At 66.5% G+C, this 49617-nt stretch carries 43 protein-coding genes and 1 tRNA gene; 20 read left to right on the top strand and 24 right to left on the bottom strand.

Annotated features, from left to right (window positions below; genetic code table 11):
• Window positions 1–267: 267 nt before the first annotated feature.
• Window positions 268–1833: a phospholipase D family protein gene (locus FG94_RS00365; RefSeq protein WP_081925692.1), complete on the bottom strand. Its 1566-nt coding sequence runs from the start codon at window positions 1831–1833 to the stop codon at window positions 268–270.
• A gap of 3 nt (window positions 1834–1836) precedes the next feature.
• Entirely contained in the window at window positions 1837–2616 is a 780-nt protein-coding gene (locus FG94_RS00360) for an enoyl-CoA hydratase (protein ID WP_036205703.1), read from the bottom strand.
• A gap of 75 nt (window positions 2617–2691) precedes the next feature.
• On the opposite strand from FG94_RS00360, the gene FG94_RS00355 reads away from it, so the two are divergent.
• Complete coding sequence (locus tag FG94_RS00355; protein WP_051995916.1) at window positions 2692–3993, top strand: MFS transporter; 1302 nt, start codon at window positions 2692–2694, stop codon at window positions 3991–3993.
• A 7-nt stretch (window positions 3994–4000) separates the two neighbouring features.
• On the opposite strand, the gene FG94_RS00350 is transcribed toward FG94_RS00355, so the two are convergent.
• Window positions 4001–5185: a murein transglycosylase A gene (locus tag FG94_RS00350; protein ID WP_036205701.1), complete on the bottom strand. Its 1185-nt coding sequence runs from the start codon at window positions 5183–5185 to the stop codon at window positions 4001–4003.
• Between the two features lie 77 nt (window positions 5186–5262).
• Between FG94_RS00350 and FG94_RS27780 the strand changes: the two genes are divergently transcribed.
• Complete coding sequence (locus FG94_RS27780; RefSeq protein WP_200879918.1) at window positions 5263–5400, top strand: hypothetical protein; 138 nt, start codon at window positions 5263–5265, stop codon at window positions 5398–5400.
• 15 nt (window positions 5401–5415) lie between these two features.
• Here FG94_RS27780 and apaG read toward each other — a convergent pair whose 3' ends face one another.
• Window positions 5416–5790: a Co2+/Mg2+ efflux protein ApaG gene (gene apaG / locus FG94_RS00345; protein ID WP_036205699.1), complete on the bottom strand. Its 375-nt coding sequence runs from the start codon at window positions 5788–5790 to the stop codon at window positions 5416–5418.
• A 156-nt stretch (window positions 5791–5946) separates the two neighbouring features.
• Here apaG and rpe point away from each other — a divergent pair, with 156 nt between their 5' ends.
• The 7 genes from rpe (at window position 5947) to FG94_RS26995 (ending at window position 12225) form a co-directional block, all read left to right on the top strand.
• Window positions 5947–6618, top strand: coding sequence for a ribulose-phosphate 3-epimerase (gene rpe / locus FG94_RS00340; RefSeq protein WP_036205697.1), 672 nt, complete (start codon window positions 5947–5949; stop codon window positions 6616–6618).
• Entirely contained in the window at window positions 6618–7316 is a 699-nt protein-coding gene (locus tag FG94_RS00335) for a phosphoglycolate phosphatase (RefSeq protein WP_036205695.1), read from the top strand. Before rpe ends, FG94_RS00335 begins: the two co-directional genes overlap by 1 nt.
• Window positions 7317–7507: 191 nt before the next feature.
• Window positions 7508–9004: an anthranilate synthase component I gene (gene trpE / locus FG94_RS00330; RefSeq protein ID WP_036205692.1), complete on the top strand. Its 1497-nt coding sequence runs from the start codon at window positions 7508–7510 to the stop codon at window positions 9002–9004.
• A gap of 1 nt (window position 9005) precedes the next feature.
• Window positions 9006–9569 (top strand): aminodeoxychorismate/anthranilate synthase component II, encoded by a 564-nt coding sequence (locus tag FG94_RS00325; RefSeq protein ID WP_036205688.1) that lies wholly within the window; start codon window positions 9006–9008, stop codon window positions 9567–9569.
• A gap of 193 nt (window positions 9570–9762) precedes the next feature.
• Entirely contained in the window at window positions 9763–10800 is a 1038-nt protein-coding gene (gene trpD / locus FG94_RS00320) for an anthranilate phosphoribosyltransferase (protein WP_036205685.1), read from the top strand.
• A 35-nt stretch (window positions 10801–10835) separates the two neighbouring features.
• Entirely contained in the window at window positions 10836–11636 is an 801-nt protein-coding gene (gene trpC, locus FG94_RS00315) for an indole-3-glycerol phosphate synthase TrpC (RefSeq protein ID WP_027864210.1), read from the top strand.
• Window positions 11637–11736: 100 nt separating this feature from the next.
• The gene (locus tag FG94_RS26995) at window positions 11737–12225 is read left to right on the top strand and encodes an energy transducer TonB (RefSeq protein WP_152570782.1); all 489 of its coding nucleotides are present in this window, start codon (window positions 11737–11739) and stop codon (window positions 12223–12225) included.
• Window positions 12226–12228: 3 nt separating this feature from the next.
• Here the strand turns inward: FG94_RS26995 and FG94_RS00305 are convergent, their stop codons facing one another.
• From FG94_RS00305 to FG94_RS00275, 7 genes are all read right to left on the bottom strand, one after another.
• The gene (locus tag FG94_RS00305; protein WP_036205682.1) at window positions 12229–13536 is read right to left on the bottom strand and encodes an amidohydrolase; all 1308 of its coding nucleotides are present in this window, start codon (window positions 13534–13536) and stop codon (window positions 12229–12231) included.
• 84 nt (window positions 13537–13620) lie between these two features.
• On the bottom strand, window positions 13621–15450 hold the full coding sequence (locus tag FG94_RS00300) for a M61 family metallopeptidase (RefSeq protein ID WP_036205679.1): 1830 nt from the start codon (window positions 15448–15450) through the stop codon (window positions 13621–13623).
• A 79-nt stretch (window positions 15451–15529) separates the two neighbouring features.
• Window positions 15530–16132, bottom strand: a complete 603-nt coding sequence (locus tag FG94_RS00295) for an NTP transferase domain-containing protein (RefSeq protein ID WP_229445798.1) — start codon at window positions 16130–16132, stop codon at window positions 15530–15532.
• A gap of 4 nt (window positions 16133–16136) precedes the next feature.
• On the bottom strand, window positions 16137–18350 hold the full coding sequence (locus FG94_RS00290) for a xanthine dehydrogenase family protein molybdopterin-binding subunit (RefSeq protein WP_036205677.1): 2214 nt from the start codon (window positions 18348–18350) through the stop codon (window positions 16137–16139).
• Window positions 18351–18360: 10 nt separating this feature from the next.
• Complete coding sequence (locus FG94_RS00285; RefSeq protein WP_036205674.1) at window positions 18361–18819, bottom strand: (2Fe-2S)-binding protein; 459 nt, start codon at window positions 18817–18819, stop codon at window positions 18361–18363.
• Between the two features lie 156 nt (window positions 18820–18975).
• Window positions 18976–19695 (bottom strand): DsbC family protein, encoded by a 720-nt coding sequence (locus tag FG94_RS00280; RefSeq protein ID WP_036205672.1) that lies wholly within the window; start codon window positions 19693–19695, stop codon window positions 18976–18978.
• Window positions 19696–19719: 24 nt separating this feature from the next.
• A complete protein-coding gene (locus tag FG94_RS00275; protein WP_036205670.1) occupies window positions 19720–20937 on the bottom strand; it encodes an FAD-dependent monooxygenase in 1218 nt (405 codons plus the stop codon).
• 130 nt (window positions 20938–21067) lie between these two features.
• Between FG94_RS00275 and FG94_RS00270 the strand changes: the two genes are divergently transcribed.
• The 3 genes from FG94_RS00270 to FG94_RS00260 all read left to right on the top strand — a co-directional run bounded on the left by FG94_RS00270 (window position 21068) and on the right by FG94_RS00260 (window position 22370).
• Window positions 21068–21143, top strand: a tRNA-Phe gene (locus FG94_RS00270).
• A 52-nt stretch (window positions 21144–21195) separates the two neighbouring features.
• On the top strand, window positions 21196–21534 hold the full coding sequence (locus tag FG94_RS00265; RefSeq protein ID WP_036205668.1) for a zinc ribbon domain-containing protein YjdM: 339 nt from the start codon (window positions 21196–21198) through the stop codon (window positions 21532–21534).
• Window positions 21535–21614: 80 nt separating this feature from the next.
• Window positions 21615–22370 carry a YoaK family protein gene (locus FG94_RS00260; RefSeq protein WP_036205665.1) on the top strand — a complete coding sequence of 252 codons (756 nt, stop codon included), beginning with the start codon at window positions 21615–21617 and terminating at the stop codon, window positions 22368–22370.
• Between the two features lie 42 nt (window positions 22371–22412).
• Here the strand turns inward: FG94_RS00260 and FG94_RS00255 are convergent, their stop codons facing one another.
• From FG94_RS00255 to FG94_RS00235, 5 genes are all read right to left on the bottom strand, one after another.
• Window positions 22413–24062: a M28 family metallopeptidase gene (locus FG94_RS00255; RefSeq protein ID WP_307188109.1), complete on the bottom strand. Its 1650-nt coding sequence runs from the start codon at window positions 24060–24062 to the stop codon at window positions 22413–22415.
• 37 nt (window positions 24063–24099) lie between these two features.
• On the bottom strand, window positions 24100–25692 hold the full coding sequence (locus FG94_RS00250) for an AbgT family transporter (protein ID WP_036205661.1): 1593 nt from the start codon (window positions 25690–25692) through the stop codon (window positions 24100–24102).
• A gap of 48 nt (window positions 25693–25740) precedes the next feature.
• Entirely contained in the window at window positions 25741–26277 is a 537-nt protein-coding gene (locus FG94_RS00245; protein ID WP_036205711.1) for a hypothetical protein, read from the bottom strand.
• 64 nt (window positions 26278–26341) lie between these two features.
• Window positions 26342–28321, bottom strand: coding sequence for a bifunctional diguanylate cyclase/phosphodiesterase (locus FG94_RS00240; RefSeq protein ID WP_051995911.1), 1980 nt, complete (start codon window positions 28319–28321; stop codon window positions 26342–26344).
• Entirely contained in the window at window positions 28234–29253 is a 1020-nt protein-coding gene (locus tag FG94_RS00235) for a GAF domain-containing protein (RefSeq protein ID WP_161783923.1), read from the bottom strand. Before FG94_RS00235 ends, FG94_RS00240 begins: the two co-directional genes overlap by 88 nt.
• A 169-nt stretch (window positions 29254–29422) precedes the next feature.
• Between FG94_RS00235 and FG94_RS00230 the strand changes: the two genes are divergently transcribed.
• Together FG94_RS00230 and FG94_RS00225 are read left to right on the top strand one after the other, a co-directional pair.
• Complete coding sequence (locus FG94_RS00230; RefSeq protein WP_027864223.1) at window positions 29423–29803, top strand: VOC family protein; 381 nt, start codon at window positions 29423–29425, stop codon at window positions 29801–29803.
• An 88-nt stretch (window positions 29804–29891) separates the two neighbouring features.
• A complete protein-coding gene (locus FG94_RS00225; RefSeq protein ID WP_036205656.1) occupies window positions 29892–31223 on the top strand; it encodes a diguanylate cyclase domain-containing protein in 1332 nt (443 codons plus the stop codon).
• A gap of 24 nt (window positions 31224–31247) precedes the next feature.
• On the opposite strand, the gene FG94_RS00220 is transcribed toward FG94_RS00225, so the two are convergent.
• From FG94_RS00220 to FG94_RS00205, 4 genes are all read right to left on the bottom strand, one after another.
• Window positions 31248–34532 carry a DEAD/DEAH box helicase gene (locus FG94_RS00220; RefSeq protein ID WP_036205654.1) on the bottom strand — a complete coding sequence of 1095 codons (3285 nt, stop codon included), beginning with the start codon at window positions 34530–34532 and terminating at the stop codon, window positions 31248–31250.
• Between the two features lie 82 nt (window positions 34533–34614).
• Window positions 34615–36690: a M13 family metallopeptidase gene (locus FG94_RS00215; protein ID WP_036205653.1), complete on the bottom strand. Its 2076-nt coding sequence runs from the start codon at window positions 36688–36690 to the stop codon at window positions 34615–34617.
• Between the two features lie 140 nt (window positions 36691–36830).
• Complete coding sequence (locus FG94_RS00210) at window positions 36831–37970, bottom strand: branched-chain amino acid ABC transporter substrate-binding protein (protein ID WP_036205652.1); 1140 nt, start codon at window positions 37968–37970, stop codon at window positions 36831–36833.
• 94 nt (window positions 37971–38064) lie between these two features.
• Window positions 38065–38940, bottom strand: coding sequence for a class I SAM-dependent methyltransferase (locus tag FG94_RS00205; RefSeq protein WP_036205651.1), 876 nt, complete (start codon window positions 38938–38940; stop codon window positions 38065–38067).
• A gap of 315 nt (window positions 38941–39255) precedes the next feature.
• Between FG94_RS00205 and FG94_RS00200 the strand changes: the two genes are divergently transcribed.
• Window positions 39256–39765 (top strand): host attachment protein, encoded by a 510-nt coding sequence (locus tag FG94_RS00200; RefSeq protein ID WP_036205649.1) that lies wholly within the window; start codon window positions 39256–39258, stop codon window positions 39763–39765.
• 60 nt (window positions 39766–39825) lie between these two features.
• Here FG94_RS00200 and FG94_RS00195 read toward each other — a convergent pair whose 3' ends face one another.
• Window positions 39826–41151 carry a diguanylate cyclase gene (locus FG94_RS00195; protein ID WP_036205648.1) on the bottom strand — a complete coding sequence of 442 codons (1326 nt, stop codon included), beginning with the start codon at window positions 41149–41151 and terminating at the stop codon, window positions 39826–39828.
• 310 nt (window positions 41152–41461) lie between these two features.
• Between FG94_RS00195 and FG94_RS00190 the strand changes: the two genes are divergently transcribed.
• Both FG94_RS00190 and FG94_RS00185 read left to right on the top strand, forming a co-directional pair.
• Window positions 41462–43297, top strand: a complete 1836-nt coding sequence (locus tag FG94_RS00190) for a tetratricopeptide repeat protein (protein ID WP_036205646.1) — start codon at window positions 41462–41464, stop codon at window positions 43295–43297.
• A gap of 207 nt (window positions 43298–43504) precedes the next feature.
• Window positions 43505–44431, top strand: coding sequence for a CAP domain-containing protein (locus FG94_RS00185; RefSeq protein ID WP_229445796.1), 927 nt, complete (start codon window positions 43505–43507; stop codon window positions 44429–44431).
• A gap of 13 nt (window positions 44432–44444) precedes the next feature.
• On the opposite strand, the gene FG94_RS00180 is transcribed toward FG94_RS00185, so the two are convergent.
• Window positions 44445–44912, bottom strand: coding sequence for a hypothetical protein (locus tag FG94_RS00180; RefSeq protein ID WP_036205645.1), 468 nt, complete (start codon window positions 44910–44912; stop codon window positions 44445–44447).
• Between the two features lie 210 nt (window positions 44913–45122).
• Here FG94_RS00180 and uvsE point away from each other — a divergent pair, with 210 nt between their 5' ends.
• Window positions 45123–46013, top strand: coding sequence for a UV DNA damage repair endonuclease UvsE (gene uvsE / locus FG94_RS00175; RefSeq protein ID WP_036205643.1), 891 nt, complete (start codon window positions 45123–45125; stop codon window positions 46011–46013).
• Here uvsE and FG94_RS00170 read toward each other — a convergent pair.
• Both FG94_RS00170 and epsC read right to left on the bottom strand, forming a co-directional pair.
• Entirely contained in the window at window positions 46010–46705 is a 696-nt protein-coding gene (locus FG94_RS00170) for an alpha/beta fold hydrolase (RefSeq protein ID WP_036205641.1), read from the bottom strand. The two genes, uvsE and FG94_RS00170, sit on opposite strands and share 4 nt — an antisense overlap.
• Window positions 46706–46782: 77 nt before the next feature.
• Window positions 46783–47700, bottom strand: coding sequence for a serine O-acetyltransferase EpsC (gene epsC, locus FG94_RS00165; RefSeq protein ID WP_036205639.1), 918 nt, complete (start codon window positions 47698–47700; stop codon window positions 46783–46785).
• A gap of 244 nt (window positions 47701–47944) precedes the next feature.
• Here epsC and FG94_RS27775 point away from each other — a divergent pair, with 244 nt between their 5' ends.
• Window positions 47945–48682, top strand: a complete 738-nt coding sequence (locus FG94_RS27775; protein WP_200879917.1) for an MCP four helix bundle domain-containing protein — start codon at window positions 47945–47947, stop codon at window positions 48680–48682.
• Window positions 48683–48713: 31 nt separating this feature from the next.
• Window positions 48714–49604, top strand: coding sequence for a methyl-accepting chemotaxis protein (locus tag FG94_RS27770; RefSeq protein WP_200879919.1), 891 nt, complete (start codon window positions 48714–48716; stop codon window positions 49602–49604).
• The last annotated feature ends 13 nt before the right edge of the window (window positions 49605–49617 follow it).

Genomic DNA, 49617 nt, shown 5'->3' with positions numbered 1-49617 from the left:
TATCGACTGTTGATTGTTAAAGAACCGTTGTTCTGTACTACCTTGCTGCACCTTACGAAGCGTTGTGTTCGTCAGCAGCAGAGAAGTGAGATTATGCAGTGTTTCGCTTAACTCGTCAACCCCTCGTTCGCTTCGTTGCAGATTTTCATCTGCGAACCTTGTCAACTTAACCAACTGATTTCGTTGAACTTTTTCGGTCGCTACCGAAGCGGGGGCGAACTATAGCAAACCGCCCTACCGTCCCGCAAGGCCTTCGTCGAAAATTTTTTACAGGAGCCAGTCGATGGGCAAAAATGACAGCAACTGGACGCCTGCGCGCTTCCAGACGGTCGTGCCCGGCTCCTGGTCATGGCGCCTGAGTTTTCCGCCGGTACGCTCGAGCCAATAGAGTCGCCCCTGCTCGTCCAGGCGAACCTCATACGCGGTTTCAGGAATCGCGTCGTCGAGTGTCTTGTCCAGTTGCCCGGCCAGTTGCGCACTGTCGATCACCAACCCCATCTCGGTATTCAGGTCGATCGAGCGCCGGTCCATATTGAAGGAGCCGACGTACACGGCGCGGCCATCCACACCGAAGGTCTTGGCATGCAGGCTTGACGCGGAGCTGCCGAAGCGCCCCTTGCCGCGCTCCGGCAGCTCGGCTCCCCACCTGCGGCGCAGCTCGAACACCGAGACACCGGCCTCGATCAGCCCGCGGCGCCACTTGGCATAGCCGGCGTGCACGGCCGCCACATCGGTCGCCCCGAGGGAGTTGGTCAGCACGCGTACATGCACGCCCCCACGCGCGATATCGCCCAGGGCCTGCGCCGCATCCTTGCTGGGAACGAAATATGGCGACACCAGGTCGAGCTGCCGCTTCGGCTCGCCCAACAGCTTGCGCAAGCCCACGGCCATGCGGTCGTCCGGATCGGCCTTGCCCAGCACTTTCGCCGGATCGTCGCTCACCAGACGCGTTGGACTCCACTCCAGCGGCAGTTGACCTTCCACCAGCTGCTCGACGAAGGGCGAGGTCCGGATCGCCTCGAGGTAACGCTGGGCGGCAGGCCGCTTGCGCAAGGCGGCCGCCCGCTCGGCCAATGCGCTGGGACGCTGCGCGTCGTCCGCATCGACCAGCACCGCGACGGGATAGGCGGAAGCACTGTTCCAGTAGCGGTCGAAATCCTGCGACACGTCGCGTACCACCGGGCCGACCGCCAGCACGTCGAGGTCGACGAACAGCATGTCCCCCGCGACGCCGAAATATTCGTTGCCCACGTTGCGGCCGCCGACGATCGTTGCCTGGCCGTCCGCCGTGAAGGATTTGTTGTGCATGCGCCGGTTCAGCCGGCTGAAATCGGTGAGGTAGCCCAGGCTGCGCCAGCGGCGCAGCGCGAAGGGATTGAAGAGCCGCACCTCGACGTTCGGTTCACGATCGAGGGCAGCCAGGCTAGGGTCGAGTCCGGCGGTATTGTTATCGTCCAGCAGCAGGCGAACCCGCACGCCGCGCGCAGCGGCCTCGCGCAAGGCATCCAGCATCAGCGTGCCGGTCAGGTCATCGCGCCATATATAGTACTGGACGTCGAGGCTGCGCTCTGCGCTGCGGGCGAGCAGCACGCGTGCCGCAAAGGCATCGCGCCCGTCGATCAGGGGATGGATCCCGGAGCGGCCGGGATGCGCGGCCGCCAGCGGGGCGATGGCCTGTCCCAGACGTGTCGTGTGGGTGCCGTCCAGCGTGAGGCTGGCGGCACGCTGGCCCGGTGGCGGCAGTGCGCTGCAGCCGTAGGCCGCCACCGCGACCGTGAAGACGACGAGCGCCGCCGCTCCTCGACGCAATGCCGGGAACGACGCCGCCCGCATCGCTTACATGCCTTCGAAGTTCGGCTTGCGCTTTTCGAGGAAGGCCGACATGCCTTCTTTCTGCGCAGGCGTGCCGAAACCGGCGTGGAAGTAACGGCGCTCGTAGCGCACGCCTTCGTTCAGCGGCATCTGGTAGGCCTGATTGACGCAATCCTTGATCTGCATGGCGACCGACACCGGCATCTCGGCGATGCCCTGGGCCACCTTGATCGCCTCTTCCATCACGCTCTCGACCGGATACACGCGCGACACCAGACCGGTGCGCTCGGCCTCGGCGGCGTCGATCATGCGGGTGGTGAGCAGCATGTCCATCGCCTTCGACTTCGAGATCGCGCGCGGCAGGCGCTGGGTGCCGCCGGCGCCCGGGGTCACGCCCACCTTGATTTCCGGCTGGCCGAACTTGGCGCTCTCGGACGCGATGAGGAAGTCGCACATCATGGCCAGCTCGCAGCCGCCGCCCAGGCAGTAGCCCGACACCACGCCGATCACCGGCTTGCGGATGTTCAGGATGTGCTCCCAGTTGCGGCCGATGTAGTTGCCCGGGTAGGTGTCCGCCGCATAGGTGTAGTTCGCCATGGCCGCGATGTCGGCGCCCGCCGCGAAGACCTTGTCGCTGCCGGTCAGGACGATGACGTTGACCGCCGGGTCGGCGTCGAACTTGTGCAGGGCATCACCCAGCTCGTTCATCATGTTGTCGTTCAGCGCGTTCATCGCCTTCGGACGGTTCAGGCGGATCACGACGACCTTGCCGTGGTTTTCGATCAGCAGATCTGCATATTCCATGTGGCTTTCCCTTGTGAGGTGGACGGATTGCCGGGATTGTAACGTCTCGCGCTCAATCAAACACGGTATGATTATTTGTTCAGCAATATTCTGTGCGAGATCACCATTCTTTCGTTTGGTAACAACTGGCTGCAAAAGCGCGTTCCTGCCGACTCGGTGATGCGCAAGCCCGACTTCCACCGCTTCTGGTTCAGCAGCATTCTGGCCCATTTCGGCGCGCAGATCACGCTGCTGGCCCTGCCGATCTGCGCGGTGCTGATGCTGCATGCGACGCCGGCGCAGATGGGCACCCTGGCCGCCTTCGAATCCCTACCCTTCCTGCTGTTCGGCCTTCCCTCCGGCGTCCTGCTGGACCGCAGCCGGCGCCTGCCGGTCATCATGTGCAGCGATTTGATAGTGGCGATCGCGCTGGCCAGCGTGCCGCTGGCCTGGTGGCTGGACATGCTGACCATCCCCTGGCTGTATGCGGTCGGCTTCGTGATCGGCGCCGGCCATGTGGTGGGCGGCAGTGCCGAACAGGTATTCCTCACCTTCCTGGTCGGGCGCGACGGCCTGGTGGACGCCCAGGCCAAGTTCGCGGCCACGGAATCGGCCGCGCGCGTGGTCGGTCCCGGCATGGCGGGCGGCCTGGTGCAGCTGCTGGGCGCGCCGATCACCATCCTGTGCAATGTGGCGGGTTTCATCGTTTCGCTGCTCAACCTGCGCCGCATCCGCGCACGCGAGCCGCAGCCGCCGCCCTCGACCTCCCATCCGCTGCGCGACATCCAGGAGGGCCTGGCTTTCGTCTGGAACCAGCCGCTGCTGCGCACCCTGGCCTGGGTCTCGGCCTGCTGGCACCTGCTGTTTTATGGCTACACCGCCCTGCACGTGCTGTTCGCCACCCGCGTGCTCGGCATGACGCCGGGGACCATGGGCATGGCCAACATGCTGGGCGGCCTGGGCGTGCTGGCGGCCTCGCTGCTGGTCAAGCCGCTCTCGAGGCGCTTGGGCACCGGCGGCGGCATCCTGGTCGGCCTGTGCGTGTCGGCCTTCGGCTTCGCCCTGGTGCCGGCCATCCCACCGGCGCTGTTCGGCAGCGCAGCCTGGACGGTGGCGGCCTACGCCATCGTGGTGTTCTGGATCGACTGCGGCGCGACGCTGTTCTTCGTGCCCTACATCGCCCTGCGCCAGCGCGTGACGCCCGATGCGGTGCTGGGCCGGATGGTGGCGACGATGCGCGCCCTGACCGTGGCTGCGGCGCCGCTGGGCGCCCTGCTGGCGGGCGGACTGAGCGAAGGCTTCGGCGTGCGCGCAGGCCTGGGCTGCATCGCCGCCGGCGCCGTCCTGCTGGCGGCCGGAGGCGTGTTCGGCACCCGCCTCAGGCAGGCCAGGGAGTAGTCCGGGATTATTGCGCCGCGCGCGGCAGCAGCACCCAGACCGTGCCGCGCTGCTTCATCTTGCCCGCCCGGTCCATCGCATCCGGGCCGAATCCGTAGAAGAAGTCGGCCCGCACCGCGCCGCGGATGGCGCCGCCGGTATCCTGCGCCATCATCAGGCGCTGCATCGGCACCTCGCTGCCGGCTTCGGTGGTCGCCAGGTAGAGCGGCGCGCCGAGCGGCACGAAGGCCGGATCGATCGCCACCGAACGCCCCGGCGTGAGCGGCACGCCCAGCGCGCCCTTCGGGCCGAGCGAAGGATCGGGCAGTTTCTCTTCGCGGAAGAAGATATAGCTGGGGTTCACGTTGAACAGCTCCTGGCGGCGTCCCGGATTGGCCGCGATCCAGGCGCGGATGCCCTGGGCCGTGGCCTCCTCGACGCTGAGTTCGCCCTGCTCCACCAGCCAGCGCCCGATCGCCTTGTAGGGATGGCCGTTTTGGTCGGCGTAGGCCACGCGCACCGTTTCTCCGCTGTCGAGCTGCACCCGGCCCGAGCCCTGCACTTCGAGGAAGAAGGCCTCGACCGGATCGTTCACCCACAACAGCTCCTTGCCGGCGAAGGGCGCACGCGCGATCTCGGCGCGGCTGCTGTACGGCACCACGGTCTTGCCCGACAGGCGGCCGCGCAGGCGCATGCCCTTCAGCTGCGGATACACGCTGCCCAGGTCGACCGTGAGCAGGTCGTCCGGGACGCGGTACAGGGGCGTCTGGTAGGCGCCAGCGCGCTTGCGCGAACCGTACAGCATCGCTTCGTAATAACCCGTGATCAGGCCGGTGTCGGCGCCATCGGCGGCGCGCACCAGGTTCGGCACGAACCGGCTCTCGAAGAAGCCGCGCACCGCGGCGGCGTCGCTTCCGTCCATGGCGCGGGCCGCGGCGCACACCGCTTTCCAGTCAGGCTTGCTGGCCAGGCCGCGGCAGGATTGCAGCAGGGCCGGCCAGGCCTGGCGCAGGTCGTCCTGTTCCCAGCCCGGCAAGGCGCTGAAGGTGGTCGGCGTCATGAGCGGCGTCGGCGCCGGCGGCTGAGCCGGGACTACCGGTTGCGCAGGCGCCGCCGGCTGCTCGGGCACATAGACCGGGCCGACCGGCGGCGGCATGCGCACCGGTTCGGCGGGCTTGGGCGGCTGCTGCGGCGTGGTCGAGCAGGCGCTCAAAAAGGCGACGAGGGCAAGCGAAGCGGTTACACTGCGGCGTGTCGATGGCATAAGAACAAAAGGACTGAAGGACCGATATGTGGATCTTGATGGTGGAAGCCGGCGTGGCACTCTTCCTGCTCGTCTTTATCGTCTGGTGGACGATGTTCGCCGGCCGCAAGGACGTGCCGCGCGACGAGCCGGCACAGAAGGAACGTGACGCCGGCGAACAATAAGCTGTGCTGCGCTGATCAGTGCAGTGCGCCCGGCTGCGCCAGCACGAATTCCGGAATCGGCACTTCGAAGCGGTGGCCATCCTCGGCCACGCAGAAGTATTCGCCCTTCATCGAGCCCTGCGGCGTTGCCGACTGGGTGCCGCTGGTGTACTCGAACTGCTGGCCCGGCTGCAGCAGCGGCTGGTGGCCGACCACGCCCAGGCCGCTCACTTCCTGCACCGCGTTGTTGGCGTCGGTGATGACCCAGTGGCGCGAGATCAGCTGGGCGGCAATGCTGCCCGTGTTGATAATCGTGATGGTGTAACTGAACACGTACTGGTCCCGTTCCGGGTTGGACTGTTCCGGCAGGTACTGGGTCCTGACCTTGACAGCGAATTCATAGGCGGGCATGGGATTCCTTGCGTGATCGTCAATATTGGTGGAAGCGCCCTGTGTGGCGCAAACGACAATCATACCGCGCGGCGGCTTTCCAAGTCGCCGCGGGCGCAGCGGGCCTGCGCTTCATCAGCGTAAAATAACGGATTCTTTTTACCGGCACGACCTTTCATGACTACCTACCGCATCGCTCCCAGCATTCTGTCCGCCGATTTCGCCCGCCTGGGCGAGGAAGTGCGCAATGTCGTCGCCGCCGGCGCCGACATCATCCACTTCGACGTGATGGACAACCACTACGTCCCGAACCTGACCATCGGCCCGCTGGTGTGCCAGGCGATCCGCCCGCACGTGCAGGTACCGATCGACGTGCACCTGATGGTCAAGCCGGTCGACCGCATCATCCCGGACTTCGCCAAGGCCGGCGCCGACATCATTACCTTCCACCCGGAAGCCTCGGAGCACATCGACCGCACCCTGCAGCTGATCCGCGATAACGGCTGCAAGGCCGGCCTGGTGTTCAACCCGCACACCCCGCTGCACTACCTCGAACACGTGATGGACAAGATCGACATGATCCTGATCATGTCGGTGAACCCGGGCTTCGGCGGCCAGTCCTTCATCCCGCAGGCGCTGAAGAAGATCGCCATGGCGCGCCGCATGATCGACGAGTCGGGCCGCGACATCATGCTGGAAGTCGACGGCGGCATCAAGGCCGACAACATCGCCGAAGCGGCCGCCGCAGGCGCCGACACCTTCGTCGCAGGCTCGGCGATCTTCGGCAAGCCGGACTACAAGGCCGTGATCGACGCGATGCGCGGCGAGCTGGCCAAGGTCGGCAAATAATGCGGGCCGGCGCCGCGGCAATCAAGGCCGCCATCATCGACCTGGACGGCACCATGCTCGACACGGTGCCCGACTTCGAGGCGGCCCTGAACGGCATGCGCGCCGACCTGGGCCTGGCGCCGATCACCCAGGCGACCATCAAGCCGCTGGTCGGCAAGGGCTCCGAAAAACTGGTGCGCGACGCGCTGCTGCTCGACTGGGATGCTGCGCGCGTGGACGCGGTGTTTGACGAAGCCCTGGCCGGCTACCAGCGCCACTACCTCGCCATCAACGGCGACCACAGCACGCTGTTCGAGGGCGTGATCGAGGGCCTGCAGGCCATGCGCGCGCAAGGCCTGCGCCTGGTCTGCGTGACCAACAAGCCCATCGCTTTCACGCTTCCCCTGCTCGACCAGAAGGGCCTGGCGCCGTATTTCGAGCGCGTGTTCGGCGGCGATTCCTTCGAAAAGAAGAAGCCGGACCCGATGCCGATGCTGGGCGCCTGCGCCGCGCTGGACCTGCCGCCATCGACGGTGGTGGCGATCGGCGACTCGTCCAACGACGCCGAAAGCGCACGCGCCGCCGGTTGCTTCGTGCTCACAGTCCCATATGGTTATAACCACGGACGGCCTATACAAGAAATTAATTCTGATGGTATAGTGAGTTCGCTGCTAGAAGCGGCAGAGCAGATATCTGCGCATAACCACACCGCAAAATAAGTTATCTATACATGTTTTTCACCAAAAAACACACTGTCAACCAGACCGGCGCCCTTGAGGCCTGGCTGTGGCGACGCTGGCAATCCTGGGCTAACTAACCCGTCCCCGATTGCTGTCGGCCGTGCTCGTCCGACAGGTTTTTTGAAGTGAACCACCGCCCTTCCCTTCCCTTGGGCGGTCTGGAGAAAAGCATGACCGAACTCGAATTCAAATCGCTGGCCAACCAGGGCTATAACCGCATTCCTTTGGTCGCGGAAGCCTTCGCCGACCTCGAGACCCCGCTGACGCTCTACCTCAAGCTGGCCCAGTCCCAGCAGGCCGGCAAGAACACCTTCCTGCTGGAGTCGGTGGTTGGCGGCGAGCGCTTCGGCCGCTATTCCTTCATCGGCCTGCCTGCTTCGACCCTGATCCGCAACAGCGGCAAGCATACCGACGTCGTCAGGCACGGCGAAGTGATCGAGACGCACGAAGGCAATCCGCTGGAATTCATCGAGGCTTACCAGTCGCGCGTCAAGGTGGCCCTGCGCCCCGGCATGCCGCGCTTCTGCGGCGGCCTGGCCGGCTACTTCGGCTATGACACCGTGCGCCACATCGAGCGCAAGCTTGAGAACAGCTGCCCGCGCGACGAACTGGGCCTGCCGGACATCCAGCTGCTGCTGACCGAAGAACTGGCGGTGATCGACAACCTGTCGGGCAAGCTCTACCTGATCGTCTACGCCGACCCGGCCCAGCCGGAAGCCTATGCGAAAGCGCGCCAGCGCCTGAAGGACCTGCGCGTGATGCTGCGCCGGAGCGTCGATGCGCCGGTGACCTCCAGCTCGGTGCGTACCGAGGCGGTGCGCGACTTCAGCAAGGAAGACTACCTGAAGGCGGTGGCCCGGGCCCACGAATACGTGATGGCGGGCGACCTGATGCAGGTGCAGATCGGCCAGCGCATCCGCAAGCCCTACGTGGATTCGCCGCTGTCGCTGTACCGCTCGCTGCGCTCGCTGAACCCGTCGCCCTACATGTACTACTACAACTTCGGCGACATGCAGATCGTCGGCGCCTCGCCGGAAATCCTGGTACGCAACGAGTCCCTGCCCGACGGCGGCAAGAAGGTGACCCTGCGTCCGATCGCCGGCACCCGTCCGCGCGGCGCCACCCCGGAACGCGACACCGAACTGGCGGCCGAACTGCTGGCCGATCCGAAGGAGATCGCCGAGCACGTGATGCTGATCGACCTGGCGCGCAACGACATCGGCCGCATCGCCGATACCGGCAGCGTGAAAGTCACCGACCGGATGGTGATCGAGAAGTACTCGCACGTGCAGCACATCGTCTCCAACGTCGAAGGCAAGCTGAAAGACGGCATGTCGAACCTCGACGTGCTGCGCGCCACCTTCCCGGCCGGCACCCTCACCGGTGCGCCCAAGGTGCGCGCGATGGAAGTGATCGACGAGCTGGAGCCGGTCAAGCGCGGCATCTACGGCGGCGCGTGCGGCTACCTTTCCTTTGGTGGCGAGATGGACGTGGCGATCGCGATCCGCACCGGCGTGATCAAGGACGGCAACCTCTACGTACAGGCCGCGGCCGGCATCGTGGCCGATTCCATCCCCGAGATGGAATGGCAGGAAACGGAAAACAAGGCGCGCGCCGTGCTGCGCGCGGCCGAACAGGTGCAAGACGGCCTGGATGGGGAGTTCTGACATGCTGCTAATGATCGACAACTACGACTCGTTCACCTACAACATCGTCCAGTACCTGGGCGAGCTGGGCGAGGACGTGCGCACGGTGCGCAACGACGAAATCACGTTGAAAGATATCGAAGCGATGGCGCCCGACCGCATCTGCATCTCGCCGGGCCCGAAGGCGCCGAAGGATGCCGGCATCTCGCTCGACATCCTGCGCGAATTCAAGGGCAAGCTGCCGATCCTGGGCGTGTGCCTCGGCCACCAGGCGATCGGCGAGGCGTTTGGCGGGAACGTCATCCGCGCCAAGCAGGTCATGCACGGCAAGACCTCGCTCATCGCCCACACCGGCGAAGGCGTGTTCAAGGACTTGCCGAGCCCCTTCACCGTGATCCGCTACCACTCGCTGGCGATCGAGCGCGCTTCGCTGCCGGACTGCCTGGAAGTGACGGCATGGACCGACGACGGCGAGATCATGGGCGTGCGCCACAAGGAGTACGACATCGAGGGGGTGCAGTTCCATCCCGAGTCGATCCTGTCGGAGCACGGCCACGCGCTGTTCAAGAATTTTCTCGAGCGCTGAGATATACCGCTAGCCTCAAGACCGTCGTTCCGGCGCAGGCCGGAACCCAAGTTCGTTGCGTACCACTAGCGTGACACCTTGTAGGTGATCACACAAAATTGGATTCCGGCCTTCGCCGGAATGACGTGCAAAGGCTGCGGAGCAAGCGAAGAGCTAGCGACTAGCAAACGAATTTCACCATACTGGACCCGCCATGCCGATCACCCCACAAGAAGCCCTGCTGCGCTGTATCGAACACCGCGAAATCTTCCACGACGAGATGCTGCACCTGTTCCGCCAGATCATGTCGGGCGAGATGTCGCCGACCATGGTGGCGGCCCTGACCATGGGCCTGCGCGTGAAGAAGGAAACCATCGGCGAGATCACCGCCGCCGCCCAGGTCATGCGCGAGTTCTCGACCAAGGTGCCGATGGCCGACACCACCCACCTGCTCGACATCGTCGGCACCGGCGGCGATGGCGCCAACACCTTCAATATCTCGAGCGCCTCGATGTTCGTTGCCGCCGCCAGCGGCGCGCGCGTGGCCAAGCACGGCGGGCGCAGCGTGTCCTCGTCCTCCGGCAGCGCCGACCTGATCGAGTCGCTCGGCGCCCAGATCGACCTGAAGCCCGAGCAGATCGCCCAGTCGATCGCCCAGACCGGCATCGGCTTCATGTTCGCACCCAACCACCACGCCGCCATGAAGCACGTGGCGCCGGTGCGCCGCGAGCTGGGCGTGCGCAGCATCTTCAATATCCTGGGACCGCTGACCAACCCGGCCGGCGCGCCCAACATCCTGATGGGCGTGTTCCACCCCGACCTGGTCGGCATCCAGGTTCGCGTGCTGCAGCGCCTCGGAGCCCAGCATGCAATGGTGGTCTGGGGCCGCGACAATATGGACGAGGTCTCGCTCGGCGCCGGCACCCTGGTGGGTGAACTGGTCGACGGCGAAATCCGCGAGTACGAGATCCATCCGGAAGATTTCGGCATGTCGATGATCTCGAGCCGCAACCTGAAAGTGGCGAATACGGCGGAATCGAAGGAACGCGTGATGGAAGCGCTGCGCGGCGAGCCGGGCCCCGCCACCGACATCGTGGCGCTCAACGCCGGCACCGCCCTGTATGCGGCAGGCGTCGTGTCCTCGATCGAGGAAGGCCTGGCGAAGGCGCGGGCGACGATCGCGTCCGGCGCGGCCCTGGCCAAGCTCGAGCAATTCGTCACCGTCACGCGCCAGCTCGGTGGTCACGCCTGAGCGAAGCAGCAGCAAGCCAACGCATTGAGAGTCTTATGTCCGATATCCTGAACAAGATCCTGGCCGTCAAGGCCGACGAAGTGGCCGCGGCGAAGAAAGCGCGCGACCTGGCCAGCCTGCGCCGCGAGGTGGAAAGCGACCTGGAAGCGCGCCGCGCCATCCGCGGTTTCGAGAACAGCCTGCGCAACAAGATCGCTGCCGGCCAGGCCGGCATCATCGCGGAAGTGAAGAAGGCCTCGCCCTCGAAAGGCGTGCTGCGCCCGGACTTCCAGCCGGCGGCGATCGCGCAAAGCTACGCCGAACACGGCGCGGCCTGCCTGTCGGTGCTGACCGACGTGCAGTTCTTCCAGGGCTCGGTGGATTACCTGCGCCAGGCGCGCGCCGCCTGCGCGCTGCCGGTGATCCGCAAGGATTTCATCGTCGACCATTACCAGGTGTACGAGGCGCGTGCGATGGGCGCGGATGCGATCCTCCTGATCGTGTCGGCACTGGACCACGGCCTGATGGCGGAACTGGAAGCCTGTGCGCTTGACCTCGGCATGGACGTGCTGGTCGAGGTGCACGACGGCGAAGAACTGACTGCGGCGCTGAAGCTGAAGACCCCGCTGCTGGGCATCAACAACCGTAACCTGCGCACTTTCGAGGTGTCGCTCGATACCACGCTGGGCCTGCTGCCGCGGATTCCGGCGGAGCGCCTGGTGGTGACCGAGTCGGGCATCATGGGACCGGCGGACGTGCAGCGGATGCGCGCGGCGAACGTGCATGCCTTCCTGGTCGGCGAGGCCTTCATGCGGGCGCCGGAGCCGGGCGTGGAACTGCAGAGGCTGTTTGGCTGATATCCGGGGCTGACTAAGCTCCGCGGAACTAAGGATGACTGCGCGGCGTCGAAGCTAAGCGCCCTCGAGGCGCCAACCTGCGACGCTGCATTCATCCGCCATGAACATTTCTTTTCGCAGTCAAGCGCTTCTCTCGACGCTTCTGGCAGTCCTGTGCGGCTGCGCTAGTTCTCCTCCTCCCGTTCCCGTCGAAGAGCGCAGCAGCATCGCCATCGACCGCGAGCCGACCGCCGCGCCAACGCCACCGCCATCCCTCACGCTCGACGCCTACAAGGCGCACGTGGCGCGCCACATCGTCCGGCGCAATGCCGACCGTATCTTCAGCGGACGCCTGCCGCCGATGCTGCCAGCGATCGTGGTGGTGAACATCACGGTGGACGGGGACGGCCAGTTGACCGACGTGCAAGTGCAGCGTGCGCGCGACGCGAACGCCGCGCGGATCGCCATGGCGTCGATGCTGCGCAGCGGACCGCTGCCCCGGCCTCACGGCCTGCTTGCCGCGAACAGCCGCGCGATGACCTTCTCGGAAACCTTCCTGTTCGACCGGGACTACCGCTTCCAGCTCAGGACGCTGGCCGGTCCGCAGTAGTCCTTAGCGCCCGAGGACGTTCAGCACCGCCAGGCTCATCGCCTGCGCCGCCGTCTTGATCGACGGTTCCGGCACCGGCGCGTAGAACGGCGAGTGGTTGAAGGCGATCGGCTTGCCGCCTTCACGTTCGGCCTCAGCCACCGCCTTCGGGTCGTACACGCCGGTAAAGAAGAACATCGAGGGCACGCCCTCGTTGACAAACAGCGAGAAGTCTTCGCTGGCGGTCATGGCCGGCATGCGCTGGGCCTTGGCGGCCCCGAAGGCGTCCTTGAACACGGCTTCGGTCTTGGCCACCAGCGCCTCGCTGTTGACGATGGCCGCGCCGCCGCTGATCAGCTGGACGTCCGGCGCCGGTGCGCCGGCCATGGCGGCGGACGCGTTGGCGACCCGGCGCACGCCGTCGAGCAGCTTGGCGCGCACGGCCGGGCTGTACGAGCGGATGGTGCCGCGCACCTGCACGTTGTCCGGGATGATGTTGCCGACCGTGCCGCCCTGGATGGCGCCGATGGTCACCACGCCGAATTCCTTCGGATCCTTCTCGCGGCTGACCACGGTCTGCACGTCCACCACGAAACGGGCGGCGATCGTGATCGGGTCGACCGACTTGTCCGGCGCCGAGCCGTGGCCGCCGCGGCCCTTGAACACGATCTCGATCGCGTCCGAGTTGGACGACACCGGACCGTCATTGAAGCCGACGGTGCCGTGCGCCAGCGGCCAGGAATGCAGGGCGAACGCATAGTCGGGTTTGGGGAAGCGCTTGAACAGGCCATCGTCCAGCATCGCCTTGGCGCCGGAGACGATTTCTTCGGCGGGCTGGGCGATGAAGACCAGCGTGCCTTTCCACTTGGCCTTCATCTCGGCCAGGGTACGGGCCGTGCCAAGCCAGCCGGCCATGTGGACGTCGTGGCCGCAGCTGTGGGTGACGAAGCTCTCGGCGCCATTGCTTACGGCCTTGGCCCGGCTGGCGTAGGGCAAGCCGGTCTTCTCTTCCATCGGCAGGCCGTCCATCTCGGTACGCACCAGCACCGTCGGGCCGGCGCCGTTCTTCAGGACCGCCACGATGCCGGTCTTGCCGACCTTCTCGGTGACCTCGAAACCGAGCTTGCCCATCTCGCCGGCGAGCTTGCCGGCGGTGCGCACTTCCTGGAAGGCGATTTCCGGGTTGGCGTGCAGGTCCTTGTAGACCGTGTCGAGCCAGGGGTACATGGCGTTGACACGGGTGCTGATGTCGGTTTTGAGTGGGGCGGGGAGCTGGGCGGAGGCGGATGCGGTGCAGAGCGAGAGAACGGCGGCAATTAGGGTGTTCTTCAAATGAACCTCAGTGCATGTTCGGTTTGAACGCGTGGGGTAATTCGGGCCAGTGGCCCGAATTACGAGACGCCCACATTCGGAATATTAAACGGCGCTGGGGCGCTTCAGGGCAATCGACTTCTTGCCGGCGACGGCCTGCGACAGGGTGATGGTCGGCAGCTTGTCGCCCTGCAGCGTCACGTCGAAGGCCATCAGCTCGTCGCGGCGGAAGGCATGCACGGTCACCTTGTCGCCGACGCGGTAGCGGCCGAGCAGCGTGTCCACGTTGGCCGGGTTGCCGCTGGCACGCAGGCCGTCGATGGCGATGATGACGTCGTGCGCCGACAGGCCGGCGCGGTGCGCGGCGCCGCCTTCGTGCACCTGGGTCAGCTTGGCGCCCAGCGGGTCGCGGCCGATGCCGGCGTCCAGCGAAGGTTTGCCGCCCTTGCGCTCGTCCACCAGCTTGACGCCGAAAGGCGCGTACAGCTTGGCCAGCGGCAGGTCGTCGGTGCCGCGCACCCAGCGCTCGAACTGGGTGCGCAGGCGCGTGCCGGCCACTTCGTCGAAGATCGCCTCGACCTCGGCCTCCGTCACGCCGCGGCCCGCGCCGCTGTAGAACTCACGCCCGAAGCGTTCCCACAGGGCCAGCATCACGTCGTCCAGCGACTTCGCGCCGTTGGTCCTGGCGCGGATCGTCAGGTCGAAGGCCAGGCCGATCAGGGAACCCTTGGTGTAGTAGCTGATGATCGCATTCGGCGAGTTCTCGTCCTGGCGGTAGTACTTGCTCCAGGCGTCGAAGCTCGAATCGGCCACGCTCTGCTTGAGGCGTCCGCTGCCGCGCAGGACGCCGCCGACGGTCTTGGACAGCAGCTTGAAATAGGTCGCTTCGCCGATGATCCCGGCGCGCACCAGCATCAGGTCGTCGTAGTAGCTGGTGAAACCTTCGAACAGCCACAGCAGCGGGGTGTAGTTCTCCACCTGCAGGTCGTAGGGCGCGAACACCGCCGGCTTGATGCGCTTGACGTTCCAGGTGTGGAAGTATTCGTGGCTGCACAGGCCCAGGAAGCGCAGGTAGCCTTCGCCCGGCTCGGCGCTCCTCGGGGTGGCCAGGCTCGGCAGGTCGGCGCGGGCGCAGATCAGGGCGGTGGAAGCGCGGTGCTCCAGGCCGCCGTAGCCGTCGCCGACGGCCATCGTCATGAAGACGTAGCGGTCCATCGGCGCGCGTGTCGTGTGCGGTTCGAAGAAGGCGATCTGGGTTTCGCAGATGGCTTTCAGGTCGGCCTGCAGGCGCGCCATGTCGAGGTTGGGCACGCGGCCGGTAATGACGATGTCGTGCGGGATGCCGTGGGCCTTGAAGCTGGCCAGCTCGAAGTCGCCCATTTCGACCGGATGATCGATCAGCTCGTCGTAGTCGGCCGCGACGTAGGTGCCGAAACCGTAGCGCTTGGCGCCGAGTTCCTTCATCGCAGTGGCGACGCGCCAGCCCTTCGCGACCAGGTCGCCGGGGCGCTGGATGTCGACCTGGTGAGCCAGGGCTTCCTGGCCAACCACGCGCAGGAACACGCTGGTGCCGTTGAAGAAACCGTGGGTCTGGTCGAGGTGGGCGGCACGAACCGACAGGTCCCAGGCGTACACCTCGTAGTGCAGGGTCAAGGGACCGCTGGTGCGCGCCGCGCGCCAGGAATGCTTGTCCAGTTTGCTCAAGGCGACATCCTGGCCGCCGCTCTCGGCGCGGATGCGCACGATGTTGCGGGCGAACTCGCGGATCATGTAGCTGCCGGGGATCCAGGCCGGCAGCGTGAATACCTGTCCCTCAGGGTCGGGGCTTGCAACCGTAACCGTGACGTTGAACAGGTGGCCGGCCAGGTCCTTGGGAACGATGGTGTAGAGGATGGCGGGCTGCTCGGGCTTCTTTTTCTGGGAAGGTTTTTTCATATCGATAGGTGATGCGGCCAAATATGCTCCCTAGTGTAATCGGATTCGATCACGACTGGAAAACAATGACATGCATACATCACGCCGGCAGGTCGGCGGGCGTATCGATGTCCTGCAGGATGCCGGGGTCGGCCACGGGGACGTCTTGTACCGGATACGCCTGCAGCAGCCGGCGCGCGCCCTGGTCGCCCGCCATCGCCAGCAGCGCGTCGCGGTGAACGGGACCGAAGGCGACCGGGTTGCCGCGCCTTCCGCCGACCACCGGCGCCGCAATGCCGGCGCCCGCCTGTACCGCCTCAACCAGCGCGTCCAGGGTGGATGCCGCCACAAAAGGCATGTCCCCCAGCGCCACCAGCCAGCCTTCGGCCGGCAGCGAGTGGCGGATCGCGTGGGCCAGCGAGGCGCCCATGCCGGTATCGGCGTCCGGGCACACGGTAATTTCGCAGCCGAGTGCGCGCAGGATGTCGCCCACGCCGCCGTCTTCCGGCGGCACCACCGCGACCACGCGCGGCACGCAGGCGAGCAGGCGACGTGCGCTGGCAGCGGCCACCAGCTCGCCGCCGGGCAGCGGCTGGAGCAGCTTGTTGCGGCTGCCCCCGGCGTCGAAACGGCGGCCCCGGCCGGCAGCAAGCAGGATGCCGGTCAAGGACATGCGCGCCGGCGACGTGCGCGTCTGCGACATCGCGTCAAGCCGTCGCCAGGTCGAAAGGCAGCTTGCGCAGGCGCTTGCCGGTCAGCCGGAACACGGCGTTGGCAAAGGCCGGCGCCAGCGGCGGCAGGCCCGGTTCGCCGACGCCGGTGGGCGGATCGTTCGACGGCACGATGTGCACCTCGACCTGCGGCATCTCGTGGTGGCGGGCCACGACGTAGTCGCCGAAGTTCTGCTGCTCGACCACGCCGTCCTTGAGCGTCATCGCGGCGCCCGGCAGGGTCATTCCCAGGCCCATCAGGGCCGCGCCCTGCACCTGCGCCTCGATCGACAGCGGGTTGACCGGCTGGTTGCAGTGCACGCCCGCGACCGCGCGGTGCAGCTTCGGCACGCCGTCGACCACCGATGCCTCGACCACGTAGGCGACCACCGAGCCGAAGGACTCGTGCACGGCCACGCCCCAGGCGCGCCCCTTCGGCAGCTTTTTCGTGCCGTAGCCGGACTTGGCCACCGCCAGGTCGAGCGCCGCGCGGTGACGCAGGTGCTTCTCGCCCATCAGCTTCTTGCGGTAGGCGACCGGGTCCATCCTGGCCACGTGCGCGGCTTCGTCGATCAGGGTCTCCATCACGTAGGCGGTATGGGTCGAACCGACCGAGCGCCACCACAGCACCGGCACGTTCTGCTTCACGCCCTCGACCGCCAGGTTCAGCGGCACGTCGTAGGGCGCCCCCATGCCCTCGACCGTGCTGCCGTCCACGCCGTCCTTGACCATGCCCTGCTCGAACATGGTGCCGGCCATGATCGACTGGCCGACGATCTTGTGGTCCCAGGCCACGATCCGGCCCTTGCCGTCGATGCCCAGGTCGGCGCGGTGCACATAGGACGGGCGGTAGTAGCCGCCGCGGATGTCGTCCTCGCGGCTCCACACCAGCTTGACCGGGCCGCTCTTGCCGGCGGCGCGCCAGGCCTTGGCGATGCGGACCGTGTCGCCGACCCAGTCCGATGCCAGCACCGCACGGCGGCCGAAGCCGCCGCCGGCCATCATGGTGTTGATCGTCACCTGCTCCGGCTTGAGGCCGAGGATTCCAGCCGCCACCTGCTGGTCGACCGTCTGCGACTGGGTACCCGCCCAGATCGTGCAGGAGTCAATCTTCAGGTCGACCACGCAGTTGAGCGGCTCCATCGGCGCATGCGCCAGGTAGGGGAACTCATAGACCGCCGAGATCTTGTGGGCAGCGCCGGCCAGCTGCGACACGTCGGCCTTGCGCGCGAGCGCGCCGCCCGGGGCCTTGGCCAGCTTGCGGAATTCTTCCAGCTGCTGCGCGCTGCTGACCTTCTCGAGCCCGCTCGTATCCCACTCGGCCTGCAGCGCCTCGCGGCCCTGCTTGGCCGGCCAGTAGCCTGTTGCGAACACGGCGACGCCACGGGCGCCGCGGTCCAGGTCCACTTCCAGCACCTCGACCACGCCCTTCACGGCGCGCGCGGCGGCGGCATCGAACTTTGCTACTTTCGCGCCGAACACCGGCGGGCGCGCCACCAGCACGGTGAGGGCATCCTCCGGCGTGAAGTCGATGCCGAACTGCTGGCGGCCGCTCGACTTGGCGCGCGCATCGATGCGGCGCATTGGCTTGCCGATGTAGCGGTAGGCTTTCGGCTCCTTCAGCACCACGGTGGCGGGCACCGGCTGCTTCATCGCGGCCTCGGCCAGCGAACCGTAGCTCGCCTTCTGGCCGTTCGGGCCGAGCACCATGCCTTTCGAGGTGCGGCACTGCCCTGGCGCCACCTTCCACTGCTCGGCCGCGGCGGCAACCAGCATGGCGCGGGCGCGCGCGCCGATCTCGCGGTATTGCGTGAAGCCGTGCGCGATGCTGCCCGAGCCGCCGGTGATCTGCATGCCGAAAGCCGGATCCTTGTAGACCTCGCCGGCAGGGGCCAGCTCGCCGCGCATCTGCGACCAGTCGGCGTCGAGTTCCTCGGCGATCAGCATCGGCAGCGAGGTGTGCACGCCCTGGCCGAATTCGAGGCGGTTGACCATGACGGTGATGGTGTTGTCGGGCGCTACGCGCAGGAAGGCGTTCGGTGCGTAGACCTTGGCTTCGGCGGCCTGGGCGAAACGATGCGCGCCCGGCAGCGTAAAGCCCAGCACCAGCCCACCGGTGGCGGCGCCCGCGGTCTTCAGGAAGCCGCGGCGCGACAAACCGGCGCCGGCGGCGCGCGCGGCGGCGGCGCGATCGATCCAGTCGAATTTCATCGCGCTCTCCTCAGGCCAGGGTCGTGGCGGCATCCTTGATGGCCGCGCGGATCCGTTGGTAGGTGCCGCAGCGGCAGATGTTGCCGCTCATCGCGTTGTCGATGTCGGCGTCGCTCGGGCGCTTGTTGGTGCGCAGCAGGACCACGGCGCTCATCACCTGGCCGCTCTGGCAGTAGCCGCACTGCGGCACGTCGTGCTTGACCCAGGCGTCCTGCACGGCCTTGCCGACCTTGTCGTTTTCCATTGCTTCGATGGTGGTGATCTTCAAGCCCTGGGCGGCGGAGATCGGTGTGACGCAGGAGCGGATCGGGTTGCCGTCCAGGTGCACGGTGCAGGCGCCGCACAGCGCCGCGCCGCAGCCGAACTTGGTGCCCGTCATGTTGAGGTTGTCGCGCAGTGCCCAGAGGATGGGCGTGCTGGGGTCGGCGTCGACCTGGAGGTCGCGCCCGTTGATGTTCAAGGTGACCATGTACTGCTCCCTGTTTGGACTACGTGGTTGTTTTTGTTTTCGTAGGGTGGGCGGCTATGCCGCCCACGCGGTGATACGTAGCTGCAAGATCATCCGGCGCGAAAGCGGAGCCGATAACTATCGCCGCGTGGGCGGGAAACCCGCCCACCCTACGGTTTACTTCAGCGACTGCAGCTTGGCCTCCAGCCCCTTCAGGTCGATCGCACCCGGAATGCGGGAACCATCGGTGAAGAAGATGGCCGGCGTGCCCTGGATACGCAGCTTCTGGCCGAGGGCCACGACCTGGTCGTTCGGCGATTCGCAGCCGGCTGGCGCCGCCGGTGGCAGCTTGTTGTTGATCATCCAGTCATCCCAGGCCTTGACGCGGTCCGCGGCGCACCAGATGTTCTTCGACTTCACGAACGAATCCTCGGACAGGATGTTGTACATGAAGGTGTAGATCGTGACGTTGTCGATTTCCTTGAGCGTGGTCTGGCGCAGGCGCTTGCAGTAGCCGCAGTTCGGGTCCTCGAACACGGCGATGACGCGCTTGCCGTTGCCCTTGACCTGCTTGAGCGCCAGTTCCAGCGGCAGGTCGCTGAACTTGATCTTGTTGACTTCCTCGATGCGGGCGCGGGTCAGGTTGGTCGACGTCTTGGTGTCGTAGACGTGGCCGATGAACAGGTAGTCGCCCTTCTTGTCCGTGTACAGGATGTCGCCGGCCACGCGCACTTCGTACAGGCCGCTGTAGGGCGTCTCGCGGATCGATTCGATCTTGGCGCCGCCCAGGCGCGGTTCGAGCGCCTTCTTGATCGTGGCTTCGGTGGTGTTCTGCGCTTCCACGCAGGATGCGAGCAGGCCCGTCGCCAGCAGGACGGCGACCTTTGTTTTCAACATGACAATTCCTTAAAGGCTAGGTGCTTACTTGCCCATCGCATGCGCCATCAGGCGACGCTTTACCGAAGGCAATTTATCGAGCAAGTTTAATCCGAAATTACGCACGACGCGTACCGGTTCCAGGTTGGCGCCGAACAAACGTTCGAGCCCGTCGGTGGCCCATTGCATGAGCAGCACGTCTTCCTTGCGCTTGCGGGCATAGCGCGCCAGCACCCGTTCGTCGGCGATGCCGCGCCGGTCTTCGCGTTCGCGCAGCACCTGCAGGAGGTCGACGATGTCGCCGAAGCCCAGGTTCATGCCGTGGCCCGCCAGCGGATGTACCGCGTGGGCGGCGTCGCCCACCAGGGCCACGCGCGGCGCGACCAGCGAGTGCGGGCGCACCAGCGCCAGCGGCACCGCCTTGACGGCTTCCGGCTGCAGGGGGCGCAGGGTGCCGAGCTTGTCGTCGGCGTATTCGGCCAGGCGGATCGCCAGTTCGCCGAGCGACTCGTCCATCAGGGTGTCGGCCAGGGTTTCCGGGGCCGACCAGACCAGCGAAACACGGTTGCCCGGCAGCGGCAGCAGCGCGACGATGCCGTCGGCGCAGGTGAACCACTGGTAGGCCACGCCGTGGTGCGGCTTGTCGCAGGCAAAATTGGTGACGATGGCGCGCTGGTGGTACATGCGGTAATCGACGCCGATGTCGCACTGGCCGCGCACCCAGGATTCGCGCCCGTCGGCGCCGACCACCAGTTCGCAGGCGATTTTCGTGCCGTCTTCCAGCAGCACGGCGGCCCCCAGCTCGCTGCAGGTCAGGTCGCAGGCACAGCCGGACACCATCTGGACGTTGGCGGCGAACTTGAGCGCCGCGTCCAGCGCGCCGTTCAGGTTGCTGTCCTCGACGATCCAGGCCAGCGTGCCGACATGGGCGCCGAAGGCGTCGAAGCCCAGGTTGCCGCCCTGCTGGCCGTCGCCCTTGATGTCCATCGCATCGACCGGCTGCACCCGCGCCAGGTCGAGGGCGCCCCAGACCTTGAGCGATGCCAGCAGGTCGTGGGCCGTGTGGTTGAGGGCGTAGACGCGCACGTCCCAGGGTTTTTCCGCCGCCGAGGTGCTCGGCGTCTCTGGCGCCGGGCGCGCTGGCGGCACCAGCAGGGTGACGCTGTATCCCGACTGGGCAAAACCGAGGGCGGCAGTCTTGGCGATGGCGCCGTTGCCGACGATGCAGACGTCGCTGCGGTACTGGGCGGAGGTGGTAGTCATGAAACACATTATAGCGAGATGTCAACAGCGCGCTCGGGCATCTGAAGCGCGCCACAGGCGCTTGCCGGCCGCAGCGTGCGCATGGGGGCTTGCGCGGATGAGAATCGCTGGCTATAATCATGCCTCTCTTGGCCTGGTAGCTCAGTTGGTAGAGCAGAGGATTGAAAATCCTTGTGTCGGTGGTTCGATTCCGCCCCGGGCCACCAAGAATTAAAGAACGCCACCCTCGGGTGGCGTTTTTGCTTTCAAAGGTCTTCCATGCATACCCTGCCTCCCTGCCCCGAATGCCAGTCCACCCTCACTTATGAAGACGGCAGCGGCCAGTACGTCTGCCCGGAATGCGCCCACGAGTGGCCGGTAGAGGGCGAAGCACCCGAAGCCGCCCGGGTCTGGCGCGACGCTTCCGGCAATATCCTGCAGGACGGCGATAGCGTCACCGTCATCAAGGACCTCAAGCTGAAAGGCGGGGGCGGCGTGGTCAAGCAGGGAACCAAGGTCAAGAATATCCGCCTGGTCGAGGGCGACCACGACATCGACTGCAAGATCGAGGGTTTCGGCGCGATGAGCCTGAAATCGGAGTTCGTGCGCAAGAACTGAGCCCTACTTTTGTGCAACCAGGCAAGATGACTTAAGATAGGTTCATCCATCCTGTCGAACAGCCAAGGGGTAGGCAAGCCGTGCCGATCCATTTTGCCAGACGCCTCACCGGGCACAAGCGCAGCGTCGATGCCAACAGGCATCTCGGTGTCACGCTGGCATTCATTGCAGGCGCCATCAACGCGGGCGGTTTTCTCGCCGTGCAGCAGTACACCTCGCACATGACCGGTATCGTGTCGGGCATGGCGGATCACTTGGCGCTGGGGGACCATGCGCTGGTACTGGCCGGGTTCGGCGCGATCCTGTCCTTCCTGCTGGGCGCCACCTGCACCGCCCTGATGGTCAGCCACGCGCGCCAGCGCCGCATGCACAGCGAATACGCCCTGCCCTTGCTGCTCGAGGCCGTGCTCCTGCTCGGCTTTGGCCTGCTTGGCGGCCACCTTGCCACGATCGCCGGGCTGTTCGTCCCGCTGACCGTCATGCTGCTGTGTTTTATCATGGGCCTGCAGAATGCCTTGATCACCAAGCTGTCCAGGGCCGAGATCAGGACGACCCACATGACAGGCATCATCACCGACATCGGCATCGAACTGGGAAAAATGGCGTATCGCCGGGCGGCGCCCGGTGCCGGCACGGTCGTGCCGAACCGCGACCGGCTCGGGATCCACACCATGCTGGTGCTGTCCTTCTTCTTCGGCGGCGTGATCGGCGCGCTGGGATTCGCGCACATCGGCTACCGGTCGACGGTGCCGCTTGCCGTCGTCCTGTGCGTGCTGGCGATCGTTCCGGCACTCGACGACCTGGCACGTCTGCGGCGCCGGCGCGCCAGAAAATAAAACGCCACCGCGTACGGTGGCGTTCATCCTGTCCAGGGCCGCTTACTTGCGCTCGGCCGCCGACTTGTCGCGCGCCGCGCGGAACTCCGATTCCGGCGCCCAGTTCGGCCAGCCAGTGGAATTGGCCAGGTCCAATCCCAGCGCATACAGCAGCTCCAGGTCACGCGCCATGCCGGTGAAGGTCCAGGCCGGGTTGAATTCGTCCGACGGCTGGTGGTAGTGCTTCTCGGTGTAAGCCACTTCGTCCGCCATGCCGGCCTGGGTGCCGCCCTCGACCCAGTTCTTGCCCGAGCCGAAGGAAATCGCCGGCACCCCGCGCTTGGCGAACGGGAAGTGGTCGGAACGGAAGAAGTAGCCCGCTTCCGGTTTCGGATCCGGCGAGTACGTCATGTTCCAGCGCTTGGCCTTGGCGGTCAGCTGGTCCAGCAGTTCCAGCTTGGCGCTGCCCGAGATGGTGAAATCGCGTGCCGGCCCCTGCGGGTTCAGGGCGTCCATGTTGATCACCGCCACGGTCGAGGCCAGCGGATACAGGGGATTCGAAGCGTAGTATTCCGAGCCGAGCAGGCCCTTCTCTTCCGCCGTCACCGCCAGGAACACGACGCTGCGCTGCGGCGCCGGCTGCTTGGCGTAGACGCGCGCCAGTTCCAGCATGGCGGCGATGCCGGTGGCATTGTCCACCGCGCCGTTATAGATCTTGTCGCCCTTGGCGTCCGGCTGGCCCACGCCCAGGTGGTCCCAGTGGCCGCTGTAGATCACATATTGCTTCGGCTGTTTGCTGCCTTCGCGGATCGCGACCACGTTCTTCGAGGTGACGACCTGGGAATCGGTGCTGTAGTCGGCCGACAGCTTGACACCTTTCAGCTCGACCGGCTTGAAGTCGCGGCTCTGGGCCTGCTTCTTGGCCGCCTCGAAATCGAGGCCGGCCGCCTTGAACATCGAGGCTGCCAGGTCGCGCTGGACCCAGGCTTCCATCGGCGCGTGCGACTTGCGCGGCTCCTTGCGCACCACGTCGTACATGACGTTGGTATTCGAGTTCTGCACCGTCGGCCAGCCGTAGGAGGCCGGCGCGGTCTCGTGCACGATGATGGTGCCGAGCGCGCCGCGACGCGCCATCTCTTCGTACTTGTAGGTCCAGCGGCCGTAATAGGTCATCGCCTTGCCGCCGAACTCGCCCTGCCCGGTTTCGAAATCCGGATCGTTGATCAGGACCACCGCCAGCTTGCCCTTCAGGTCCACGCCCTTGAAGTCGTCCCACTTGCGTTCCGGCGCGGTGACGCCGTAGCCGACGAAGACCAGCGGCGCGTCCTTGAAGGACACCTGTTTCAGGCCGCTCATCGAGGCGCGCACGGCCATGTCCGGTCCCTGCTTCAGCTCGCGGCTGGCGCCGCCCTGGGTGAGGGTCAGCTTGACCGGCCCCTTGATCTCGAAACGGCCCAGGGGCACGTCCTGGGTCCAGGCGCGCTTGCCGTCCTTCAGGTCGCCGCCCGGCTGCAGGCCGGCCGCCTTGAACTGCTGCACGAGGTAATCGACCGTCCTGGTTTCACCCGCGGTGTTGGGGCCGCGGCCCTCGAATTCGTCCGAGGACAAGGTCTTGACGTCCTGGGCCAGGCGCTTGGGGTCGAAGCGCGGGCCGTCGGCGGCCTGCGCGGCGGTAACCGCAAGGCCCATCAGAACTAGGGTAGCGTATTTCAAACGAGTCTCCATGTCGTAGCGATTAACGGTAATGCCTTCAGCTTGCCGCCGGGTAGGTGTAGGTCGAGCCGACGCCCAGCGGAATGTCCAGCGCCCAGAAGCCGAGCAGGAACGCGGTCCAGCATACCAGCATCGCCACCGAGTACGGCAGCATCAGGGCGATGAGCGTGCCGATGCCGGTCGACTGCACATATTTTCGGCAGAACACGATAATCAAGGGGAAGTAAGGCAGCAGCGGCGTGATGATGTTGGTCGAGGAGTCGCCCACGCGGTAGGCGGCCTGGGTGAAGTCCGGCGAGACGCCGAGCTCCATCAGCATCGGCACCATCACCGAGCCGATCAGCGCCCACTTGGCGGAGGCCGAGCCGATGAACAGGTTGACCGATGCCGTCAGGAGCACGATGCCGGCCAGGGTGACGCCCATCGGGAAGGCCATCTCCTTCAGCCACAAGGCGCCCTTGATCGCCAGCAGCGCGCCCAGGTTCGATTGCCCGAAGGCGAAGATGAACTGCGCGCAGAAGAAGGCCATGACCACGTAGTAGCCCATGCCGCTCATGGCATGGCTCATCCCCTTGACGATGTCGCGGTGGTTCTTCGCGGTGCCGGCGACGTAGCCGTACACCACGCCCGGAATCAGGAAGAAGATGAAGATCAGCGGGACGATCGACTGCATCAGGGGCGCCCCCGCGTGCGTGATCTCGCGCGTGTCCGGCGCGCGCCATGCCGAGCCTTCCGGCACGATCGACCATGCCAGCAGCGCCAGGCTGGCGACCATCGCCAGACCGGCCCAGCGCAAGCCCTTGCGCTCCCGGGGCTGCAAGTCATCCATCTTGGGCAGGTCGGCCGGATCGGCATCGATGGCCGTCGTCTTCTTCAGGCGCGGCTCGATGACTTTATCGGTCAGGAACCAGCCGACGCCGATCACCAGGAACAGCGATGCCGTCGTGAAGTAGAAATTGTTCAGGGGGTTGATGACGATCGCGGCGGCAGCCGGATCGGACGAGAGCCGCGCGGCCACCTGGGTCAGGCCGGCCAGCAGCGGATCGAGGCTGGAGGGCAGGAAGAAGGTGGCCGAGAAGCCGCCGGACACGCCGAAGAAGGCGGCCGAAATGCCGGCCAGCGGATGGCGTCCGGCAGCGTAGAAGATGACGGCCCCCAGCGGGATCACCAGCACGTAGCCGGCATCGACGGCGATGTGGCTCAGCACGCCGACGGCGACCAGCACCGGCGTGAGCAGGCGACGGGGGGTGACGGACAGGATCTTGCGCAGGCCGGCATTGATGAAGCCGGTGTATTCCGCCACGCCCAGGCCCAGCATCGCCACCAGCACCACGCCCAGCGGCGGGAAGGTGACGAAGGTGTTGACCATGCGCGCCGTGAAATCGGTCAGGGCGGTGGGCGCCAGCAGGTTCTTGACCTGGATGGCCTGGCCGGAGCGCGGATCGATCTCGGTAAACACCATGCCCGACATCGCCCAGGACGTGAGCCAGACCACGGCCAGCAGGAGGGCAAACAGGATCGCCGGATCGGGCAGCTTGTTGCCGACCCTTTCGATCAGGTTCAGGATGCGGTTCAGTGCGCCGGTTTTCCCGGCGGGTGCTTGCGTTTGCTTCAGCGTTTGTTCGGCCATTGCTTACCCTAGTGTTCAGGCGACGAAGGTCGTGGTTGAAGAAAAAATTCAGCCGGCGACGCGCTTGAGGACGAACTCCGCGCGCGGCTTGTCATGGCGGTCCAGGCGATAGGTCAGCACGCTGCCATCCTGGCTGAGGCTGACGGTCCAGACATTGGTCTCGGCGCCGGGAACGAGTTTGGCGGTATAGGCATCGGCCAGGAAGGCCTGGGAGCGCGCGCTACCGCCTTCCTTCGCCATGCCGCCGTACATGGTCACCGTATCCGGCGTGCCGTCCGGGTGGCGGTGGTCGTGGCGCAGCTCCAGCCCTGCCGGCGGACGGGTGAAGATCCAGGTGCGCGAGCGGTTTTCGCCGACCTGCACCGGCATCCGTACCGCATCCGCTGTACAGACGACTTCGGTCGAAATGGTCTTGTTGGCGAACTCGCTGTTGGGGTCGATCGCATACGAGAGCGCGCCTTCGAAGCGCTGGCCGCACATGCCTTTCAGCGTGGCCATGAAGCCGTCGCGGGCGTCAAGGGGTGGCGGAGCGGTGGCGCAACCGGCCAGCAGGACGGCGGCGAGAGCGGGAAGCAGAGAGCGCATGGTGGCCTGTTGCTTGTTGGACAAACTGTGAGAGTAGCACAGCAGTCCGGGCCGCAACCAGTCCTCAAGCGCTCAATCTCACCTCGATGCGTTCGATCACCTGGTGCACGTCTTCGGGCGGCACGGGCGGGCTGAAGAAGTAGCCCTGGCCGATATGGCAGCCATGGGCGAGCAGCCAGTTCATCTGCTCCCGGCTTTCCACGCCTTCGGCCACGACCGTCATCTTCAGCGCATTGCCCATGGCGACGATGGCCTGGGTCAGCTTTTCCGCGTTCGGGTCCTGCAGCATGTTCTGGGTGAACGACTGGTCGATCTTCAGGCACTGCAAGGGCAGCTGGCGCAGGTAGCTCAGCGAGGAAAAGCCGGTGCCGAAGTCGTCCAGCGAGGTGGCGACGCCGGCCTTGTTCAGGGCCCGCAGCACGCTGCGGGTCTGGTCGAGCTGGCGCATGAAGCAGGATTCGGTCACCTCGATTTCCAGGGCCGCCGGCGGCACCCCGTATTCCTCCAGCAGTCCGGCCAGGTAGTCCACCAGGTTCGGCGACAGGATGTCCGCGATCGACAGGTTGATCGCGATCGGCAGCTTCGCCAGGCCATGGGACCGCCAGTGGGCCTGCTCGGCAATGGCCCTGCGCATGACCCAGCGATCGATGCGGATGATCTGGTCGCTGTGTTCGGCGATCGGAATGAATGCGTTGGGACTGCTCTGCCCCCGCGTCGGGTGGTTCCAGCGCACCAGCGCCTCCAGGCCGACCACTTTGCGGCTGATCAGGTCCACCTTGGGCTGGAACACCAGCGACAGCTGGTTGCGCTCCACCGCCTCGTCCAGGTCGCGTTCGAGCAGGTAATGGTCGCGCTGGTTGGCCGCCATCGCCAGTTCGAACACCACGCTGCGGCAGCGTCCCTGGGCTTTGGCCTGGTACAGCGCCAGGTCGGCGTGCCGCAGCAGTTCGCTGACCGTACGGCCGTGTCCGGGTGGAATCGCGATGCCGACGGAAATCCCCAGGCGGAAGTGCTGCCCCCGGATGGCGAACGGGGTGGCGACGGCCTGGTGCAGGCGCTCGGCGAAGGTCAGGGCCGTGGCGGCATGCGGATGGGGAATCTGCAACAGCAGCATGAATTCGTCCCCGCCCAGTCGCGCCAGCAGGTCGAATTCGCGCATCACTGCCTTCAGCCTCAGGCTCAATTGTTGCAGTACCAGGTCGCCTGTTTCGTGCCCATAGGTGTCGTTGATCTTCTTGAAGTGGTCGAGGTCCAGCAGCATCAGCGCAGAGTCGTACTGGCTGTCCTCCAGGCGCCGCGAGACCTCGTCCTCCATGGCGCGGCGGTTGTACAGCCCGGTGAGATGGTCATGGTGGGCGCGCCAGTGCAGGGTTTCCCGCATCTTGCGGTTGACCTGCAGCTTGTTCACCTCGCTCAGCATCCGGAGCAGGTTCTGCAGCGCTTCGGCATCGGTCTCCAGCCAGGGATCGGAATGGCCCCGCACCGACTGCTGCCACACGGCGAAGGAGCGCCGCGGCTCCAGGCGCACGCGCCCATCGGGAAGGGAAACGATCTCCTTGACGGGCTCGCCGCCCCAGCGCACCTCGCGCACCACTTCCTGCCGGGTCATGAAGCAGAAGATGATGTCTTCCTCGTAGCGCTGCGCCAGCAACAGGCCCGCCGCCTCCGGCAGGAAGTCCAGCGCATGTTTTTTCGAGCTCAACAGGTCGTCCCACATGCCTTCGTGCGGGCTGCGATCCTGGCTATCCAGGCGCGCCGCCACCTCGTCGAGGATCTGGTGGGTGGAACCCCGCCGCTGTCCCGGTCCGCCGACGCAGGCGAGCGTACCGATCTGCACGCCCATGGTGTTCGCATGGAATGCCTTCAAGAGCCTGGGCATCCACAATTCCAGCAGGTTGGGAATGTCGCCATCCTGGATCAAGGCCTGGTGGAACTCGTTCAGCAAGCCGTCCAGCATCAGGCGATGCTGGACCGCCTCCAGGCGCGACAGGGACTCGATGCGCATGTTGGCGATTTCCGCCAGCAGCTCCGACAGCTGGCGCATGCCTTCCCTGATCTCGAGCGGAGGCGTCCGGGATGATGGTGGTGGCAGGCGATCAGCCCCCACAGTTTGCCGTCGAACACGATCGACAGGGTCAGCGTCGCCCGCACACCCATGTTGCGCAGGTAGACCAGGTGCACCGGGGACAGGCCTCGCAACAGGCAGTGGCTCTGGTCGAGCGCTTCGCCATTGGGCAGTGCGGGAGGCAGCAGCGCATCCATCGAGGCTTCGACATCGGCCAGCACGCGCAGCTTGTTGGTCAGGTAGAGCCGCCTTGCCTGGCTGGGAACGTCGGACGCGGGAAAGCGCAAGCCCAGGTATTTCTGCTGATACTCCGGGGCAGTATGTTCGGCGACGATTTCGCCGCTGCCGTCCGGCAGGAAGCGATAGATCATCACCCGGTCGAAACCGCTGATGCCCTGCATCACCTTCACGCATTCGCGAAAGAATGCCTCGAGACCCTCGGCGCGGCGCAGGCGGGCGATGACCTCTCCGAAATAGGCAAATACCTGGTTCTGCCGCAACAGCTCATCCACACTGCCGTTCAGGGGCAGCCATTCGAGCACCGCCACCCCGCCAACCCGGTGGCCAAGGCATTCCCATTGCGCGATCTGCTGCGCCTGCACGGGGCCGGTCTGCTCGAAGCGGGGGCGCCAGGGCATGGCCGCGGGATGGGTTGCCGGCAGCGCGGCGAGATCGGGCGCATCGGGTCCCGCGGTGGCGGCCACCCAGTCGGAGAGCGGCTGCGAGAGCAGCACAGCGGCGTCCTGCAGCCCGGGCCAGTGGCGCACGATGCCGGCAGAGACCTGGACAATGCAGCGGCTCGCCACGTCCACCGCCATCAGGAAGCCGTAGGACTGTATGGTGCCCAGCAGATGGATCTGCTCCTGTGCGCAGGATTTCTCCAGTTCCGCCGGAATGGTGTCGTCATGCACACCCATGCTCGTCCACCCCTTGCAGGCATGCCGCGCGTCGGCATGGCTACGTCAAAGACATCGGAATTAAGACCTGAGGCAAGACTGCTTGGTTCCAGACCCCGTGCAGCAGCAAGGGCGGCAGGCGGATGCGATAATGCCGCATCGCTCAACCACTGCGGAGAACGCCATGCCCCATATCGCCGGAATCGACCACGTCCAGGTTGCCACGCCCCCGGGCGCCGACGAGGCCGCTCGTGCCTTCTATGGCGGCGTGCTGGGACTGACCGAGATCCCCAAGCCGGCCCCGCTGAATGCCTCGGGCGGCGCGTGGTTCCTGGCCGGCGGCAGCCAGCTGCACATCGGCGGCCAGGCCGGCTTCGTGCCGGCCAAGAAGGCACACCCGGCCTTCGCCGTCGAGGACTTCGAGGACTACTGCGCCCTGCTGCGCGAGCGCGGGGTGGAAGTGCGCGAAGAAGTCCAGGTCAATGGCCGGCGCCGCGCCGGCATCGAAGACCCGTTCGGCAACCGCGTCGAGCTGATCGCGGCCCCGGCGGTGACGAACGGCTGATCATGCCGCCTGCCCCGCGCATCCCGGGGAAATAAAAATTTATGCCGCATGGGTCCGCTGGCCTGCCGCCCCTATAGAATATCCCCATATGGGATATCCGATAGACGCTCAGGTAAGCAGTTTTACCGGTCTCCTGCTCGACGCGGTCTGCGTGGTCGATGCGGAAGGCAGGTTCGTGTTCGTCAGCGCGGCTTGCGAACGCATCTTTGGCTACACCCAACATGAAATGGTGGGCAAGAAAGTGGTCGAGCTGGTGTTCCCTGCGGACCGCGAGCGCACCCTGGCCGCCGCACAGGCCGTCATGGAGGGCCGGTCCCACATTCATTTCGAGAACCGCTACCTGCGCAAGGACGGTGGCATCGTCCACATCATGTGGTCGGCACGCTGGTCGGAAGCCGACCAGGTACGGATAGCGGTCGCCCGCGACATCACCGAACTGAAACAGGCGCAAGCCATGCAGGCAGCCCTGTATGCGCTGTCCGAAGCCGTCCACGCGAGCGACGACCTGCCGGGCCTGTTCCGCTGCAGTCACGAGATCGTCGGCGAGCTGCTGCCCGCAGCCGGGTGCGCGGTGGCCCTGTCCGATGAAGCGGCCGGCGCGGCGCGCTTTGCCTACCGGGCCTGCGCCCCAGGACTCGACGAACCGATGCGCCTCCTGTGCGACGAGGTGCTGGCCAGGCAGGCGCCGCTGCTGCTGGGGCCCTCCGACGAGGCGGACGGCGCGGCGCCGGCGCCGGGCGTATGCATGCTGGCGGTGCCGCTGCGGGCTGCACAGGACACGCTGGGTGTATTCGCCCTGCACAGCGGGAACGATGGCGCCACATACCGCGGCCAGGACCGCAGCCTGCTGATGTTCGTGGCCGACCAGCTTGCCGCCGCCGTCCAGCGCAAGCAGATGCAGGCCCGCCTGCACTTCATGGCGATGCACGACGAGCTCACGCACCTTCCCAACCGGCGCCTGTTCCACGACCGCCTCGCCACGGCGCTCGCACGCGCCCAGCGCCACCATACCAGGCTGGCGCTGCTGTTCATTGACCTGAACCGTTTCAAGCAGGTCAACGACCTGCACGGTCACCTGGCCGGAGACCGCCTGCTGCAAGAAGTCGCGCGCCGCATCGGGGCCTGCATGCGCGACAGCGATACCGTGGCTCGCCTGGGCGGCGACGAATTCGTGGTCCTGCTCGAGGATATCGTCTTGCCGGTGGACGCAGCACCGGTGGCAGACAAGATCGGCCAGGCACTGTCCGTCCCCTTCAACCTGGGCGACGGGCTGGTACTGGCGGTCTCGGCCAGCATCGGGGTCGCCAGTTACCCCGATGACGGCCACACCGTGCAGGAGCTGATGTCGCGTGCAGACCAGGACATGTACGGCGCGAAGCGGTCGCGGGCCGGTGTGCCTGCGGCGGCCATTCAGGATTGAACGGCGACCTGCCGCTTCCGGATATCAGGGCGGAAGCGGCGCGAAGATCGCCTGCAGCTCATCCACGCCGATGGCGGGCGCCAGGCCGCCATCGGCCTCCAGCAAGCCCTTCGCCAGCGCCCCCTTGCGACGCTGCATGTCCTGGATTTTTTCTTCGACGGTACCGCGGGCGATCAGCTTGTAGACGAACACCGGCTGCTCCTGGCCGATGCGCCAGGCGCGGTCGGTGGCCTGATTTTCGCTGGCCGGGTTCCACCACGGATCGTAGTGGATGACCGTATCGGCAGCCGTCAGGTTGAGCCCGACGCCGCCCGCCTTCAGGCTGATCAGGAATACCCCCGCCTGGCCCTGCTGGAAGGCGGCGACCGGCGCGCTGCGGTCTTCCGTGTCGCCGGTGAGCATCACGAACTCGACTGAACGTGCACGCAATTCTTCCGCGATCAGGGCGAGCATGCTGGTGAACTGGGAGAACACCAGGATCTTGCGCCCCTCGCTCAGCAAGGTCTCCAGCAATTCGAGCAGCACGCCCAGCTTCGCCGAGTCGGCCCGTCCTCCTGCGATCTTGAGCAGGCGCGGATCGCAGCACACCTGGCGCAGCTTGAGCAAGGCGTCCAGGATCACGATCTGGCTGCGCGCAAATCCCTTGCGGTCGATCTCGTCGCGCACCTTGCGATCCATCGCCAGCCGCACGGTTTCATAGAGATCACGCTGGGCCACACCGAACTCGACCGGCAGCACGATCTCCGTCTTGGGGGGCAGCTCGGTCGCCACCTTGTCCTTGGTACGCCGTAACATGAACGGCCTGACACGCCGCGCCAGCAGGTCCCTGCGCAAGCTGTCACCCTGCTGTTCGATCGGCTTGCGGAACGCCGCGTTGAAGGCTTTCTCCTCACCCAGCAATCCCGGCATCAGAAAATGAAACTGCGACCACAATTCGCCCAGGTGATTCTGGACCGGCGTTCCGGTCAGGCACAAGCGATGTCTTGCCTCGATCAGGCGGGCACTCTGGGCCGCCTTGGAGCGACTGTTCTTGATGTACTGCGCCTCGTCCAGGATCAACAGATGGTAGCGATGCCGGCGCAGCGCTTCCTCGTCGCGCGCCAGCAGCGGGTAAGTGGTGAGCACCAGGTCGGCGCCGGCGATCCGGTCGAACTGCGCCGAACGCTCCTTGCCGTGCAGGAGAAGCACTTGCAATCCCGGTGCGAACCTGGCGGCTTCCGCCTGCCAGTTGCCCATCAGGCTGGTGGGCGCCACCACCAGCGCCGGGGCATCGAGCCGGCCGGCTTCCTTCTCGGCCAGGATGTGGGCAAGGGTCTGGATCGTCTTGCCGAGTCCCATGTCGTCGGCCAGGATGCCGCCGAAGCCGTACTCGCGCAAGAACTGCATCCAGGACAGACCCGTCTGCTGATAGGGGCGTAGCGTCGCCTGCAGGCCGGCGGGGGAATCGACTTGCCGGATTCCCTTGAAGTCCTCCAGCTTCCGGCCCAGCTCGCGCAGGCGCTCGCCGCCCATCCAGCGCAGCTGTGCCACCTCGTCCAGCTCGGCCAGGCGCGCGGCGTCCATGACGGGCAGGCGCAGCGCCTCCCCGATGCGATCGCTGAAATACAACTCGCCCAGGGTGGCGAGAATGGGCTTGACACGGCTCCATGGCAAGGCGACGCGGGTGAAGTCCGACAGCTCGACCACAAGTGCGCCGTCGTCGTCGCGGGCCGCCAGCGCAGCGGCGTCGAACTCCCGGGGCGCCTCGCGAATCATTTCCAGCAGCAGGGGCAGCAGCGAATGGCGCCGGCCATCGACCAGCACGCCGAGTTCGAGCGCAAACCAGGCGCCTGCACCCTCGCCTTCCTCGTTCAGTTCCGCGTACCACTCCTGCACTTCCAGCAGTTCGTAGCGGTAGTTGCCGCCAAACTCGATCTCCCAGCCGGCCGCGCGCAGGCGCATCACGCCATGCCGGGCGAAGTCCACCCATGCCGCCTCGGCCGGCAGCACCAGCGCGCCGGGATAGTCCGCCAGCACCGATTGCGCATCCGGCGCGGCGAAGCCGAGCTCGGCAAGCATGGCCTGCGCCGCGGCTTCCGCCTGCACATTGCGCTCGATGAGTTCGACAACGCCATCCTCGATCCTGCGCAGCTCGGTCTCCCCCTCTTCGGCCGGCATGCCGTCGTAGTGAAAGAACAGCATGGCATGGTCATGCCAGTGCAGCCTGCCGCGCGCGCTCGCTCCCAGGCTGTCCAGCACCAGCAAGGGCGTCGGCAGGAGATCGGCGCGCCGGTGGGTCTGCAGCGCTTGCGGCGGCGGCAGGATGCGGTCCAGTCCCAGCGCCACGAAACGCTCGGCCATGGGAGCGCGCTGCTCCGGCGCCAGGCGAGGCGCCGCATCGACCAGTTTCTGCAGCGCCCCCGGCGGCAGCGCCGCGAGCGCAGCGGGCGGCACGAGTTCGCCCAGCAGGCCATCCTTGAAGTAGCGCATCGGTTCGGTCGCCAGGACGTGGCCCACCGCGCTGCCATCCGCGCATCGCCAGCTCAGCTCGACCGATCCATCCTCGTCGTTCGGATGCCAGCACAATTGCGCACCGCATTGCGGTCCCGGCCGGACCAGGAGCAGGTCGCCGCGCCTGATGCTCGCGCTCGATTCCGCCCACCACAGCCTGCCTTCGGCACACAACTGATCGAGCAAGCGCGCGCCCAGTCTGCCAGCCGGCCTGGCTGCTTCGAGGTAACGGCGTCCCGCATGCAAGCCAGCGATCAAGCGGATCGGCTCTTCGTCCTCGGCCGCGACATAGGCAGGTCTGGTGGCGAGAAGGGGATACGTCTCGTTCTGGATGGTGGCGCCGCCGATGCTGCCGTCCTTGCGCAGGCGCGCCCGGCACAGGTGCAGGCGCGGCATGCCGGCGCCGTGTTCGGGGGCCAGGACGTAGATGAGCCGCTCTTTCGGCGCTGGCGGCGGGCCGGACTGCACACAGGACTGCAACATGGCGAATTGCTGCAGCCATTGCTCGGCCACTGGCGGCAAGCCGCTACGCGCGCCGGCCTTGCGCTGTTCCAGGCCATGCAGCAGCACGGCGACGACATGCTTGCAGTCGCCTCCCACCGGACAGCTGCAATCGCTGTCGAAGCTGATGCCGTGGCGGCCGGCTTCGACGTAGATTGTTTGCTCGTAGACATTGTTGTGGCTACCCTCGACCTCGCCCGTGATCATCCTGTCGAAGAAGTCGACATCGACAACCATGCCCTGGCGGGCATAGCGCTCGCCACGCGCGAAGGTGGCCGAGTCGAACTGGCGGACAATGTCCTCGAGGGTGTAATGCATGGGAAATCAGCTGACAATGCGTAGACGACCTGCATTATCGCCGATGGGCGCGGCCATGCAAGCGGCCGCGCCGTTCCCAGGATTACCAGAAGATTACGCGGTCCTTCGGCTCCAGGTACATCTTGTCGCCCGGCTTGACGTCGAAGGCTTCGTAGAAGCCCGGGTGGTTGCGCAGGCTGCCGTTGACGCGGAATTCCGACGGCGAGTGCGGATCCGACTTGACCTGCGAGATCAGGGCCGCGTCGCGCGCCTTGCCCTTGCGTGCCTGCGACAGGCCCATGAAGATGCGCTGCTCGGCGGTGAAGCCGTCGATCACCGGACCGGGCTTGCCCTTCAGGTAGATCTTGTAGGCGCGGCTGGCCATGATGGCGCCGGCGTTGTCGGCGATGTTCTCGCCCAGGGTCAGTTCGCCGTTCAGGTGGTAGCCCGGCAGCGGGCTGTAGCCGGCGTACTGCGACACCAGCACCTTGCCGCGTGCCGCGAACTGCTTCGCATCTTCCTCGGTCCACCAGTTGCGCAGGTTGCCGTCGCCGTCGTACTGCGAACCCTTGTCATCGAAGGCGTGGCTGATCTCGTGGCCGATCGAGATGCCGACCGAGCCGTAGTTGACCGCCGGTTCGGCGTTGGCGTCGTACAGCGGGTACTGCAGGCGCGCGGCCGGGAACACGACTTCGTTCAGGGTCGGGCTGTAGTAGGCGTTGACGGTCTGCGGCGACATGCTCCAGACACTGCGGTCGACCGGCTTGCCGAGGCGGTTCATCATGTAGTCATGGCCGAACTCGCGCGAGCGCATCACGTTGCCGACCAGGTCCCCGCGCACGATCTTCAGACCCGAGTAGTCGCGCCACTTGTCCGGGTAGCCGATCTTGACGTTGATCTTCGAGAGCTTGGTGTGGGCCTGCTTCTTGGTTTCCGGCGACATCCATTCCAGCTGGTCGATGCCTTCGCCGAAGGCGGTGATGAAGTTCTTCGCCATGTCCAGCACCTGCTGCTTGCGCTCCGGCGGGAAATGCTGGGCCACGTAGGCCTTGCCCACCACTTCGCTCAGGTTGCGGTTGATCTCGGCGATCGCGCGCTTCTCGACCGGGCGGTTGGCGGTGGCGCCGCCCAGCACGCCGCCGCGGAAGGCGAAGCCCTCGTCGACGAAAGGCTGCGACAGGTAAGGCGCATAGGCGCTCAGCAGGCGGAATTCGAAGTAGGACTTCCAGGTGTCCAGCGGCGTCGCGGCGATCAGCTTGTCGAGCGCGGCCACATAGCTGGGCTGGCTGACGATCACGGCATCGACCTTGCCGGCCGCGCCCACGCCCTTCAGGTAGGCGTCCCAGTCGATGCCGGGGGCCAGGGTGCGCAGCTGGGCCAGGGTGTGCTTGTTGTAGCGCTTGACCGGGTCGCGGTTCTCCACCGCGCTCCACTGCGAGCGCGCGATCTCGGTTTCCAGCGCCACGATCCGGGCAGCCTTGGCGTCGGCGTCCTGGTGACCGGCCAGTGCCAGCATCTTGCCGATGTGCGCCTGGTACTTGGTGCGGATGTCCTTCAGGCGCGCTTCGTCCTGCAGGTAGTAGTCGCGGTTCGGCATGCCCAGGCCCGACTGCGAGATGCCCATGATGTAGCGGGTCGAATCCTTGTTGTCCTGGCCGACGCCCATGCCGAGCGGGCCGCCGACGTCGATGCGGTCGAAGCGCGCCATCAGGGCGGCCAGCTCGCGCTTGTCCTTCAGCGCATCGATGCGGGCGCGTTCCGCCTTGAGCGGCGCCAGGCCGAGTTCATTGCGGCGCTTCTCGTCCACGTAGCTGGTGTAGAAGTCGCCCATCTTCTGGGCTTCCGAGCCGGCCTTGGCGTTCTTCTGGCTTGCTGCTTCGCCGATGATGGCGCTGACCTGCTGCTCGACGCGCTCCTGCGCGATGCTGAAGGCGCTCCAGCTGGAACGGTCCGACGGAATGTCGACGTCCTTCAGCCATTTGCCCTGGGTATAGCGGAAGAAGTCGTCCTGTGCGCGCACGCCGGTGTCCATCGCGGCGACGTCGATGCCGGATGCGGCTGCGGCGGCTGCCGCCGATGGCGCCACGGTGTTGGGCGTCGCCGGCGCTTCGTACGCGCCGGCTTGGGACGCCACCGCGAACAGGCCCGCGATCAAGGTGCTGCACAGGCTAGGTTTCATCTCTCTCTCTCCAGATTTCCAGATTGTTGGTGTTGGGAACCGAACGATCCTAATCGAACTGGAGGAGCAATGCCAAGGCCATTTTTGTATGCATGTTGTTTAAGAAGCCCTGTCAATACGGGCTTCCTGTCCTGCCGGGATTATTTTCCGCGCACCATCTGCAGCTTGACCTTCTTGCCCTGGCGGTAGGTGTACAGGGTCATCGCGGCATCGCGCAGGTCGCCCTTGGCATCGAAGGCGATGCTGCCGGTGACGCCTTCGTGCCGGATGGCTGCCAGCGCCGGCAGGAAGCGTGCGGGTTCGGTCGACTGGGCCTTCTGCATCGCGCCGGCAAACACCATCACCGCGTCGTAGGCATAGGGCGCATAGGTTTCGACCGGCGTGCCGTAACGCTGGCGGAAGCGCTCGTTAAATGCGTTGAAGCGCGCCTCCTGGGCGCCGGTGACGCCGCCCGCGACCGCGCAGAACACCTTGTCGTCGCCCAGCGCGTCGCCGGCCAGCAGCGGCAGCTTTTCCGAGCAGACGCCGTCGCCGGACACGAATCTCGCCTGCACCCCGAGCGTCTTCATCTGCTTGAGCATGGGACCGGCCACCGCGTCCATGCCGCCGTAGAAGATGACATCCGGGCGCTGGGCGCGGATCTGGGTCAGGATGGCGCTGAAGTCGGTCGCCTTGTCGTGGGTGAACTGGCGGCTGACGATGGCGGCGCCGCCGCTGCCGCGCACTTCGCGCGCGAACTGGTCCGCCAGGCCCTGGCCGAAGGCGGTGCGGTCGTCGATCACGGCGATCCGTTTGGCCTTGAGCGTGCCGAGCGCATGACGCGCCAGCGTGCGCCCGATGAGGTTGTCGTTGGCCACCACCCGGAAGGCGGTCTTGTAGCCCTGGTTCGTGTACACCGGCGTGGTAGCCGCCGGCGAGATCTGCGGGATGCCGGCGCTGGCATAGATCTTCGAGGCCGGCACCGTCGGCCCCGAGTTCAGGTGCCCGACGACCGCCGCCACGCGCGCATCGACCAGCTTCTGGGCCACCGCCGTGCCGGTCTTGGGGTCGCTGGCGTCGTCCTCCGCCTGCAGCACCCACTTGATCTTTTTGCCGCCGATCGCGATGCCCTTGGCGTTCAGCTCGTCGATCGCCATGCGGGCGCCGTTCTCGATGTCCTTGCCCTGGTGGGCGCCGGGACCCGACAGCGGCGAAGCGGTGCCGATCCGCACTTCGGTCTGGGCGCTGGCCGGCAGGGCGGCGAGCAGGAGGGAGGACAAGACGGCGGCGGCAGAACGCATGGCACCCTTTCTCGATTGGATGCCTTCGATTGTACTGCCGCGCCGGCCTGCCACCAACCGCCATGCGTGCGCACGGCGGCGGCGGAACGCAAGCTTAGTGAAGGACCTCGGGCGTGCGCTTGATGATGACGGCTTCCAGGTACTCGGCCGGCACCACCAGCGAGTTGTCGCCTGCCGTGTTGTGACGGTCGAGCAAGGCAAGCATGTTCTGCTCCAAGGCCTGCTGGCCAGCCGGGTCGAGCGCGGCGAAAGCCTTGTGCACCGGTCCGTAGTAGTCGCGGAACACCTGGATCATGTGCGCGCCTGACGCGTAGCGGAAGTTGAACATCTTCGGCTGGGCGCGGATGCTGGCGGCATCAGCGCCGAACAGCTGGCGCAGATAGTCTTCCTTGCCCCACATGGCGGGCGACACCAGGCCGGCCGGTGGCGGCACATGGCGCCCGACCGTCTTGAACAGCTGGCCGATGAAACCCTCCGGCGTCCAGCTGGCGATGCCGATGCGCCCGCCGCCGCGTACCACCCGCATCATTTCGCCGGCGCAGCGCGCATGGTCGGGGGTGAACATCACCCCGAAGGTCGACAGCGCGACGTCGAAGCTGCCGTCGTGGAAGGGCAAGGCCTCGGCATCGGCTTCGCGGAACTCGACCGTCAGGCCTTCGGCCGCGGCGCGTGCGCGGCCCTTGTCGAGCAGGGCCGGCACGTAGTCGGTCGAGGTCACGCGCGCGAAGCGGCGGGCGGCGGCGAGCGTGGCATTGCCGTTGCCGGCCGCGATGTCGATCACGCGCTCGCCGGCACGGACGTCGGCGGCTTCGGCGAGCGACTCGCCGACGATCTGCAGCGTGACGCCGATGATGGCGAAGTCGCCGCTCGCCCACGTGGCCTGCTGGCGCTGCTTGATGGCGGCATAGTCGGGAACGGTGGCGTCGGGCGGCTGGCGTGGCGAGGGGGTGGAAGTACTGGGTTGGGTCATGGCAGTCTCCTGAGAAATACCCGGCAGCGGGTGCATGCTTGGACACGGAGGGAGACGGGAAGATTCGGCGCCGGGTTCCTCCAGCTTAGGCCAGCGACGTCGGAATTCCAGCCCTGTTTTTCCCGATGCTCATGCGCACGCACGGCAGGGCCGCGTCGGTGCGCCGGGGTTCCGGAAGCGGCGATATACTGGGTTCATAGCCTGATCGACATGCACGGGAGTCGCATGCCGATTGCCGCGCCATACCTTGTTTCCGGGCGCCACTTCTGGCCGCCTGAGAACGATACTAACGATTCACTACTGACAGGGGGTAGCATGCCAACAACCTGGATTCTTTCGGCCAACAATGGCCGCGCAAGGTTTTTCGCCGAGTCCGATCCGGCGCAACCGTTGCAGGAAATCGAAGACATGGTCAACTCCGCAGCGCAGCTGCGCACCGTGGACACCGAAACCGACCGGCTCGACCCGACCGCGGCTTCCGGCAGCCGCCACAACATCGGCGGAAACGAAGGCGCGGGTATGGCCCACAATGCCAAGGCCGGGGCGCCGAACAAGCTGTATCAGCCGGCGCAGACGCCCGACCAGCACGCGGCCGACCTGTTCGCAAAGGACGTGGCGACCTACCTGCTGAAAGCGCAGAACGAGGGCCGCTACCAGCAGCTGCTCATCTCCGCCTCGCCGGACTTCCTGGGCGTGCTAAGGACCAAGCTCGATCCGCAGGTCCAGAAGCTGGTCAAGGCCGAGTTCAACAAGGACTACACGCACTCGGGTCCGCAGCAGCTGCGCGAACAGTTGCAGGCCCACCAGGCCAAGGCCGCCGAGTAAGCCCAGCCTGCAGCGCGTGTCGACGCCAGCTGCGGCTGGCGTTTTTTCATCGGCTGTGCTTCAGGCGCACTGCAGGCCGGGTTCCTCCGCGCAGATCCGGTTGCGCCCGCCCTGCTTCGCCACGTAGAGCATGGCATCCGCGCGCAGGAACAGTTCGTTCTCGCTGCGGCACTCCGGATAGGCCGCCACCCCGCCGCTGAAGGAAAAATGGCGCAGGTCGCCGGGGCCGACTTCGAAGGGGGTGGCACAGAAGGCCTGGCGCATGGCGTCCAGGCGACGCCTGCCCTCCTCCCGGTTGCAATCCCAGAACACCACGACGAATTCCTCGCCGCCGAAGCGGCTGAGCAGGTCCGATTCGCCCAGCTGCGGCGCAAGAAGCAGGGACAGGCGCTTGATCACGATGTCGCCGAAGTGGTGTCCCCAGGTATCGTTGATGGGCTTGAACTTGTCGATGTCGATGACGCCGAAGGCCAGTTCGCAGCCCTCCTGGGCGGCGCGCCGCACCAGCGCCTGCGCCTTCTTCTGCAGGCCGACCTTGTTGAGCAGGCCGGTGGCGCGGTCCTTCCCGATCAGGTCCTTGTTGATGCGGATCTTGTTGCTGCGGTTCACCAGCTGGGCCTCCAGCAAGCCGGGCTCGCCGTTCGCCAGCACGGCGTCGAAGCCGTCGGCCAGCGCGCGCCGGGCCAGCGCCGGATCCGGACGGCACTGCAGCAGGGCGATCTCGCGCACCGGGTCGGCTTCGATATTCCTTTGCAGCACCCGCACGATGGCTTCGGTGCGCTGGTATTCGCCATCGGTCACCAGCACCAGGTCGGGCTGCAGCTCCTTGACCCGCAGGTGCAGGGTGTAGGCGTCCGGATGGCGGATCACCTCGACGCTGCGCTGCGCTAGCCGTGCCTCGTCCAGTCCCGGCACCTCGCCCAGCACGACCATGCGCACGGGGTCGCCGCGCTTCTTCTGCACGAACAGGTTGAACAGCTTGTCGACGAACACGTCGTTGGGGATCGGCTTTTCGGCATAGGCCAGGCAGTTGCTGTCGACCAGGCGCTGCTGCAGCAGGAAACGGCTGCCCTGGCGTGCGCTCTGCAGGTAGACATAACGATGGTCGGCGGGCAGGCGCTGCAGCAGTTCGCCCAGCATCAGGGTGCGGCGCCCCTCCGGCATGTCGGCCTGCATGTTGTGCAGGGCATCGAGGTCGATCACGTACAGGTTGTCGCCGCCGTCCCCGGCCACCGCCTCGACGAAGCGCGACACGTCGTCGAAGAACAGGATGTCGAAGTCGTATTTATGGGCGTGCAGGAGCAGCTCGGCCCGGTTGTCCTTGATGAAGAAACTCTGCGATAAGAGCAGGACGTGGTTCCTGTACAACGACATGGCTTGCGTCATGGTGCCTCGACTTCCTTGCTGGATGCGCTGCGTTTGCCCCTTGTGGTGCCTGCCGGGCTGGTCCCGTTTTGTGTTTATTACAGGAATCTAATTGTGTTCCCGTCGGCTTTAAAAGGCAAACACTTCCGTCCTGAGTGCAACAAGCGCCTGAAGAGTTTCCATTAAGAAATTCAGCTTAACAATCCTGTATGACGCCCGTATGAACTTTGATCTCGCGCAAACAAGGCACAGGGGCTGTCGGACCTCCAGAACTTGATGCCAAGGCGCCGCGTCAAAACAAAACGCCAGTGTCGCCATACCGGGGGAAACGATGAGACCCGCACGCATCCTCACCATCATGGGCGCAAGCGGGGCAGACGCGCTTGCAGCCCTGGCAGCCCTGTCCCTGGCTACGGCCGGCCCCGCTCCGGACAAGCGCGACACTGACAAGCAGGCCTTCGATCCCCTGTTCGCGCCCGGCGCCGTCTGCACCCCGGCGCGTACCGGCCGTCCGCCGCTGCTCGAGCGCCTCGTGCTCGCCCAGGCGGAGACGACGCCCTTCAAGCCGGGCCAGACAGTGCCGAGCCAGGGCAAGACGACAAGCGAGGCCGCCCCGCCCCTGTATGCCAAGCTCGGCAGCCTGCACGTTCCGGTCACCACCGGCAGCCAGCGCGCCCAGGCCTATTTCGACCAGGGCATGCGCCTGAGCTTTGCCTTCAACCATGCAGAGGCAGCACGCGCCTTCCGCGCGGCGCAGCAGCACGATCCCGGCTGCGCCATGTGCTACTGGGGCGAGGCGCTGGTATTGGGCCCGAACATCAACGCACCCATGTTCCCGGAAGCCGCCGGGCCTGCCGCCGCCGCGGCCGCGCGCGCGGTGTCATTGGCAGGCAAGACCACGCCGCCGGAACAGGCCCTGATCCGCGCCGTCTCGCGCCGCTACCAGGCCCAGCCGCCCGCCGACCGCGCGCCGCTCGACAAGGCCTATGCCGATGCCATGGGCGAGGCCGCGCGCGCCTTCCCGAACGACGACACCATCCAGGTGCTGTATGCCGAATCGCTGATGGACCTGTCACCCTGGGATTACTGGCAGGCCGGCGGCACCCAGCCCAAGAACCGTACCGCCGACCTGGTAGCCGCCCTCGAGCGCGTGCTGGAGCGCAACCCGAGCCACCCGGGCGCCGCCCACTACTACATCCACGCGGTCGAAGCCTCGAGCCAGCCGGAACGGGCGCTGCCGGCGGCAAAGGTGCTGGCCCGGCAGATTCCGGGGGCCGGACACGTCGTCCACATGCCTTCGCACATCTATTACCGGCTCGGCATGTACCGCGAGGCGCTGGAATCGAACCGCGAGGCGATTGCCGTCGACGAGCAATACTTCCGGCGCTCGCCGAGCGACCCGGTGTACCGCGGCGCCTACTATCCGCACAACATCCATTTCGTGATGGTCTCGGCCCTGATGGGCGGCGACGGCCGCACGGCGCTCGAGGCGGCAGGCAAGCTCGACAAATCGATCAGCCCCGAGCTGCTCAAGGGCTTTCCCAGCCTGCAACCGGTAAAGTCCGCGCCCTATTTCTCGCATGTGCAGTTCAGCTCGCCGGACACGCTGGTGGCGCTGCCCGACCCCGGCCCCGACTTCGTGCTGGTCAAGGCGATGTGGCACTACGCCCGCGCCGTCGGCTTCGCGCGCAAGGGCATGCAGGCCGAAGGCGCCCGCGAAATCGCGGCGCTCGAACGCCTCGAGCGCACTGCGGACTTCAAGCCGATCGCGGAATGGAACATCCCGGCGCGCGAAATTGTCCAGACCGCGCGCGCGGTCGCCCGGGGCCGGCTCGCCGACGCACGCGGCAATGCGCTTGACGCCATCAGCGCCTACCGCGAAGCGATCGCGGTGCAGGACGGCCTGCCCTATATGGAGCCGCCCTACTGGTATTACCCGGTGCGCCAGTCGCTGGGCGCGGTACTGCTGCGTACCGGCCAGCTGGATGATGCCGAACAGGTGTTCCGTGACTCGCTGGCGCGCACGCCGAGCAACGGCTGGGCCTTGCGCGGCCTCATCGAGGTCTACCAGAAACGGGGCGACAAGCCTGCGCTGGCGGCGGCGCGCAAGCGCTTCGAGACCACCTGGCTGGGCGAGCCGGGCGGCCCGCCGCTGACGCGCCTGTAGCGGCGCCTGCTTGTTGCGGCTTGTTACAGCGCAGCGCTTTGCAGGCGCCGGCGGCGCTGCTATAGTGGGTGCATCGGACAGATGCGTCACCCTGTCTTTCCGGCTTCGAAAACGCTGACCTGTGGTCGGCGTTTTTGCTTTGGGGCCGGCTTAGTTTCCTGTCAATTGCCTATCGATACATGGCCGCTTGCGCGGCTGGGGCTGATCTTGCCAACGAACATCCTGACTCTGCCATTTCTTTCGCGCCGTGCCGCCAGGCTGGCGGGACGCGCCGCGCTGCCCCTGCTGCTCGCGCTCGCCGCGTGGCCCGGCATGGCGACTGCCTTGCCCGCACCAAGCTATGGCGCCGAGCAGCTCACCACCCTGGTCAATGCCTACCGCAGCGCGCCAGGCAGCTGCGCGGGCCGCGCGGCCGCGCCGGCCGCGCCGTTGGTGGCGCACCCTGCACTGGCGCGGGTGCGCATCGGCGCAGGTACCTTCATCGAGCTGGCGCTCGAGCATGCCGGCTTTGCCGCCGAGCGCGCCGTATCGGTCAGCGTCAACGGTCCGGAAACCCCGGCGGAAGCGATGACGGTGCTGCAGGAAAAATATTGCCGCACCCTGCTCGACACCCGCTTCTCGGCCGTCGGCAGTTACCGCGAGGGTAAGGAATGGACCGTGATCCTGGCCCGTCCGGCGCCGCCGCTGCCGTCCGAGTCCTTTCCGGACTGGCACGTGGCCGGCAAGGCCATCCTGGCCGGCGTGAATGCGGCCCGGGCCAGCGCGCGCAGCTGCGGCAACCGGCAGTTCGCCGCGGCGCCGCCCGTGACCTGGAACCCACAGTTGGGCGAAGCCGCGCTGTCCCATAGCCGCGACATGGCGGCGCGGCGCTACTTCGGCCACAAGGCCAAGGACGGCAGCATGCCGGCCGACCGCGCGACGCGGGCCGGTTATGCCTGGCAGCGCGTCGGCGAGAACATCGCCTTCGGCCAGAGCACGCCCGACGAAGCCGTGGCCGGCTGGCTCGACAGCCCGGGACACTGCGCCAACATCATGAACCCGGGCTTTACCGAGATGGGCGCGGCCTACGGTGTCACTGCGGAAAAACGCAGCGGCATCGTCTATTGGACCCAGGTGTTCGGCCGCCCGCGCTGACCTTTCACACGCGTCAGGAGGTCGAGGCGCCGCCTCCGCCGCCCTGCTTGGCCGGGTTCGGCGTCGCGCCGCTGCTCGGGTCGCCGCCGGTCACCGAGGTGCCATGGCCGGACGAGGTGCCGGTTCCGGTGCGGGTGTCGTCCGCCGAGGCGGCCTCGCCCATCGCATTGCCGCCGGCTGACGCGCCGGCTGCCGGACTGCCGCCACCGCCGAGCGAGCCGCCTGGCGTACCGGGCACACCTTCCGCTGCCCCTTGCTGGCGCATGCCAGCCCCGCCCGGTCCCCGGTTGCCGGAATGTGCCGCCGCTGCCGAGGCATCGGTGCCGCCGGCCGCGCCGACGATCTCCGAGCCGGTCGGCCGGGGCGGCGCATTCACCGGCCGCGCGCCGCCTTCCGCCAGCGTGTCGCTGCGCGTGGCCGACTGCTGATTGCTTCCTTGCGCGTTCTGCGCGTCCTGCTGATTGCGTTCCTGATCGGTCATGGAATCCTCCTGTTGAGCATTGGTGTGCCGACGTGCGGCCAGCTGCACCAGCCGCCAGTCGGGACATTCTGCCCAAGTTCCGATATCGAGGGCGTCCGCCAGCCTGTCCCTGAGCTGTCCCGGAAACATGGTCCGAAAACCCTGAGCGAACGCGCCGGGGAAGCCGATTTGGATAGACTGGGGCGCGCCATCACCACACCACGGGACACCATGCAACCGAACCTCGGCCTCGTCTGCATCACCGCATCGAAAGACGTCCGCTACCGCACGGTCACGCGCAAGCGCCTGCTCGAGCACAGCCTGGACGCCCAGCGCAAGCTGCTCGAAGACCTGTACCGCGACAACATCCAGACCCTGGACAAGGCCTTGCGCTACTGCGAGGCCGAAGGCATCCGCCTGTACCGCCTGCCGTCCTCGATTTTCCCCTTCGCCGACGAAGACATCGGGCGCGAGGTGCTGGCGCCCTTCGCCACGACCCTGGGCCGCTCGGGCCGGCGTGCGCTGGAACGCGGCATCCGCCTGGTGATGCATCCGGACCAGTTCGTGGTGCTGAATTCGGATTCGGAAGGCGTGGTGGCGAACAGCGTCAAGATCCTGCAGATGCACGCCGACATCATGGACCTCTTGGCGCAGCCGCGCTCGCCCTGGGCCCTGCTCGAGATCCACGGCGGCAAGGGCAATCGCGCCGACGCGCTGGTCGAGCGCATCGCCCTGCTGCCGGACGCCATCCGCTGCCGCCTGGGACTGGAGAACGACGAATACGCGTATGGGGCACAGGAGATCTACGAGATCTGCATGCGCGCCGGCGTACCGATGGTATTCGACGCCCACCACCACGTGGTGCACGACAAGCTGGACAGCTACGAAGACCCCAGCGTGGGCGCCATGCTGCTCAAGGCCCGGGAAACCTGGGCCGATCCCGCGCACCAGCTGGTGCACATCTCGAACGGCCGCGAAGGCTTCAACGACCGCCAGCATGCCGACCTGATCGAGACCATGCCCTCGTCCTACCTGGCCGCGCCCTACATCGAGATCGAGGCCAAGCTCAAGGAAGAGGCGATCCGCGGCCTGCGCGCCTGGTCGGCCTCTGCGCTGGCTTAGGCTGCCGTCACTTTCTCGATCCAGGGCTCGACGATCGCCAGCAGCGCCTGCGGCGCCTCGATCGGCACCATATGGCCGCTGTCCTCGATGAGGGCGAATTCGGCGCCGGGGATCCCGGCATGCATCTCCTCGGCTTCCTCGCGCGAACGCAAGCGGTCCTGTCCGGCCGCAATGACCAGGGTCGGGCAGCGGATGTCAATCAGGCGCTCGCGGTCGCTGCTACGCACGATCGCCGACTGGCGCCGGAACACCTCGCCGCCGAGGCGCACGCCCATCGCGCGCACCCGTTCGATCAGGGCTTCGTTGGCGGCCTGTTTCGGGTGCAGCGAGGTGGCGATCGCGGTCTTGCTCAGGCCCGAGAAGGCCACCGAGGGCGCGGCCTTGCCGACCGTGCCGCGGCTCTGCCGCAGCGAAGGCGTATCGGGACGCGTGGAGGTGGCGACCAGCACCAGCGCGTGCACCCGGTCGGGCGCCAAGCGCGCGATCTCGCGGGCGACATAGCCGCCCATCGAGAAGCCGACCAGGATGAAGCTGCAAGGGGCATTGGCGAGCGCGCGGGCGGCCATCGCTTCGATGGAGGAATCATGGCGCAGGTCCGTGTGCATGAGCGGCCCGAACTTCTCGAGCGGTCCGGCCACGTCGTCCCAGAGCGTTTCGTCGGCCATGTAGCCGGGTACAAGCAGGATAGACATCGCGCCATGATAGCAAAGGCGCGATGCCCTCACCGGCTGCCGGCCTGCCTCAGATACCCTGCGTCAGGTACCCTGCGTCAGGTATTGCGCGACTGCGCCTGCGACACGTTGCTGCCCGGGGGGACGCTCTGGGTCAGCCAGACATTGCCGCCGATGGTCGAGCCGGCGCCCACCGTGATGCGTCCCAGTACCGTGGCCCCGGCGTAGATGACCACGTCGTCCTCGACGATCGGATGGCGCGGCGCGCCCTTGACCAATGCGCCGCTGGCGTCCACCGGGAAGCGCTTGGCGCCCAGGGTCACGGCCTGGTACAGGCGCACCCGCTCGCCGATGATGGCGGTCTCGCCGATGACGACGCCGGTGCCGTGGTCGATGAAGAAGCTGCCGCCGATGTGCGCCGCGGGGTGGATGTCGATGCCGGTCAGCGAATGGCCGATGTCGGCGATCAGGCGCGCCAGGAAGGGCACGCCGAGGCGGTGCAGGCAGTGCGCCAGCCGGTGGTAGAGGATGGCGATGGTGCCCGGATAGCACAGCATGATCTCGGCCACCGAGCTGGCGGCCGGGTCGCCGGCCAGCGCGGCCTGCACGTCCGACACCAGCAGCGCACGGATGCCTGGCAGGCTGGCGGCGAACTCGCGCGTGATCGCCTGCGCGTGCTCCGCCAGGGTGGCCTCGTCGGCCTCCTCGAACTGGGGAGCGAAGCGCAGCGCGCGCCGCACCTGTCCCACCAGCCGGTCGAGCGTGACGTTGAGCGTATCGCCGACGAAATAATCGATGCTCTCGTCGTTCAGGTCGGGCCGCCCGTAATGGGTCGGAAACAGCGCCGCCGAGACGCCGCCCACCACCTGGGTGAGGACTTCGCGCGAGGGCAGCTCGCGCACGCGCCCCTGGTGGCGGATGTTGTGGGTGGATTCGCGCGACGTGCGCAGCGCGTCGATGATGGGGCCCAGGTGCCACTGCACGGAGCCGGATGGGGTCGGGAATTCGCTGTTCATATGCCGAGCCTACCCGCTTTGCCGGCCTTGGAGAACGATTTAAATCAGCCTTCGATATGCGGAAATTGTTATGAAACATTGGTCACGCAAACTTTGATCCGCTTCATTACTTCTGGTCCATATTTTGCTTTAAGTTAATGGATTGCGTCCTGACACCAGGGCGCGCTTCATCGACGTGCCGCCGGCCGCCCCATACCGGGACAGGCCGCACCGGCATGGAGCCCACCAGCCACCGGGAGACGCAGTGTCCAACGCCATGTCCAGTGTCCGCGCCCAGTTACGCATCGTGTTTGCGTTCGTCATCATCATCTCGACCCTTGCCACCGCGCTCGCCATCTGGCGCCTGCAGCGCATGTCCGAGGAAACCGAAGCGCTCACCCGGCGTCCGCTGGTCAAGGAGCGCCTGGCTTCGCAATGGCTGCTCAACACCTCGGTGTCGGCCAAGCGCACCGCCGCGATCGCCCGTTCGAGCGATCCGGAACTGGCCAAGGCCTTCGCGGCCGAAAGCCTCGAGTCGAGCCAGCGCACCAGCGTCCTGCAGGACAAGGTCGGCGAACTGCTCGACACGCCGGAGGAAAAGGCGCTGTTCGAGGCCATCGCCGAGGCGCGCGGGCGCTACATCGAGACCCGCGACCGGGTGATGAAACTGAAAGCCGACGGCCAGGCTGGCGAGGCAATGGCCCAGTACGAGCGCGAATTCGTGCCGGCCACCCAGCTCTACCTGGACAAGGTGACGGCGCTGCAGGCGCTGCAGCACAAGGCCATCGACACCATGGCGCAGGACGCGCTGGAGGGCGCGGCCGCCAGCACTAATATGCTGGTGACCCTGTGCCTGTTGACGCTTGCCGGCAGCATCGCGGCATCCATGCTGTTCGCGCGCGCTGTTCCGGCGCCTGGGCGGCGAGCCGGCCGAGGCCGCGCGCGTGGCGGGCGAGATCGCCGCCCGCAAGCTGGACGTGCGGGTCGCGCTGCGGCCGGGTGACCAGTCCAGCCTGCTGTATGCCTTGCTGCGCATGCGCGACAGCCTGGCGCAGATCGTCGGCCAGGTGCGCGACGGCACCTCGACCATCGGCGCATCAAGCGAGGCAATGGCGAGCGAAGCGCAGGAGCTGTCGCGCCGTACCGAGAGCCAGGCGGCCGCGCTGGAGCAGACCGCCTCCTCGATGAACGAGCTGGCGCACGCGGTCCAGCACAGCGCCGCCAGCGCCGAGGAGGCGAACGGCCTCGCGGTGGCCGCCTCGACGGTGGCGCAGCCGGGCGGCGCCATGGTGGGCCAGCTGGTGGACACCATGGGTGCGATCAACGCCTCGTCGGCGCGCATCGTCGACATCATCGGCGTCATCGACGGCATCGCCTTCCAGACCAATATCCTGGCCCTGAATGCGGCGGTGGAAGCGGCGCGCGCCGGCGAACAGGGACGCGGCTTTGCCGTGGTGGCCGGCGAGGTGCGCAGCCTGGCCCAGCGCTCGGCGGCGGCCGCGAAGGAGATCAAGGAACTGATCGACGACTCGACGCTGCGCGTGTCCCAGGGCGCCGACCTGGCCGGCCGCGCCGGCGCCACCATGAACGGCATCGTCGACAGCATCGGCCGGGTGACCGCGATCATGGGCGAGATCGTCGACTCGAGCAAGGAACAGGCGAGCGGCATCCAGCAAGTGCACCGCGCGGTGTCCGACATGGACAGCGTCACCCAGCAGAACGCCACCCTGGTGGAGGAATCGGCGGCCGCGACCGAATCGATGAAGGAAGAAGCCGCGCGTCTGGCACAGCTGGTCGCGGTCTTCAAGCTGGCCGACAAGCCGGCGCGCGGCACCGCCGCCAAGGCCGCGCCGAGCAAGGACCAGGCAACGGGCAACGCCATAGCAGCCACCCCAACCGCCAAATCCACCACAGACCGTCTCTAATACACATGTGACG

This window comes from Massilia sp. LC238 (genome assembly GCF_000735635.1).
In the GTDB taxonomy this organism is placed as follows: Bacteria; Pseudomonadota; Gammaproteobacteria; order Burkholderiales; family Burkholderiaceae_D; genus Telluria; species Telluria varians.
The sequence above is the reverse complement of the archived record's forward strand: the minus strand, read 5'-3'. Positions and strand labels throughout refer to the sequence as shown.

What these genes read in the sequence shown, in the direction of transcription:
- FG94_RS00275 (WP_036205670.1), bottom strand. Translation starts at nt 20,937, where the DNA reads ATGACTACCACCTCCGCCCAGTACCGCAGCGACGTCTGCATCGTCGGC.
- FG94_RS00300 (WP_036205679.1), bottom strand. Translation starts at nt 15,450, where the DNA reads ATGAAAAAACCTTCCCAGAAAAAGAAGCCCGAGCAGCCCGCCATCCTC.
- rpe (WP_036205697.1), top strand. Translation starts at nt 5,947, where the DNA reads ATGACTACCTACCGCATCGCTCCCAGCATTCTGTCCGCCGATTTCGCC.
- FG94_RS00205 (WP_036205651.1), bottom strand. Translation starts at nt 38,940, where the DNA reads ATGACCCAACCCAGTACTTCCACCCCCTCGCCACGCCAGCCGCCCGAC.
- FG94_RS00180 (WP_036205645.1), bottom strand. Translation starts at nt 44,912, where the DNA reads ATGACCGATCAGGAACGCAATCAGCAGGACGCGCAGAACGCGCAAGGA.
- FG94_RS00225 (WP_036205656.1), top strand. Translation starts at nt 29,892, where the DNA reads ATGGGATATCCGATAGACGCTCAGGTAAGCAGTTTTACCGGTCTCCTG.
- FG94_RS00365 (WP_081925692.1), bottom strand. Translation starts at nt 1,833, where the DNA reads ATGCGGGCGGCGTCGTTCCCGGCATTGCGTCGAGGAGCGGCGGCGCTC.
- FG94_RS00245 (WP_036205711.1), bottom strand. Translation starts at nt 26,277, where the DNA reads ATGCGCTCTCTGCTTCCCGCTCTCGCCGCCGTCCTGCTGGCCGGTTGC.
- FG94_RS00220 (WP_036205654.1), bottom strand. Translation starts at nt 34,532, where the DNA reads ATGCATTACACCCTCGAGGACATTGTCCGCCAGTTCGACTCGGCCACC.
- FG94_RS00210 (WP_036205652.1), bottom strand. Translation starts at nt 37,970, where the DNA reads ATGCGTTCTGCCGCCGCCGTCTTGTCCTCCCTCCTGCTCGCCGCCCTG.
- FG94_RS00280 (WP_036205672.1), bottom strand. Translation starts at nt 19,695, where the DNA reads ATGTTGAAAACAAAGGTCGCCGTCCTGCTGGCGACGGGCCTGCTCGCA.
- FG94_RS00215 (WP_036205653.1), bottom strand. Translation starts at nt 36,690, where the DNA reads ATGAAACCTAGCCTGTGCAGCACCTTGATCGCGGGCCTGTTCGCGGTG.
- epsC (WP_036205639.1), bottom strand. Translation starts at nt 47,700, where the DNA reads ATGAACAGCGAATTCCCGACCCCATCCGGCTCCGTGCAGTGGCACCTG.
- trpE (WP_036205692.1), top strand. Translation starts at nt 7,508, where the DNA reads ATGACCGAACTCGAATTCAAATCGCTGGCCAACCAGGGCTATAACCGC.
- FG94_RS00325 (WP_036205688.1), top strand. Translation starts at nt 9,006, where the DNA reads ATGCTGCTAATGATCGACAACTACGACTCGTTCACCTACAACATCGTC.
- FG94_RS00240 (WP_051995911.1), bottom strand. Translation starts at nt 28,321, where the DNA reads ATGCGCCAGCTGTCGGAGCTGCTGGCGGAAATCGCCAACATGCGCATC.
- FG94_RS00360 (WP_036205703.1), bottom strand. Translation starts at nt 2,616, where the DNA reads ATGGAATATGCAGATCTGCTGATCGAAAACCACGGCAAGGTCGTCGTG.
- FG94_RS00200 (WP_036205649.1), top strand. Translation starts at nt 39,256, where the DNA reads ATGCCAACAACCTGGATTCTTTCGGCCAACAATGGCCGCGCAAGGTTT.
- FG94_RS00190 (WP_036205646.1), top strand. Translation starts at nt 41,462, where the DNA reads ATGAGACCCGCACGCATCCTCACCATCATGGGCGCAAGCGGGGCAGAC.
- apaG (WP_036205699.1), bottom strand. Translation starts at nt 5,790, where the DNA reads ATGCCCGCCTATGAATTCGCTGTCAAGGTCAGGACCCAGTACCTGCCG.
- trpD (WP_036205685.1), top strand. Translation starts at nt 9,763, where the DNA reads ATGCCGATCACCCCACAAGAAGCCCTGCTGCGCTGTATCGAACACCGC.
- uvsE (WP_036205643.1), top strand. Translation starts at nt 45,123, where the DNA reads ATGCAACCGAACCTCGGCCTCGTCTGCATCACCGCATCGAAAGACGTC.
- FG94_RS00335 (WP_036205695.1), top strand. Translation starts at nt 6,618, where the DNA reads ATGCGGGCCGGCGCCGCGGCAATCAAGGCCGCCATCATCGACCTGGAC.
- FG94_RS27780 (WP_200879918.1), top strand. Translation starts at nt 5,263, where the DNA reads ATGTGGATCTTGATGGTGGAAGCCGGCGTGGCACTCTTCCTGCTCGTC.
- FG94_RS00295 (WP_229445798.1), bottom strand. Translation starts at nt 16,132, where the DNA reads ATGTCGCAGACGCGCACGTCGCCGGCGCGCATGTCCTTGACCGGCATC.
- FG94_RS00250 (WP_036205661.1), bottom strand. Translation starts at nt 25,692, where the DNA reads ATGGCCGAACAAACGCTGAAGCAAACGCAAGCACCCGCCGGGAAAACC.
- trpC (WP_027864210.1), top strand. Translation starts at nt 10,836, where the DNA reads ATGTCCGATATCCTGAACAAGATCCTGGCCGTCAAGGCCGACGAAGTG.
- FG94_RS00290 (WP_036205677.1), bottom strand. Translation starts at nt 18,350, where the DNA reads ATGAAATTCGACTGGATCGATCGCGCCGCCGCCGCGCGCGCCGCCGGC.
- FG94_RS00195 (WP_036205648.1), bottom strand. Translation starts at nt 41,151, where the DNA reads ATGACGCAAGCCATGTCGTTGTACAGGAACCACGTCCTGCTCTTATCG.
- FG94_RS00265 (WP_036205668.1), top strand. Translation starts at nt 21,196, where the DNA reads ATGCATACCCTGCCTCCCTGCCCCGAATGCCAGTCCACCCTCACTTAT.
- FG94_RS26995 (WP_152570782.1), top strand. Translation starts at nt 11,737, where the DNA reads ATGAACATTTCTTTTCGCAGTCAAGCGCTTCTCTCGACGCTTCTGGCA.
- FG94_RS27770 (WP_200879919.1), top strand. Translation starts at nt 48,714, where the DNA reads ATGCGCGACAGCCTGGCGCAGATCGTCGGCCAGGTGCGCGACGGCACC.
- FG94_RS00285 (WP_036205674.1), bottom strand. Translation starts at nt 18,819, where the DNA reads ATGGTCACCTTGAACATCAACGGGCGCGACCTCCAGGTCGACGCCGAC.
- FG94_RS00170 (WP_036205641.1), bottom strand. Translation starts at nt 46,705, where the DNA reads ATGTCTATCCTGCTTGTACCCGGCTACATGGCCGACGAAACGCTCTGG.
- FG94_RS00230 (WP_027864223.1), top strand. Translation starts at nt 29,423, where the DNA reads ATGCCCCATATCGCCGGAATCGACCACGTCCAGGTTGCCACGCCCCCG.